This is a genomic window from Actinotalea alkalitolerans, from assembly GCF_023369855.1.
In the GTDB taxonomy this organism is placed as follows: domain Bacteria; phylum Actinomycetota; class Actinomycetes; order Actinomycetales; family Cellulomonadaceae; genus Actinotalea.
The window spans coordinates 1-57,671 of sequence record NZ_JAMBPP010000019.1 but is presented as its reverse complement, the minus strand read 5'-3'; the positions used below and the strand labels follow the sequence as shown (position 1 = coordinate 57,671).

The following is a 57,671-nucleotide window of genomic DNA, read 5'->3' as shown; positions in this document are numbered from 1 at the left end:
GTGACGTCGTCGTGGCGTACGACGGCGTGGTGGGCTTCGAGGGCGCCGACCTCGCCACCGCGACGCTGTTCGACGCCCACGGTGACGTGGTGACCTCAAGCATCTCCGGGACACCCGGCACCTCGGGGAGCATCACCCTGACACCCGTCGCCTCAGGTGACTACGAGGTGCAGGTCGCGCTGACCCGCACCGGTGAGGACACCGCCAGGCTCTCCGACCGCGTCCCGGCCCCGACCTTCACGCTCCCCCTGGCCACCGCCGAGATCCACACGGCACTGACGACGGCGGTCTCCGGCGACCTCGCCACCGTGACGGCCGAGTGGACCGCGGTCCCCGAGGCCGAGGGCTACCAGGTCGCGCACCGGGCGGTGGGCACCTCGGAGTGGGTCGCCGGACCGTCCACCACCACGACCCGCGCCGACGTCGTGGGCCTGGTCCCGGGCACGACCTACGAGCTGCAGGTCGCCACGCACCGCGGTGACGAGTCGACCACCTCGGCGCCCTTCGAGGTGACGGTCTCCGACGCGGTCGAGCGCTGGCTCACCGCGCACGCAGGCGTCAGCAGCGGCGGGACGCTCACCGAGGGCGAGGACGGCTCGCTGCACTTCGACATGCGCGGCAACAACGGCAAGATCGCCGACTCCGAGGACGGCTTCCTCTACCACTACACGCAGATCGACCCCGGGACCGAGAACTTCACGCTCTCGGCGACGTTCACGGTCGACGACGCGAGCGGCAAGGACAACCAGTCCGGGTTCGGTCTCATCGCGGTGGACACCTTCGTGCCGGGCGACCGCGAGGCCCGCTACTTCAACTCGGCCGGCACCATGACCGCCAAGTACCAGCGGGTGGTCGACGGCGGGCTGGAGTTCCGCTACGGCATCCCCGGCGGGAAGATCGTGGACGGCTACACCGCCGGGCCCACGGTCGCGAGCACCGGCCGTGACCTGAACCAGTCCCAGCCCTTCGACTGGGACTACCGGGCGGACATGACCGAGGGCTCCAACCTCAACCCGCCCACGTTCGTGGACGGGGACGTCTACGAGTACACCCTGCGCCGGTCCAACACCGGCTACCACTCCACCTGGGTACGCGACGGCGAGGTGCAGGAGGTCATCCACTACGAGCGGGACCTCGTGGAGCGTCAGGACCCGGACGCGCTCTACGTTGGCGTCTTCGCGGCACGCAACATCGTCGTGACGGCACGCGACATCACGTTCACGACCATCCACCCGGACGACGACGAGGAGCCGCTCGAACGGCCGATCACCTACGTCACCCCGTCGCTGGTCTCCGACATCACCCGCACCACCCCGCACACGTCCCTCGACGTGCCACTGGTCTCGAACGTCCACGGCCAGGCCGTGATGCGTGACGGCAGCGGCGACGTCGTCGGTACGGCCTCGCTCACCCCGGGCCAGCCCGCCGTGGTGACCGCCCCGCTGGTGGACGGCACCAACGCGCTCGTCGCGGAGCTGACGCCGGCACCGCGCGAGGAGCAGACCCAGCTCGGCGAGTACGAGGACCTGGGCTCGTACTCGCCGTTCACCGTCCCGGTCACGGTCACGGTGCAGCGCTACGGCGCCCCGGGCCAGGCGATCCACGTCGCACCCGACGGCGCGTCCGACGGCGACGGGACCCCCGAGCGACCGCTGGACCTGCACACGGGTGTCGCGTTCGCCCAGCCGGGCCAGCAGGTCGTGCTCCGTGGGGGCACCTACCTCCCGGACCGCGCCGTGGTCATCGGCCGGGGCAGCAACGGGACCGTCGAGGACCCGATCACCCTGATGTCCGAGCCCGGCGGCCGCGCCACGATCGACCTCTCGGAATCCGTCTCGGGTGGCATCCACCTGCGCGGCGACCACTGGCACCTGCACGACCTGGAGATCACCCGGGGCCGCGGCTACCAGAAGCCGCTGCTCATCCAGGGCCACCACAACGTGATCGAGCGCATCGAGTCCCACCACAACGGGGACACCGGTGTGCAGATCTCGGGCAGCGCGACCGAGCCGTTCGAGATGTGGCCCTCGCACAACCTGGTGCTCTCGAGCGTGGCCCACAACAACGCCGACCCCCTGGCCAACGACGCCGACGGCTTCGCGGCCAAGCTGACCGTCGGGGACGGCAACGTGTTCCGGTACTGCATCGCCTTCCACAACATCGACGACGGGTGGGACCTGTACGCCAAGTCCACCGAGGGGCCCATCGGCGCCGTGGTCGTCGAGGACTCCGTGGCCTACCGCAACGGGTGGCTCGAGGCCGACGTCGACCGCACGCTCGTCGGCGAGGGCAACGGCTTCAAGCTGGGCGGCGAGAACATGCCCGGCAAGCACCTGCTGCGCAACTCCGTGGCGTTCGACAACTACGCCAAGGGCATCACGTCCAACTCCGGGCCCGACGTCCGGGTGGTCGACGTGACCGCCTACCGCAGCGGGTTGGTCGACGCCTCAGCGGCCGGAAACAACCTGCAGCTGACGACGAGTGCCGCGGTGACCGACTACGAGGCGACCGGCGTGCTCTCCTACGTGGCCCAGCAGGCCGACCAGATCGTTCTGCGCGGCCAGGAGGACACCCTCCGGACCGACCCGTCGAACTACCTCACCTACGCGGGGGGCGGGGACCGGGACTCCAGCCGCAACAGCGAGGGGGTCCATGTTCAGGACGACTGGTTCGCCAGCCTCGACACCGACGTCCGGCCCACGATCGCCGCTGACGGCAGCGTCGCGATGCACGGGCTTCTCGAGCTGACGAGCCAGGCACCGGCGGACACCGGGGCCCGACTCGAGGCGAACCCGGACCCGACGTCGATCACCCTGCTCCCGCCGGTCGCGGGTGAGCCCACCGGGCCAGGCAAGCCCCCGTGGGCGGGCAAGCCCCCGTGGGCCGGCAAGCCCCCGCACGCGGGTCAGCCCGGCAAGCCCCCGCACGCAGGTCAGCCCGGCAAGCCCCCGCACGCAGGTCAGCCCGGCAAGCCCCCGCACGCGGGTGGGTCGGTCCATCACCAGAAGGTCTGCTGAGCATCAGCAGCAGGAGGTCGGGGCGGCCCGGTGAGCTGGGTGCTCACCGGGCCGCCGGCCTCAGACCGTCATCCCCACCTCCCGAGCCCCATGCGCAGGCTCGGCGCCCGGAACCGCGTCGAGATCGCGACGTGGGCCTGCGAGACGGACGGGGTGGCGTCGAGAGGTGCGGTGGGGTCGTGAGGTGCGTGATCACGCCTCCGGCGGTCGTTCAGGTGTTCTTCGAGTAGTACTCGTTGCTCGCGATGATCCCGCCGATGACGACCTCGATGCGAGTCCCCCGCTGGATGGCGCTGACCCAGCTGGCCTTCCCGGTGGGGTCGAGACCGCGCCCGAGCAGGTGCCGGTAGTGGCCGTCCAGGACGCTGGAGAGGTGCTCGGCGGACAGCAGGAAGCCGCGGGCGACCTGCTCGCGGGAGGTCCCGCGGGACAGCTGGGCGACCCAGCGGTCAACCTCCGCAGGTGAGGCCGAACGACCCAGCACGTCACGGTAGAGGGTGGCAACCCATCCGCTGCGTGTACCGCCCGCACGCGCGTAGTACTCGGGCGAGGCGACGAACCCGCCTTCCATCTCCTGGATGGTCATGCCGCGGTTCATGTGCGTCAACCAGTTGCGCAGACCCACGGGGTCCGGTGCCCTCCCGAGGTAGGCCCTGTAGGACTGGCGGATCAGGGTGCTGCGGTACTCCTCGCTCGAGGTGATGGCGTCGGCGACCGCCATCCGGGGTGTCCCGGAGTCCAGCTTCTGGGTCCATGTCGCCCGTCCGACCGGGTCCACCGGGCGGTTGAACAGGGACAGGTACACGGCCGTGACGTACTGCCCGGTCCGGCTCACGGTGGTCACCGAGACCGAGGCGGACCAGTCGCCCAGCCCGGTGGCGGTCACCGCGGCGACCCGGAGCCGGTAGGACCGGTCGCGCTCCAGCCCGGTCAAGGTCACGCGAGTGGTGGTCGCGGACGGTCGGGCCACGGTGACCCAGGTGGCGGCGTCGCCCCGAGCAGCCTCGGCCCATCGCTCGACGACGTAACCGGTCAGCGGCGCCGGTGGGTCTGCCGGAGCACGCCACGTGAGGGTGGTGCTGGTGCTGGTGGTCGCGGTCACCTTCAGCTCCTGCGGGGCACCCACGACGTCGAGCGTCGTGAAGGTCAGCGTCGGCGTCCATGGACCGGGCAGGTCACCCGCCACGGCCCGGACCCGCACGTGGTACCTCGTGGCAGGTGCCAGAGTGGCGAGCTGCGCGGAAGTGCCGTCGGCGGGGACACCGGGCCGGGTCGTCCACGTCGTCCCGTTGGTCGAGGTCTGCACCTGGTACGCGGTCACGGGGGTCAGAGCTGTCGCAGGGGCCGACCAGAGAACCTGCGCACTCCTCCCGGTGACAGCCTGGGCGGTCAGACCTTGCGGGACGCTGGGAGGCACGGGTGGGTGCGCAGTCTGAAGGGTCGCCGGGGTGCTCGGGGCACTCGTGCCGAACTCGTTGATGCTGACCACGCTCACGGCGTAGCTGGTCAGCGGTGCGAGGTTCGCCAGGACCTGACTGGTGGAGGTGGTGGCGACCAGCGTCTTGCGGGCCATGTCAGGACCGGTGTAGCTCACCTGGTAGGAGACCGCGGAGGTGCCGGTCACAGGAGCGTCCCAGGTCAGGGTCAGGCTCGTGGGCGTTGCTCCTGCGCTTCGCACGCCGGTGGGCGGCTCGGGGGTGTGGAGCACCCGGGTGTTCAGCAGGCGGTTGGTGGTGGATGGCCCTGGGTCGATGATCACCGGCTGGGTCGCGCCCATGATGGCGGTGGATACCTGAGCGGGTGTCGCCGTCGGGTAGTGGGAGAGGTAGAGGGCGGCTGCTCCGGCGACGTGCGGCGCGGCCATGGAGGTCCCGGACATCACGATGTTGACCGCGCCCACGTTGGCGGAGCGGACCTCCACCCCCGGGGCGAACAGGTCCACGCACGGTCCGGTGTTCGAGAAGTCCGCACGGCTGTCGGTCACGTCGGAAGCAGCCACGGTCAGAGCATCAGGTGCAGAGGCCGGGGACAGCTCGCATGCGTCGCCAGCATCGTTGCCGGCCGCAGCGACCACGGTCAGGCCCTTGGCGATCAGCCCTGCGACGGCCTGGTTGAGGCTCGGGCTGCTGGGCCCACCCAGGGACATGTTCACCACCCCAGGAGTCCCCGCCGGGTGGGTGGCTGCGATCCAGTCCAAGCCCGCGAGGACGGACGTGCTGGTACCTGGACCCTCGCAGGGCAGGACGCGCACCGGGACCAGGGGCGCCTGCTTTGCCACTGCATACCAGGTTCCCGAGGCGGTCCCAGCCACGTGCGTCCCGTGCCCGTGGCAGTCGGCGGTGCCGAGCCCGTCGGTGATCGAGGTGAACCCCGGAGCCAGGTACCCGTTGATCTGATGATGAGGGCCCACGCCGGTGTCGACGATGTAGATCGGCACCCCCTGCCCGGCGTTGTTGGGGTAGGTGTAGTACCCGTCCAGGGGCAGAGCAGCCTGGTCGATGCGGTCCAGGTTCCACAGGGAGGTCCGATGCGTGTACCCGGGTGTGATCATCTGCTCCTCGGTGGGCCAGAACAGCTCCTCAGGAGAGATGTCGACGACACTCGTCGAGGCCGACAGCGCCTGAGCCTGGGCGTCGGTCAGGTCCACGGAGAAGCCCTCGATCACGTCCTGGAAGGACTCCTCGGGAGTGGCACCCAACGCGTCGAGCTCGGCGGCAACGGCCGGACCCGCACCCGAGGCAGCCAGAACCACGAACGGGCTGGACGGTTCGGGTGACAGGTCGGCCTGGGCGTGCGCGGCCCCTGGCAGGGCGGCCAGGACCGCGGCCAGGGTCAGGGTGGCTGCGCCCCGCCGGGCGGGAATGGTGCGACGCACAGGTCGTCCTCTCGTCGCTGAGGCACGGGGTGCGCCGCAGGCTGGCGTCCTGCTGTGGGCGGCGCTCGCAGCGCTGGTCGCCGGCAGCAGGGTCGTGCCTGATTGTGACTGTCCGGAACGGAGTGCGGGGCGACTTCGGGGGGTGAAGCCGTGCCAGCGGGACGGCACGTCGACGCCGAAGACCCGCACGTCTGCATCCTCGGCCTGCTCGACCACCTCCTGCGAGGCCCCCGCCCGGCGCTCGTGCCGCCCTCCGAGGTGCTCGGCAGACTGCCTGCGCGGCGGCGAGGCGCGGCGTAGCCTTGTCATGGAGGTGATGACCATGCGGTACTCAACCCTCGACATCCTGGTCATCAACGTTCCTCGCACCTCAGGTCCCGCAGACGAACCAGCCGTCGGGATCCTCGCGCCGAAGGTCGCCGTCGTCGAGGACAGGCCGTCCGGCTCCGCCGTCCGGACCACGGCCGCGCAGGCATCGAAGGCGATCGCGCCCATCCCGTGCACGGTGCTCTCGGTGTGGCGCGACAGCTGGACGTTCTGCAAGGCGACGGCGAAAGCCCTGAGCTGGCACCACTGGGTGCCGTGGATGGGGGCCGCGTCCGGCCTCCTGAGTGCCCTCTCGGCGACGGCCGTGTTCACCAATCTCCAGAACGACCGCGTCTCCACCCTGGCGAAGGCGCTCGTCGGCACCGTGGCCGTTCTTGCCGCGCTCGTCACCGCCCTCCAGTCGTGGACATCGGCACGGATCAAGGCCCTGACAGAGCAGCGGAACGGGTTCGACGAGCTCCACACGAAGATCACGCGTGACCTCGAGCACCACACCCGGCAGCCCGTGGACGAGGGCTACGTGTGCATCGACGACGCCTATGCCGACGGGATCCGCGACACGTACAAGGGGCTGGTGGCAGCGATGACGCCGATCAGCAACCGGTTCTGGGACGCCGCCAGCGCCGACGTGCGCCGCGAGTCGCAGGAGCAGCTGCGACGGCTCGGGCTCCTCGACCCTGTCCGGAGCGATCCGACCAGCTGAGACGCGCGAGAGGGGTTGTCGTGACCTTCGCTGTCGCCCTCCTCGTGGTTGCTGCGTTCCTGCTCCTCACGGGCCTCGTCGGTCATGACACCGAGGCCACCGGGGGCACGTTTGGTCTCAAGGTCACGGGAAAGGTCGGCCCCTTGCCGCGCGTTGCGCTCGTCGCGGCCAGTGGGGTCGCGTTCGTCCTCGCCCTCGCCGCCTACCTGATCGACGTGTCGGCGGCGGCGCCTCCGAACGGCGACTGGCCCACCCCGACGTCCGAGCCACGAACCGAACCCGTGCCGCAGCCGCAACCCACCGCCGATCCCGCAGAGGAGCAGATGAGTGACTTCACACTCCTGGTCGGCGTCCGCCCCACGCTCGGGCAGGTGGACGAGACCCTCACGTTGTTCCTCGACGAGGAGACGGCCGTCTCCTGGACGGCCGACCAGACGACGCCCGGTGGCCCGATCATCTTCAGAGCCGTTCCGGGTCCCCACGACTATCGGTTCGAGGGCACCTACGGCTTCCTCGACGCCTTCGGGGTCTACCAGCAGGCGACCGCGGCTGGAAGCGGCACGATCGACCTCACGAACGGCGTGACGTACACGGTGAACTACGAGCAGGCGACAGCTACCTTCCATCTGATCCCAGCCCCATGACGTCCGGCAGGGGTCCGACGAGGGAGCCGTCAGCCACCTGGCTGCCCAGCTCCAGGACGACCCTGCTGTCGGCCGGCGCGCTCGTCTCAGGTTCGTCAGGCGCGTCATACCCACCGCCGACCCTGCCCTCGTCCACGTGGACCACCTGGAACCCGACGAGCTCCAGGCCGTCCGCGTGCTCCAGCGTCAGGTCAGGTGATCCAGGGGAAGTTCCGCCCGCGAGGACGGTCAGGGCCGGCGAGCACGCCCGCCCCGACCACGGCCGGGAGCCCGCGGCGTTGACACCGTCGTCGGCCCGACGTGGCCATGTCGCTCTCCTTGTCCACTCCGAGTGCCCCTGCTGTCAGGTGGGCCCGGATCACCGACGGTCCCGGCCGGCGACTGGATGAGGCACCGCCCGTCGAGGGGTAGGTTCGATGTCGTCGCCACCTGGGGCAGGCCACCGCCGCGGTGAACGACACGGGTGCTGCCGTGAGGGTTCCGCGAGTAAACCCCCTCCGCGCCCGGGCCTCTAGCTCAATCGGTAGAGCTGCGGACTTTTAATCCGTAGGTTGTGGGTTCGAGCCCCACGGGGCCCACTGGGGTGTTTGTGCAGGTGAGCGGCTTGCGGGGGACTCTGGGAGGAGGCGTGTGGGGCGGGCCCGGACGAGCGCTAGTCCGCATCTGGTCCGCATTCGAACTCCGCACCGTTGGCCGGTTGACGCTCCAGGAGTTGACGACCGCCGACCGTGCGAACGCGGAGGGTAGCCTACGCGGCTCGAGACGGAGCTCGCGCGCCATCCCGGGTCGGGAGGCGGCTCCGCTATCGACTCCGCTCAAGCCTTCGCACGATCCGGTCCAGCACCTTCTTCGCTTGTCGACTCAGCGGCTTGCCTTGACTGAAGTGCGTGGAGAGAACCGGGCTCACGGCATAGTAGACCCTGGTGATCACGCGGCCCGGCGCGTGCGTCAGCAGTCGCTCATCCCGGAAGCGACGCAAAGTCAACACTGGTGGCGCATCGTATGATCCGTAGACAGCCGTGGCGATATAGCACCCGCCTCCCTTCTGGGGCGCCGGACTTGCTGGTGGCCGCCGCACGGGGCGCGCCGCCGCCGCATGAGGCGTCCGGCCTGGCCCCCTCTGGACTGCTGCACCACCTGCCGGAGTCGGCGCGTGGGAGCCAAGCATCTGCGCCAGGGCGACGGTCGTGGCCGACCGGAGGCCCTCCAATGTGTTTCGGTTCTCACGGAACTTGGCGACCACGTCAGCGTCCAGTGCCGCCGCGTGCTGCGCGACCACTGCGCCGAGTTCCTCGAGCATGGTGTCGTACTCACGTGACGCGAAATGGGTGACGTTGCCGGAGATCATTGCTAGGTGTGTGGCGAGGCGCGTTGGCAAGCTCGTCGCGATCAACAAGTCATTGATGTCGTCGTCGATGGCTTCCTGCTGCGAAAACTTGTCATATGAGAGGGACTGCATCACCTCGCGACCCGCGTCAGGGTCCTGCAGTCCGGACGCGGCCCACCGCCCCATCGCCTCCCTGTCAAACGACGAGAAGGCGCTCTTTCCTGCCACACCTAGTCTCAGGGCATGAGCCAAGTATCCGGCGCTGGCCGTGCTCTTGAAGAGCCCACGCAGGATCTGCAAGTGCGCCGTGCCTGCCTCGCGAGCCAGGCGGACGTACGCTGCCACGGATGCCTCATAGTCCCCGGATCTCTTGAGATGGACGGCCTCTCGCACGGCATCTTCCCACTCAGTGGGATAGGAATCCGAGGACGACCGGAGAGAAGGAAGTTCGGAGATGAACTCTTCGAGAAGTGCGGGAATCTTTGTAGCCGGAAAACTGTCCAGACTGCGCGAATCAACGCCTGGCAACACACCACTCGGGGGAAGAACGGCCTGCGTCACCGGAGCCATCGGAGAAGCTCGCAACTGATTCCAGAGCCCGGAGTCCGACCACAATTCTGGGCGTGAAAGGGTAAGAAGAGCGCCGGCGAGCTTGCTCCCCTCGACGCATTTCATGGTAAGCATCTCGACTAATTCGACGCGACGTTCACTGTCTGCGCTTGCCCATAGGTTCTTGATCACCATCTGAGAGTCGGCGATGAGATCTGGGATCTCGCCATACGCGGCCTCTTTGGCAAGCGGACTTGTCATGCTCATCATTGCCGCGAACGCTGGTGTATCCCCGGCCATTGAATAGTTTAGAATTCGCATCTGCCGGATTGCCCTTGGGTCGCCCGAGCGCTCGCCCGCCTCGACCCCTTTAAGGATGCGGTCCATCTCCTCCGGGGGGATCGCACCCAGCAGGAGGCCAGCGAGGACTTCGCTCGTCCAAAGCCAATCCCTCTGGCTGGCGTGGTCGAACTTGATGGGCCCCGGTCCAGCCGCGAGTCGGTCCGCGACGTGTGCGCTGAACTTGCTGACCATCCGCGTACCCTTCGCCTCGACGTGCAGTCGCTTGAGTCACACGACGTGCGTTCGTGCATTGTGTCGCACAACGAGGGTGGTCAGCCACTACTCGGCGCACGGATATTCCTTCATGGACTTGTGGCGAGGTCCGGGCATGGGGCAGTCGTCGGCGGCGCTGCGGTAAGTGGCGTCCCGCAGAGTGGTGTGCGAGCCCGGCTCTGATCGGGGCGTCGTCGTAGACGTGTAGGCAGTCACCGCGTGATTCTTCGAGAGACCTACCAAGTCGACTCGAGAGAAGGACCCGCGATGACCGCTGGACCCAGTCTGGACCCTGCCCGCTTCCTGCACGAGCACCTGACCACCGCCAGCCCGGCTCGATTGCTGGTAGCGGGTTCCCTGTCACCGCACACCGCTAGCATCCGAGGCACATTCAGTCTGGGAGGGAGCGGGCCGATGACGGATGCCGAGCTCGTTGTCGAGGCCGTGAAGCGCGAGCTTGGGCCTCAGGACGACTGGAAGCGCCCGCGGGGCTACCCGGACTCCCTGGCGCTGTGCGTGATCGACTCGGTCTTCTCGCTGCGGTCGCGATACTCAGCGGTCGAGAACGTCGTTGCGACGTACCGCGAGGCGCGCGTGGCGCAGGGCGGGCTTGCCGACACGGACGGCGCGGCCGAACTCCTGACCGCGATCGAAGCAGCCGGCGGTGCCGAAGGCGCAAGCGCGCTTCTCTTCCGAAATCGCGGGCTTGCCCCAGGCACGAGAGAGCTCAAAGCCAGCGCCGTCACCAACGGGGCGAGGGCTCTCCTCGAGGCTGGCGTCTTCACCGCCGCGGATCTCCGCACGGAGCTCATCGCATCGGCGGCAGTCGCTCCGAAGGCTGCGTGGCTGAGCGTGGCGGGCCTGGGACCTGCCTCATGGGCGTATCTGGGGATGCTCACGGGCGCGGACGGCGTCAAGGGCGACACGTGGATCGTGAGATTCGTGTCACGGGCAGTCGGTGAGCGCTCCCAACCGCAACGCGCCTCGCGCGCGGTCGAGGAGGCAGCGCGCATCCTGCGGGTGCCGGCCACCCTGTTGGACCATCGAATTTGGAGCCACGAGCGCGGAAGGCGCGCCTGATTGTGGGGCGGCGCGGTCGACTTGGAGTTGCCGCCGCGATGATCGGCATCGGAGCAGTGGCTCGCCCGGCTCGGCTTCAAGTCGGGTTCCGCGTCAAGGTCGACACGTTGTCGTTCCACAGCGTCGGGACCCGACATCAGCACCGAGTACGAGCGGGGTTTCGGCACGAAGCTGTACCCCGCCTACTGCATCGAGTTCGACGACGGTAGCGCTGAGTGGTTTACGGCGTGTCCCTTACCCCCACGCCAAGCAAGACACGCTGAGAGCCCACAGGGGGGCTCGCGACGAGCCGGTCGGTCTCGGGCAGGTCGGCGACTGTGGCGACGGCGCGCAGGTTGTGCACCGCATCGGCGGCCCTGTCAGGGACGTGGTCGCCAGGAGTGGGTGCAGGTGCTCCTTGACGGCCGAGGCCCACTCCTTGCTCGGACGTTCAGGTTCGACAACACCCATCCCAGCGGGCCCACGAGCCGCCCACGTCTCAACGACGCGACCCGACCCCCTTCGCCACGAACCGCGCAGAGCCCCATACGCTCGGGCCATGCCAACGACTCCGAGCTCGCTCGACCAGATGGTCACGGCCTTGGTGCCCTCGCTGTCGAGAAGCCTGGCTGAGCAATTCAACGTGTTCCGGGTCATGCACCATGGCACCCACGAAAAGCAGCTGTCCAACGTGTTCGCTTGGCTTCTGCGGGTGGATGGTACACATGGGCTCGGAGATGCATTCCAAATACTTTTCGTGGAGCACGTGAATCGATACCTTCCCGCTGGACGCCAAGTGCCAGTTTGCGGTTATCGGGTGGTCCAGGAGGTAGACACCTCAGGGCCCGATCCGCGCGGTCGAGACATTGCTGACATCGTGCTCGCCAGCGATCGAGCCAGTGTCGTCGTGGAGAACTTCGAGTCATCGGACGGCCACGGCCACGACTATGAGGGGTACCTTGCGTTTGGCGCCCAGGGCGGCAAGCAAAGCGCCGTCGTGCTGCTGTGCGCAAGGCACGAGAACCATCGGCAGAAGCGAGGCTGGGAGCGAGCCGTCGTATTGACCTATGCCGAGTTGCTAGCGGGGCTGAGTGCGCACATCGCTGACAACACAGCTTGGCGATGTGAGCATCCACAACAACTCTTCTTCATTAATGAAATGTTCCACCACTTCTTGGAAGGGCCCACGGCTATGAACATCGAAGATCGGATCACGTTCATCAGGACGATGTGCGAGACCGGAGAATCGGCGCGCTACGGACACCGGCCGCAGGAGGTAGCCGCACAAGAGTTCGCCGACCTGCTGGCGCAGCACGCCAGGCGACAATTCGATGAGGGACGTGGGACACTCGCCGAGGCGAAGAGAGCCCTCAAGCGCTTTGCCGAGCAGATCCTGATGGACCAGATCAACAGCGCTCTACAGAACGGACATATTGCTTCGGTTCAAGCCAGATTCGTTGGGCAGTGGGAGTGGTGCATAACGCTCGGCCGCTCGGACTCGGCGCCAGCCGTCTACCTTGAGTTCGGACCTACTGCCGTCGTGGAGAACGGACGCGCCCCTGTGCCGCTGGCCGATCCGGACTATGCAAAGGTCTTCGTCACCCGAAAGGCCGCGGACTACGACGGCATCGACCAGATCGTCCAGACTGCCGTCGGGCTCGACGAAGTCCTGGCGGGCCTGGGCGGTGACGACGTGCGCTTGCGCGACGGTGTCCTCGCGGTAGTCAAGGCGAACTGACGGCGTCGTTCGCCCATCCCCTCTACCCGGTGCAGCCGACGGGGCTCTGCCCGGTCCAATTGCGGGCGGTTTGGCGGCTCCATCCCTACCCACCGACCCGGACCGACTACCGGTTACTGATCCCGGACTGGTAGGGGCTCGACGAAGAGCTGCCCGCTCAATGGCCCTTACCCCGCCCGTCCGTCGTGCCGATCGCCACCGACGTCGGTGACCAGACCCGGGCCGTGCTCGGCGACGTGGCCCGCGGCGGGCACCACACCGCCGCCGCCGCGACCGAGGCGGCAACCCGGCTTGACCAACGCACCGGCCGCTCCGGCGGGAACGGGCGCATGGCCGCTCGTCGACCGCGTGGACTGCGCCCACCTCGGCGTGCCGAGGTGGGCGCAGTCCACCTGAGTTGGGTCAATCTGCTAGTGCCTTGCAGTGGGGTTCGTGATGGCCTCGAGGAGTGCCTGCTGGTGGTCGTTGATCGCGGGTGGGGCGGCGGTCTCGACCGGTGCAGGTGCCTCGACGGCCGGCGCGGTGCCGGCCGGGGTGTCAAGACCCGTGAGGGTGAGTCCGAGCGCGAGGGTGATGGCCGCTGCGGTGAGGTTCTGGCTGGTGCTCATGAAGCGGCGCCGAGGTCGAAGAGTTCGTACAGGCCGGGGTTGGGCTGGGAGGCGATGATCTCCTGCGCGCGGGCCAGGGCCTGGTCGTGGGTGTCGTAGAACACGGGCTGGTTGTTCACGATCGGCAATGCGAAGGCGGGGTCGTTGCTGCCAGCGTGGGTCCATCCCCAGTGCAGCAGCTCGTTGTTGAGGCCCCAGCTGCTGCCGACGGCGACGAACACGAGGGTCTTGCGGATGCTGTGCTTTCGGTCTTCGAGGTCCCATGCCCAGCCCGTCCGGCCCGGCGGGGGAGGCTGCGGAGGCTCGTGCTTGACGGTGGGTAGCAGGGCCATGATGTCGGCGAGGACTTCATCTGGGAGCGGCGCGGCGGGGTCGATGATCGTGTACGTCATGTCCGGCCACTGGTAGTACCCGAACCCGGCCTGGTACGCGGCGACGGCTCGCTTCTGTTCGCTGACCCGCTCACCCGGTGCGGGGATGGCCGACTCCGTGGGTGTCGCCTCCACCGTGGGGGTCTCGGTCGCCGGGTCGGTCTCCTGCGCGCCAGGGGATGCGGGCGCCGCCTCCTGCTCGCCGGCCGGGGTGCTGGCGCATCCCGTGAGCAGGAGCGCACCGAGGAGGGCTCCGGTCAGGTACGTGGTCGTGTTCCTCAAGGGGAACACCTCCTTTGGTTCGGTGGGGTCGTGGGAACTGTCGGCAGCAGAGCGCTCCACCTTGACCCACCTCAGGTGTTCACCGACGGGCAGATCATCGACACGACACGCCCCCAAGCACCGACGCGCCCTCCCCGAGAACGACCCGAACCAGCGAGCCGAACCGGTCTGGACGCCCGTGGCGCATCCGCGCTCGTGGTGGGCCATCTGGGCCTACTCCGGCAAGCGGTTCGCCCGGGACAACCACACCCTGAACGCCCAAGAAGCCCGTGCCCGCGCCGTGCTCGAGGGCCAGAAGGCCGCCCGGACGCCCAGGTTCGTCAAGACCACCGCCGGCGCCAAGACCCTGGACCAGAGCGCACTGGCCCGCGCCCGGCGGGTCGCGGGGCTCAAGGGCTACGTCACCAACGTCCCCGCCACCCTCATGAGCGCCGGCGCGGTGATCTCCAGCTACCACGACCTGTGGCACGTCGAGCAGTCCTTCCGGATGTCCAAGACAGACCTGCAGGCCAGACCCATCTTCGCCCGCACCCGCGACGCGATCGAAGCTCACCTCACGATCGTGTTCACCGCACTGGCCCTCTCCCGGACCATCCAGGACCGCACCGACCACTCGATCCGCAAGGTCCTGCGCGAACTGCCCCGCTGCGCTCAGCGACCATCGAGATCAACGGCGCCATCCGCACCTACCCACCCGCGATCAACGACCACCAGCAGACCATCCTCGACGCTCTCACGAACCCGCCAGGTGGGCGAGCAGCAGCCCGAGCTCGGCCTCGTGTCGCGCCGAGCCGACATGCCGCACTATCCGTCGGCGCCCGTCGATCGACTCAGCGATCTGCACGGCCGTGGATCGACCCGAATTAGTGCCTTAGTCGCGCACTAAACCAGGCCATCACCCCAGGTCACGGCCCTGCCGTCCCGCGGAACGCGCAAAGCTGACCCAACTCAGGCTCGGCGTGCCGAGGTGGGCGCAGTCCAGCAGCACGACCCGGGAGTGACCCTGGGGAACGCTGGTGTCCTTGACGAGCTGCCCGAGGGCGTCGGCGCGGTGCTCTCCCTGTGCCAGGTGGGCCGGATGCGCCCGACCCGCATCGAGCCAGGCAACCACGTCCAGGTCTGGCTGGTCGACAAGCCCGACCCGGTCGAGAACCCCAACCTCGACCTCGCTGCGTAAAGCCGTCGACGTCGTCGGCACGCTGCGCGCCGCCGTCGGCCAGATGACACCTGCTGGTGCGAGACTCTGACCACCCGGCCCGAGGAGAGGACCAGATGCGCACCGTGACGCTTCGTGACCGGGGCGCCCTGCACGTCTGGGCGACCATGACCACTGACGGGGCTCTGCTCATCCAGGGGCAAGACCTGGGTGGGTACCCGGGAGCCAGCGAGTACGAGTACGCCATCCGGGTCGCGTCGGCCGACGTACCGACCGTGCGCGCCGCCCTCGATGCGGCCGACGGCGACGACCTGCTATCCCTCCTGGAGGACGCGGGTGACGCGATCCTGCGCCGAGGGGAACGGGCGTGGATCGAGAGCCTGGGCATCACGGCGGGGTTCTGGTCGCGTATCGAACCCGGGGAGGCTCCCAGCACCGAGATCGTATGACTCCTGTCTCGTGGCTCGCCGCGATGGCCAGACCGAGTCGCGGGCGTCCAGTGCGAGCCCTACGCGCACGGCAAGATCAAAGCGGAGAAGCTCAAACCCGAACTGAGAGGGATCATGACAGCAGAAGTGACGGACCCCATGGTGCTGGCGGCACGCGCGGGTGAGGCCCTGCTCTGCACCCCCAGCGGCGGCAAGCTCCACATCCGAGGGTGCTCGCACCTCACTACGTCCAGCGAGGTGTCGGAGGCCACGGCGAAGGATGCGGAGGCTCGAGTGCTGTGCGCCGAGTGCGCATCCGAGCTCGCAGGCCTGGGTCGCACTCTGTTCGAAGACCTGGACAGGGCGATGGAGTCGTTCGCAATGCCCGTGGAGGCCCGGGCCACTGTGCGCGACCTCGTCGCGCATATAGCCGTGGATCGCATCTGGATCCCGTACTCCCGTTCGTACATCGCCCTGGGCAAGGACGGCACGCGCGCCGTCTACATCGGCAAGACCTACGTCTGGATCGACGGCGATCTCACCTCCCTGCCCGGGTACGCCCCTGGAGGGGGTGGTGGGTCGGCACGTGCCGAGCGCGAGCGTCCGGTCTGCCCCACCTGCGGATACGAGCTGCCCGGCACAGGCATCTGCGACAACTGCTAGCCGGACCTTCGTCGGACCGGTCGCCCACAACGCCTTGTTTCCGGACCACCGAGTACCAGACTGCCTCCGCGTCCTCGGCGGTCGCCTCGTCGGACCAGTCGCCCTCCATCGGCGTCGAATCGAGCCTGAAGCAGGCGAGCTCTCCCGCCGGGACCCGCCGTGAGACGTCCACCCGCAGCGCAGACTGCCCAGAGCAGTGGTTGACCTCCACACCTTGAGGAGGGTTGCCGTCGAGGTCAGTGGCGGGGATCCAGGCGACCGACTCCTCGACGTAGTGGCGACGCGCCTGCCGTGCTCGAGGCGAGAACGTGTCGGTTGCGAACATGGGGCCGTCGCTAGCTAGGCGGTCGCGGAGTCGCCTCACGTGACTCGAGGAATTCGTCGATCGCGGCGACGGGGATCTTGCGCAGCCGGCCGATGCGGATCGAGCGGATCTCGCCGGAACTGATGAACTCGTAGAGCTTGCTGCGGCCGATTCCCAAGATCGCGGCCGCTTCCACGACGCTGAAAACGCGACGCTCGTCGGGCTGCAGCGTGATGTTGATGATCGGCTGCTCGACCTCGCGCACGCGTCGGCGAGTCTGCTCGGTGTTGACCGACGTCACGCGAATGGGAGTCGACTTGGCCATCGGGGTATCCCCTCGTCTCGATGAACTCACCCGGTATCCGCCTCCGTGACGCGCCCATCGCTCTTGCCCCACTCCCCCAAGGCCTCAGTCGCGGCCGCGTTCATCCGCACCGCGACGTCGTCGAGCTCGGCGTCGAAGAGTCCTGAGTAGACGTCGAGCGTCATCGACGCAGACGCGTGCCCGAGCATCCGCTGGACGGCCTTGACGTTCGCTCCGGAGGCGACTGCCAGGCTCGCGGCCGTGTCCCGGAGGTTGTGCGGCGTCAGCGGTGCGAGGCCGGCACGCTGCACGGCCGGGTCGAAGAAGTAGTGCCGGAAGTTGGAGTTCCTCAGCGGGCCGCCCTTGCTCGCCGTGAACAATGGAGCGTCGTCGGGCTTGCCCTTCACGTACGCGCGTAGGCGGGCGACGAGGAAGGCGGGGATGGGGACGGCTCGGCGACGGTGGGTCTTCGGGGCGTCGCGGTGCAGCCCGCCTCGCGCGAGCTCGGTGACGCTCCAGTTGACGGTCACGCGTCCGCGAGCGAGGTCGACGTCGCCCACTTGGAGCCCGGCAGCCTCGCCGAAGCGCAAGCCGGTGAAGGCCAGCAGGACGACCATCAGGTCGTACGGCTCGGGCATCTCGCCGGCCAGCCGGGCGACCTGCTCGTTGGTGAGGAAGCGCGGGACCGGGCGGGTGAGCCGGGGCTTCGCGACGCCGTCTGCGACGTTCCGGGCGAGGCGCCCGTCCCGCACGGCGAGCTTGAGCATCTGCGACATCACGATGAGCGTGTGCCTCGTGTGAGCCGGGCTCCGCCCGGTGTGGATCTCGGCAATCCATCGCACGAGGTCGGCGTGGGTAATGTCGGCGAGCGCAACGCGCCCCCATCTCGGGACGACCCAGACGCGAAGGGCGCTCTCGTACTTCTCTTGGGTGCGCGGTCGCAGGTGCGCCTTCGTCGCCAACCAGACCTTCGACCACTCCTCGACGGTCACGCGCGCCTTGGCGGGGTCGACCCAGTCGCCCCGTGCGATCGAGGTCGCCTGCGCGGCGAGCCAGCGTTCGGCGTCGGCCTTGCGCGCGAAGTGGCGTGCTCGCTCTCTGCCGGTGGCGTCGCGGTACCGGGCACGCCACATCCCGTCCGGACGCTTCTTCACGTTCCCGGCCACGGTCAGGCACTCGCCTCACGTCGGCACTCACGTTCCAACCACGCCTGGACGGCGATCGGGCTGTAGCGAAGGTGCTTGCCCACGCGGTAGGCGTCTGGGCCGGTGCCGAGGTACCGCCACTGGTGAAGCGTGGCGATCGGGATCCCCAGGAAGGCAGAGACCTCCCCGATGGTCCACAGCCGCTCGACCGTGGGTGGGCCGACGGCGTTCGACGACGCCGCCTTGGTGCGCACGTGAGACATCGCGAGCTCCTCGGGGCTACCTGGCGTGAGACTCCTCGGGGCTACCTGGCGTGAGACGGGGCGATGGGTGTGGGCCCGACTACACCCATCGCCGGGGCGGCCCTGCCGCCGATCGTGCGTTGGGCGCTGAGGACGGTCCTGGCGGCCTCGCGTTCGGTGAGGCCCGCGGTGACCGCTGCGGCCACGAGCGGTTCAAAGTCCCGGACGCCTGCTTCGGCGGCGCGGCAGGCCGCCCAGAAGAGGGCGTTGTCGCGGTTGCCCTCGGGTTGCCGGGCGACGTGCGCGGCCAGAGGGGCCGTTGGATCGTTGCCACCTCGCGGGCGCGCGACACCGCTGGCGCGGTCGGCGGCGGGGGCCGGGGCGAGGAGCTCGACGACGGCGGGCCAGTCGAGCGGCCGGCCGGGGCCGGGCCGGGTCCGGTGAGTCTCGTACCGCCGCGAGTACGCCTTGGTCTGGCCGAGCGAGGGCGGCAGCAGCACGTATCCGCCGTTACCGCGGAAGTCGACGTGCATCCCGCGCAGGCTGCCGTTGCGCTGGTCGGTCCCCGGGTAGTGCAGGTGCAGTCCGCCCGACGGCGTCTGCACGGCGCGGATCCAGCCGTCGAGCAGCCCGGCCTCCCGGGCCCGGCGGTAGACGCCCCATCCGTCACCGTCGGCGCGGACGTCGATGTCCAGCACGTCGGTGCCGGGTGCGCCGGTCGGGGTGGCGCAGTTCGCCTGCGGGTGCTGGGTCCACCACGCCCGCACGCGGTCGACGTCGGTCGTGGCGTCGAGGAAGCCGTTGGTGGTCAGCGGGACCTTGCCGCCCTGCACGCACGGGAACACGGGCACCCCGGCGGCGGCGTAGGCCAGTGCGCGGGCGCGCAGGTCGACGGTGGTAGCCAGTGGTGGCTGCTCGCTCATCGTGTGCCTCCCAGGTCGGGGTCGTTCACCACAGGGAGGGCAACCGGTGCGCACCGTCGCACGGCCGTGGTCATCGGGCATCGAGATCTGCCTCGACGTGCGCAGCAAAGGCACGCGCGTAGTCGGCGGGAAGCGTCGCCGACGCCCAGGGCGGTGGGGCATCGGGGCGATGCTCACCTGCCCGGCAGCCCGTCCTGGACGCCCAGAGCTGAAGCCTTGAGCGCGTCACGGCCAGCACCTGGTGCCACTCGACCGGCGCCAGCGGTGTCCCGGCGGGGTCGAAGCACGCCAGGTGGGCGGTCCGCAGCGCGGAGAGCTCCTCAACGAGGTGGCCGTGCGCGAACCAGCACGGCGGGACCTCGCGGTGGTCCAGGCAGTACCGGCCGACCAGGCGGCGCACCCACTCGTCGAGCTCCACCCAGGCGCGGGCGGCGCCCTCGGCGGCGAGCGTGTGCCAGGCGACCGGTCGCGGCCGACCGCCGAGCACGCGGGCGACGATGGCCTCCGCCTCCTCGTCCGGGTCGACGCCCTCCCCCAGAGGGAGGAACTCGTCGGCGCCGTCGAGTGCGTCGGCTACGCCGTCCACGGCGCACCGATCGCCCGGCCTGAAGCCCGCGGCAGGTCGAACTGCGCGGTCAGGGCGGCGTGGGAGGGGGTGGCCGGACGCAAGTCGGCCTGGCGCTGGACGAGCGCCCGGTTCAGCGCCTCGGTCGGCGTGTCGGTCCGTCGCACGCACGCGTCGCGCGTCGCTGCCTGCGCCGACCGTGCGCCCCGCCGACGACAGGCCTCGGCGGCCGTGTCCAGGTGTGCGAGGAAGGGGACCAGGTCGAGGTGGTGCGCGGGCCGCCAGGGGTAGGGGGCGTCGTCGGACCGGTCGCGCACGGCAACGGCGTGCGTCGTGGTCAGACGCCCGACGGCGTCGCGCAGCGCACAGCTCACCGCGGGGAGCGCGTCGGCGTAGCCAAGCAGGTGCGGCATCGCCGCAGCTGCGCGGTTCGGGTGAGCGGCGAGCTCACGCAGTCGCGGGAGCCCGGCCGCGCCGAGCTCGCGCCCCTGAGCAAGGACCCACGGCGAGCTGGGCGTCAGGCCGGCCAGGTTCGCGCGCTCTCCGGTGACGGCACGGGCGAGGGCGTCGGCGTGGGCACCGAACATCTCGGACGTACGGCCCGGATCCACGGTCATCTCCCGACCCATGGCCGTGCCGGCCACCGCGCGCAACGCCGATGCGGACGCCCGGCTCGTCTGGGCGAGCACCCGAGTCACCGCGAGCAGGTCGGTCGTCGAGGCATCCCCGCGCGCGAGCAACCGGGCAAGGTTCGCGGTCGCGGCCGGCACGTCGGCCACCGCGCGCACGGGCATCACGCGACTCCCGGGCCGTGGTGGCATCCACCCGTCGCCGTCGACGGTCTCGCCGTCGGCCGCGAGCCGGGCGACTTCGCGAGCCTCGATGGCCAGCGTGGCGGCCGCTTGTCGGCCCCGGTCAACCGCGTCGCGCGGCAGACCCAGGCCACCGAGCACGTCGCCGCGCGACACGGCCAGCACCTCCGCCAGGGACGCGACCTCCCCCAAGGCGACCCATCGCTCGCCGTCGGACAGGTGCACGGCCTGCTGCTGCAGACCCTCCTTGGCGACCGCGACGCAGACCACGAGGCCCTTCCAGATCGACTTCGCGTCGTCGACCCGCACACGCTCGTCCGGCCGCAGGCCCCACCGGGTCGATGGCGGCTGAGCAGGGGCAGCGAGGCGCGGCAGCGCCGCAAGGCCGTTGCGCAGGAGCAGCACCGGGTGGCGGGCCAGCTCCCGGACCTCGTGCGCACGCTGAGGAGCGGCGCGAACGCCGCTGATCGCCTCGACCATCTCACCGAGCAGCGCTGCGAGGTCGTCCTGGAGTTCGGCCACCGTAGGGCGGTCGGGCGTCGAAGTCCCGGCGACGGCGAGCGTCGCGAACCGCAATGCGCGATCCATGTGGCGGGCGTAGATCAGACCCATGTCGGGCCGTCGCTGAACTCCTCACCGGCCAGGATCAGAGAGGCCGCCTCGAGGTGTCGCAGTGCGTCACCGAGCACGAACGCCAGGCTGAGCGGCTGCACGCAGAAGATCGCATCGCGCACGAGGCGGCGCGCGTGCGCCACCACGACCCCAGCAGGGAAGACCGAGGGCATCTCCTTCTCGACGAGGCCCGTTCCGGGCGAGAGCTCGTCGAGCAGCTCCCACGCGGCGCAGAGCTCGAGGGCGGCCTCCGACATCGCGGGGCAACGCTCGAGCGCGACGGTCAAGACGCCTCGGATCGTCGGGATCGGGTCAGGGCCGGCCTCCGGCTGCGGCCCGAGCTCCGGGAAGAGCGGCACGACGCTGTCCACGATGGGCTCCTTCTACGGGTGGTCGTAGAAGGGAGGGCGAAGGGTGCGCACGGGGTGCGAGGGGCGGCGGGGTGGCGGTGCTCAGCCGGGCAACTGCCCGGTGATGTTGGGACACGCGGTCATGCTTGGTGACCAGACGGGTCGAAGCCGCTGTCTTTGCGAGCAGCCGACAGCCGTCAGTGTCGAGATGCACCGGCGAATGGGAAAACGGGGCATAGCCAGATCAGCGGTCGGATCACGAACTTGGTGCGCGGCCCTTCTTTAGGTTCGCGAACGGCAGCCTCCCGTGGTCAGCAACGAAGTCGGCGAGCAGTTCGGACTCGACGTCCTCGGCGTCCCGCCCCGAGGCAGCGGGTCGCCACGCCACGAGCAGCTGTCCCGGGTCCGCGAGCTGCCAAATGTAGCGCCCGCCCCAGTGGCCGGCCCGGTTGTCGAGGCCGTGACGCCTGTACTCGAGCAGACGCTGCCGCAGGCCCTCCCGGCCGGCGGCCTTGCCGATGTACAGCACCGGCGTACCGGCCACCCACCGCTCTCGGAGCCGCTCCACCGGCACGACTGGGTCCCGGCCGCCGCGGAACGCCGCGCTGGTCGAGGCCAGGAACTCGACCGTCTCCGGTACGGGATGAGCGACCAAGTACACGCCGGCGACATCGGGGATAGCAGCGGCAGGCAGGTCGGCGAACGTGACCCACCCGCAGAAGCCCTGGCCCGTCAGCTGCTCAACGGACCACCCTCGCCGCGCTGGCTCCGGGCTCACGGAGTCCTCGACCAGCTCGACACCGCCGATGTCGTCGACGACGTAGACGTCGATGTGCAGCACCGCGCGTAGTCGCGCTGGCACCCGCAGCACGTGACGGACTACCGGGGTGGGGACCACGACCGCGAACCGCGCGGTGGGGTCGTCCAGGAGCGGCATCCGGCGCAGTAGCTGGCCGTACAGCACGTCGGAGTCGGTGCCCGGCTCGGAGGTGTGGCCCTTGGCTTCGGCGTAGAGGATCTGTCCGTCGCGCTGGGCGACCACGTCGCAGAACTCCACCTCGGTGCGGATGGAGGTCCAGCCCTCCCCTGCTAGCCAGGCACAGAACGCGGCGACCACTCGGGCCTCGTCGCCGCGGCCGCCGACCGCCGCGGCTGGCAGTTCGCTCATGGCGGCACGTTACGCCGAGGAGCGCACGCACCTGACCCGTTCCCACGACGGTGGGCGATGCGCGGCCGCAGCGCGCCGGCGCTGTGCGGTGTGTCTACACCGTGTGGCCCGCTCTGCGACGCCGCTCCAACTGAGTCGCCCCGACCATCCGGTGGGCCGCAACCGGTGCCTCCGCTCTGGCAGGAGTGCGTGGAAACGGACTACCAACGAGCGGCGGACGGGCAGTACCGTCATCACCATGCCAGGGCGATACGACCAGGGTGACCTCAACGTCTACGGGGCTGAGGACGACGAGGAGATGGACGCCATCCTCAATGCGCTCGAGCGCGCGAACCTGGCACCCGAGCCGCGCACAGGCCTGCCGAACCCGACGATCGATCGAAGGCGATAGACCGGGACCGCGTCCGGGGCAGGGGGTGTGCCTTCGAAGGTGACGTGGCGCACGGATCGAGCCCCGACCCGTCACGCCGCGTCTTCGCGGCCGGCCTCGCGGTGCTGCCGACGCGGCAGATCGGCTGAGATCCGTTCGGTTGCGGGCCACCAATGCACCAGGACGACGCTCGTCACCGGCGACACTCGGGGCTACATCGCCTCTGGCGGCGTCCAGTCGTAGGCGCGCGGATCAAGATCGTCGTCGCGCGGCTCCCACCGGTAGAGGCCGAAGGTGCCACTGGTCGAGTCAACCTCGCCTTCCTCCGTGAAGCCGATGTCCGACAGCACACCCATGACGCATTCGCCCGGGTGGCCGAGAGCCCACTCAACCTCGCCGCGGGTCACGATGACGGACTGCCCAGCCGTCACTGTTCCCTTAGCTTCGAGGTAGATCACTGCACCGCCCTTGGTGGCCTTCGCGTCGAAGGAGTTGCCGTATCGCGTGTCTTCCACAGTCCAACCATCTTCTTCGTAGCGCTTCATCAGGAGGGCCTGAGCTGCATCCTCGACCTTCTTGCGCCGCACCGGGTCGCTCATCCAGCCCTGACGCGGAGCGCCTCGCGGAAGAAGGACGAGATGGATCGCCGTATCGCCGCGGGCCGCATCTGGTTCGGTGAGGATGAGAGTACGATCCCGCGCGGCATCATCTTTCTCGACGAGACGAGTGATCAGGTCGCGATCTCGGTGTTCGAGCAGGACCGCAAGGCCGCAAGCACCGACATGCGCAACCTCATGGGCGAGATTGTCTTCGAGAACCCCAAGGACCGGCGCGTCCTTGCACGTTGGCTCCGTCTTGTCACCGGCGGGACAAAGGACGCCGTCGTCCTCGATTTCTTCGCGGGCTCAGGTTCGACTGGCCACGCCGTCATGGACCTCAATGCGGCGGATGGCGGGCACCGCCGATACATCCTTGTCCAGCTTGACGAGGCGGTTGACCATCCGCACTACGACACCATCGCCGGCATCGCCCGTGAACGCCTACGCCGCGCCGGCGCACATGCGAGGCAGGCAGCTGGCCTGCTGGGTGCCGAGCTCGACGTCGGTTTTCGATCGCTACACCTGGCAACGACCAACATGGCTGACACTCTCGCGACCGCTGACGACCTGGTGCAGTTCGAGCTCACTGAAGCAGTCGGCAGTGTGAGGCCCGACCGCACCGACGAAGACCTGCTGTTCCAGGTACTGCTCAACTGGGGGCTCGACCTCGCCGAGCCGATTGCGGTTGAGAAGGTTGGTGCCCGACGAATGCTGTCGGTCGCCGATGGCGCTCTGATTGCGTGCTTTTCCAACGAGGTCACCGACGCCGTCGTGAAGGAGATCGCCAGCCGACATCCGCTGCGCGCCGTGTTCCTCGATGCGGGCTTCGCCAGCGACGCCGCACGCATCAACGCCGAGCAGATTTTCCGTGAGATATCACCTGAGACAGAGGTAAGGGCGATCTGACTCGATGAAGCTCCAGTTCAAGGTTCAGCAGTACCAGACCGAGGCCGTCGATGCCGTGGTCGACGTGTTCAGCGGGCAGCCGTACGCCGACGGCGTCAAGTATCGCATCGACCCCGGCAAGGACGCCGTGCTGTCCCTGCTGGAGGATGCGGGGCTGCGCAACGCGGAGATCGCACTGACCCCTCCGCAGCTTCTGGAGAGTGTGCACGCGGTACAGCGAGAGCGGGGCCTGCCGCTGTCGAGGGACCTGAGGGACCCGGTCAAGAGGTCCGCGGCTCCGATCAATCTCGACATCGAGATGGAGACCGGCACCGGCAAGACCTACGTGTACACGAAGACGATCATGGAGCTGCACAAGCGGTACGGGTGGTCGAAGTACATCGTGGTCGTGCCGTCGATCGCGATCCGCGAGGGAGTGAAGAAGTCGTTCGACATCACTGCAGAACACTTCCAGCAGTTCTATGGCACCAAGCCACGCACGTTCGTCTACAACTCGTCGCGGCTGCACGAGCTCGAGCGATTCTCGTCGGATGCGGGCGTGCAGGTGATGATCATCAACATCCAGGCGTTCAACGCCACCGGGAAGGACGCCCGCCGCATCTACGAGGTGCTCGACGACTTCCAGTCCCGCAAGCCGATCGACGTGATCGCGGTGAACCGTCCGATCCTGATCATCGACGAGCCGCAGAAGATCGAGGGTGACGCGAAGAGGCCCTCGAAGTCGCTGGAGGCCCTCGGCCTGTTTAACGCCCTGTTCGCGTTGCGCTACTCGGCGACCCACAAGATCGAGCGCACGAAGGTGCACCGCCTAGACGCGGTCGACGCGTACAACCAGAAGCTGGTGAAGAAGATCGCGGTGCGCGGCATCACCGTCAAGCACCTGGCCGGCAGCACCGCGTACCTGTACGTCGATGGACTCGAGGTCGGCAAGGGCGCAGACTTCCCGAAGGCCCGAGTCGAATTGGAGGTGCAGACCGCGGTCGGCATCAAACGGCAGGTGAAGAGGCTGAGCCAGGGCATGAACCTGCACGACATCTCCGGCGGCATCGAGGCCTACAAGGGCCTGTTCATCCGGGACGTCGACGCCAACCGCGACATCATCGAGCTGAGCAACGGCGACGTCATCGCCGCGGGTGAGGTCACCGAGGATGTCGCAGAGGACCAGAAGCGCCGCATCCAAATCCGCGAGGTCATCCGTGCCCACCTCGACAAGGAGCGCGAGCTGTTCGCGCAGGGCATCAAGACCCTGTCGCTGTTCTTCATCGACGAGGTCGCCAAGTACCGCGACTACGACCGCGAAGACACCCTCGGCGAGTACGCCCGGGTGTTCGAGGACGAGTACGGCGCGGTTCTGGCTGACTATCTCGGCCAGCTTGACCTCGATGAGGCCGCCGAGCGGTACCGCTCGCACGTCGAGGCGATCCCCGTCCGGTCGACGCACGAGGGCTACTTCTCGATCGACAAGAAGACCGGGCACTCAGTGGACGGCAAGATCGCGGCCCGTGGCGACTTCGCGGGCCAGTCCGACGACGCCGACGCCTACGACCTGATCTTGAAGGACAAGGAGCGGCTGCTGTCGTTCGAGGAGCCAATGCGGTTCATCTGGTCGCACTCCGCGCTGCGCGAGGGCTGGGACAACCCGAACGTGTTCGTCATGGGCATGCTCAAGAAGAGCGACAACACCACGACCAGGCGGCAGGAGATCGGCCGCGGACTGCGGCTGTCGGTCGACCAGCACGGCGAGCGCATGGACAACCCGGTCACCGTGCACGACATCAACGAGCTGACCGTCGTCACCGACGAGTCGTACACCGACTTCGTCACCGCGCTGCAGAAGGAGATCGTCGAGTCGCTGTCGGCCAGGCCGCGCAAGGCGAGCGTCGACTACTTCACCGGCAAGCACATCACGCTCGCTGACGGCTCGACGAGCGTGCTGGAGAAGGCCGTCGCGAACGCGCTGTACAACTACCTCATCAAGAACGACTACGTCGATGATGACGGGCTGGTCACCGATGCGTACAAGGAGGCGAAGGCGTCCGGGACACTCGCGGCGCCGACCGCCGAAGTCCTAAAGCCGATCGTCCACTTCGTCTGGCCGTTGGTGGACGCGCTCTACCTCGATGTGCCCAAGCCGACCGACGGGCGCAAGCCGAAGAAGATCCCGTTCAACGAGGCCAACTTCAAGAAGCGCGAGTTCCAGGAATTGTGGGGCCGCATCAACCACAAGGCCGTCTATCAGGTCGAGTTCGACTCTGCCGAGTTGATCAAGAACTGCATCAAGACGCTGGACAAGTCCCTCAACGTGACCGTCATGCAGTACCTCGTCGAGAGCGGCAAGCAGGTCGTGGGCTTGGAAGTCGAGCAGCTCGAGGCGGGCACCGGCTTCAAGGTCTCCGAGACGAAGGTCGAGCACTCGGCCGTGTCGGCGGGCTCGACCGTCAAGTACGACCTGCTCGGCGAGATCGCGGAGAAGACGCAGCTCACCAGGCGCACCTGCGCGGCGATCCTCACCGGGATCAACCCGGGCACGTTCGCGAAGTTCAAGCAGAACCCCGAGCAGTTCATCACCGAGGCCGCCCGACTCATCAATGAGCAGAAGGCCACCGTCATCGTCGAGCACCTCACCTACGACCCGCTCGACGGTCGCTACGATTCCTCGATCTTCACCGAGAGCCAGACCGCCCAAGACCTGACCAGGGCAGGCGACAAGCTGAAGAAGAGTGTCTACGAGTACGTCGTCACCGACTCGAAGATCGAGCGGTCGTTCGTCGAGAAGCTCGACGTCAGCGACGAGGTCGTCGTCTACTCGAAGCTGCCCCGCGGGTTCTTCATCCCGACCCCGGTCGGCGACTACAACCCCGACTGGGCCATCGCCTTCCGCGACGACACCAGGAAGATCAAGCACGTCTACTTTGTCGCCGAGACCAAGGGCTCCATGTCGACGCTACAGCTCAAGGGGATCGAAGACGCCAAGATCGAATGCGCCCGCAAGTTCTTCGCCGCGCTCAACGGCAAGGCCCAGCACGATGGCGTGAAGTACGACGTCGTCGACAGCTACGACTCGCTCCTCCAGTTGATTGGGGCGTGAGGCTACTCGCCGTCTACAGCCAGTCGCGACCCCGCGCGGTAGAGATCCAAGCGATAGCGGCGATGTCGCATCCCCGTGTCGCTCTCCAGTTGCGGCCGCATGGCGATCGGGCAGTACCGCAGGTACCTGCCCACACGGTAGTCGTCGGGCCTGGTGCCGAGGTTGCGCGTACCGCCGCGAGGAGTCCTTGATGCGCAAGCAACACGCAGCACCTGCGGCGTGCGGCCGCGCCGAGCAGCCCTCATGGGCGAGGGACTGGCGGTGCGGCTGCGCAGATGGCCGGCCGGCTACTTCGTCATGTAGACGCGCCGTGCCCTTGTCTCGTCCGGGGTGGAGACGTACGCCGCACCGACGCCAAGCTTCTCGATTTCCGCGCTCAGGTCGGCGTCCCCTCTTCCACGAAGCAGTCCGGCGACCTTCCTCGAAGCGGGATAGTTGGTGCGGAAGATGATCTTGGCCCCCACGTTTCGCAGAATGTCGTCGTGGAAGTCCTCGACGCTCTGGCTCGCGACGACGACCGAGACACCAAACTTGCGACCCTCCTTCATCAGCAGGGGCAGTGTTGGGTCCTTCGCCATCCTGTGAGCTTCGTCCAGGACCACACCTAGGCGGAGCTGGTCGCTCTGACCCCATGCGAACATCTCGCGATAGACGCGCCGCAACACGAACGCGGCACCGAAGGTCTGGACCTCCTCGAGGCCGAGTCTACTGAGGTCCACGACCACGCCGTCACCCCCAGTAAGGGCGTCGAAGCTGCCTGCCGTGTCGTCTGCAAACAAGCCGAAGTCAGTGAGGGGACTCAGCCGTTCCCGTGCGTTCTTCCCCTGGGCGCCCTTCTCAACAGCTTCGATCGCTTCAGCGAAGTCCTGCATCGAGGGCACGCCGGACCCGGGCGTCGTCCCAACCCAGCCATGGGCCGCATATGCCTGGACGAGAGCCTTGTAGACGTGGTTCTGCTGAATGCGGCCCAGCTGCGCGACGAAGCCGATGATCTCGGCGATCTGCCAGGCGACGGTGTTGATGGGTTTGCCCGGTCCGACCTCGGGTTCGAAGGGGCTAAACGGCAACCCGAGCGCAGCGTCGATGACGCGCGCGCCCTGGGGTGGTGCGGCCGCCATGTCTCCATGGAAGTCGAAGACCAGCGACGGCAAACCCTGGCGGGCGAACTCGCCGATGATGCGGCGCGTGGTGACCGACTTGCCCTGGCCAGGGATGCCCACGATCAATGCGTGGGGGCTGCCCTGGGTGCTGAGGTTCCAGACCACCTCCGACCCAGTCGATGTCTGGCCCAGGGCGACCGCTAGGTGCCGCGGATGAGCCGGTTCGGCGTCGTCGAGCGCACCCGACTTCGTGGGCTGGGAGCTGGCGCCGCCCGCGGGACGGCCATCCTCTGAGCCCTCGCGCTCCGGCGTGCCTCGATCGGCATCCGAGCGTCCCGTGTAGGGGTCGCTCCCCGTATCCGGGGGTGGCCCAGCAACCGGGAGCTCTGTGTCGCGGCCACCGCCCTCTTCGCGAGGAGCGTTCGGCGGCACCTCCTCGGGCGTCGCCTCGCGGAGCTGCGCATCGCCCTGACGAACGGCTGGCACCTCGTGGTGCCCAGTATCGGGGCCGCCGGCGCGCGTCGTGAACCCGAGTCGTCCGAGGTCCCCAGCGGTGAGAACCGTCATGGGGACGTCGCCGTACTTCTTCTTCATCCCGTGATTGCCGTTCAGGCTGATGACGAACCCGCGCAGGGAGATCTCGGCGGGCTCGCCGGACTCCTCGATCCGATCGATGTACCGATGGATGTCCGGGAGCTTGCTCGCGTCGATCAGGCCATGAGCCTTGGAGCGGTCGGCGTAGTAGTGCAGCAGGCTCGCCAGCCGCGCACGCTGGAGCTCACCGTCCACCCGCGGTGGATCGCTGGCGAAGAACCGAGACTCAAGGAGGCGGCGGGTATCCGTCAGTTGGTCCAGGATGATGTCGGCGAGCGCCTGAGGGAGTCGCGCCTCCTGGCGGGACTTGACCTCAAGGCACTCGATCTTGAATGACCTCTGTCCGACCCTGACGAGGAGAAGGTCGCAGCGGCGCGTGCCGTCGTTCTCGTCCCGTACGCCTGCGCCAAAGATCTCGTTGTGGGCGTCCACCGGGATGACGATCTGACCATCGAGCTCCCCCGTTTCGCGCAGGTGCGAGATCACTGCTGCCAGTGATACCGCCTCGCGTGCTCGCGAGGTGTCGCCAATGAGCCGGAGGGCAAGCCTCCCGGAGACAACGGCCAGCGTTGAGAGGACCGATCCGACACTGTGAGTGACCTCGTGCAGTCCAAGGTCCGTCATCGCGGACGCAAGGAGGTGTTCGACCTCGGCTCGATGAGCTGTGGTGACCGTGAGGCGATCTCCGATTCCCTCTACGAAGTCGGGCGCGTAGTCGAGTATGTAGGCGTCGCTGTCACCGGATCGGGGAGACTCGTAGAGGTCAACGCCGACAAAGCGGTCGACGCTAACCACCCAATCAGCGCGCTCATGTACCGATCGGTTCTGCGCCAGGTGGTCACCGTCCAGCACTACCTGAACGGCAGGCACGGCACCATCCTCCCGTCCGAACATGCGGCCGAGCGCCCGCTGATGCGCCCCGTGAGCACCCGCGAGGTCAGTACCGTTCCGTGCGGGACGGCTTCCTGTGACCGGCACGCTCTCCCAGACGAGGCCGCCCTCCCCTTCCCGGCGGCTGGTTGTGACCGGAACGAGCAGATCACCAAACGAGGCAGCCCTCGGCGAGGCTGCACTCCAGCCGACACGAGACCGACCCACGTCCTGCACCAGCGCTAGGTGGGCCGCTTGGGCGTCCTCAAGCAGCCGGTCGGTAGGGCGAACGGCCACAGCGAGTGGCGGGAGGAGGTGGTTGCTGCCGCGTTCGAACTTGTCGTCACGAAGTGCATGCTGGAGGCTCAGGAGCGCGGGAACGGGTCGAGAGTAGGCGGCACTATCGGTGTAGGCAGTCACCTCGAGGCGGTGGGGGTCCTCGGCCGTCGAACCTTCCTCTTGACCTAGGCCGTCCCCCCTGACGAACTCCTCGAGGGCGCCGGAGAGCATTTGGCCCGCTCCAGGGCGGATGGCAAGTACGCGCAGCGCCTCACCTGGGTCATGGGACATCTCGTAGGCGCGGAGTCGCTCGGCAACGAGGCCGGAGGACGCCACGAGAGCAGAGCCCTTCCGTTCGAGTCCGAGCACGCTGACCACCGCTTCCGCGGCCGCTTCGCTATCGCTGTCACCCGGTACCAGGTAGAGACCTGCGCCGTGCGTGAGTTCCTCCGCGTACACCGCGAGCCGGTCATCGCCGTCGACGACGGTGAACGGGCAGTTCGAGGCGACGACCCGCGACATCAGGTCGACGTCCACCTGAGCCTTGCGCGACTGCTTGGGCATGAGCCCGACGAGGCTGTTCGCCCAACCCCGCAGAGCGGCGTCGTGCTGGCCGACCCACGCCAAGCGCAGAGGATGCAAGGGCGAGAGCACAACGGCATTCACCGTAGTGTTGCTTCGACGAACCGAGAGCGACAAGCCGTCCAGCAGCAAGAGTTCCCTGATTGCCGCCCGGTCCTCCGCGCTCTCCAGTGCCCGCCGATAGGCAGCGAGGTAGGCGCTGACCAGGGCGCGAACCTCATCGTCCCAAGAGAGCGATTCGACCGTGTTGCGAGGGAAGCGGGACTTCATCAGGGTGAGCAGCTCGGTTCGCGCGCGCTTGACCGCCCTTGGTAGCAGGAGGTCACGCGCTTCGACGGCCTCTGGCGCCAGGACCGACCCGTAGCTCCCCGTCGCCTGAAACCGCATCGGACGATCGGCGGCCTCCACCGCCCGTCGCTGAAGATCGATGACGACGGCGGAAACTCTGATCTGAACGGCGCGACGGTTACCGAGTCTGAGCCCGAACACCTGGCCGGGCAGATCCCAGGTCACCTGGTCTTCGGTGAGTTCATCCATGCCATCCAGTGCCGCGCGAACTGCCGCCTCCGGAAGGGACACGGCGGCCGAGCGCCTCGTGGGGGACGGAGGCTCGCCGCCAAGGAGGATCTGGAACTCCTGACTGTCGGCCGTTGCACTGCTGCCGTCCACCAGGTTCACAGGTTCGCCGTGCTCTCCGACGGCGGTCAGGGACACCACGAATCGGTTTCCTGACGAGAGCGCGTCATCCTCAAGGGCAACCTTGACCGTTCCGCGGCGCTTGTCGCCCTTGACCATCTGAAGCGCCAGGGGCTCAGGATCCTCCTCTCGCATGTCGCTGGGAGGCAGGACCTCGAGCCGCCAGCTGTGTACAGCCGCAACCTTCGCCGGGTGTGTCTTCCAGGCAACGGTGAGTGAGGCGGTCTGCCCTTCCGGCACCTCAAGCGTTAGCTCACCGCCGTCGCCCAGCTTCAGCCCGCTCCTGGCGACTCGTCCGTCGGGCAGCAGGAAGGGTTCAAGCTCCAAGCGCTCCAGGTCGTCCTTGATAGCCTCGGCCAGCTGCCACAGGTGGAAGGACAGGTCCGGGCGCGCCTCGGCGATCTGCCGACCCCATGCGTGAGGGTTGGTGAGCTGCTGTGCCTGGCAAAACGCCCGGAGCGATCCGCGCCAGGGTCCGTCGGCGAGGCCTCCGGAGTTGAACCGCTCGTCGAGGCTGCTTGTTGGCCGGGTCGGCCGGCTGATCGCCTTCGTGGCGATCGCATTCGACGCCAGCCGGGTCGACGGCTCAGGCCCCAAGTCGGGCACCAAACCGATCCGCCAAAGGTTGTGCCCAAGGGTCTCCTCCGTGGGGGCCACGCAGAGCGCTGACAAGAACTCCGCCCACGCCTCAGCCTGGCCGCGACGGGCAGCGCGAAGCTGAGCCACGCCCTCGCTCGCGGCGCTCCCGAGAAGCTGGTCTCGAAGCTTGCCCTCGACAGCTTTGAAGATGTCAAGTGCCGGGCGACGCTCGAACGAGTTGTCGAGCGAGCTCGCCGCGCCGCCTTCACCGAGGGGTACCAGCAAGAGGAGGGGCCGCAGCTTCCGGTTGCGGAGCTCGATGGCTCGCTCCGGCGCCACCTCGGACACGAGCTGCGGCTTGGAACGCAGTATCAGCACATCGGCCCCGGCTACGCGTCCGGCAAGGTCCCGGGCCAGGTGCGCGGCGAGCCTCTCGTCGATGTCGTCGACCCGGACGCAGTGCCCATCGGCTGCGCTGCTCAGCATGCGTTCGAGCTCATCCGCCAGGGCATCGGCGAGAACAGACGTTCCATCGGTCATCGCACAGACTCCCGGGGTCGGGTAACGAACTGGGCGTCGAAGTCGTCCGACAGCCCTTCAAAGCAGCCGAGCAGCTGCAGATGGCGCGTGAAGGCGGCGAGGTTCTCCGAACTGCCGCTCCGCGCGTCGGCGGTATCGAACTCAGCCGGCGGCCGGTCGATGAGAAGCCCAAACCGCCCGTCAAGGCGGTCAAGCAGTTCCCTGATCGTCAGTCGGCTGGTCGTCCGACTCCCGTCCGCCTCTACGAAGCACATGCATAGGAGAGTCGTCAGCAGTTCGTCGGAGGGCGCGTATCGCCAGCTGGTCCTCGAGGTGAGCACGCCGGTGATCAGTCCGTAGGCCTTGGTGACCCCGCCGGTCGACCAGAACCACTTCACCTGGTTCTCCAGACCGCGCTTGCGTAGGCCTTCGATGAGGACAGCTTTCAACTGGTCCCCGAGATCGAGGTCCGAAGCACTCAGCTCTTCGATAAAGGCGAGGCCGTCCTCGTCAGACCTCTCCACCATGTCGGCGCGGATCGTTTGGAGCTGCATCCCGAGAGCCATCTGGGCCATCGGATCATCCCGTGCGCCCGCCATCGCGGCCAAGCGCCCCTCGGCGTTCGCCTCCTTCTTCCGAAGCGTCGGATGGACGTCCGCCGCCAAGCCGACCGAGCGGAGGAGCAGCCGATCTCCGAAGAACCCAGACATCGCCTCAAGGTCCCGCTGAATGCATGCTCCCGCTAGCTCGTCCGAGGCGCTCCCTCGCTTCCGCGTGAAGTCACAATAGATCTCAAGACCAGGGTCCAGCGTAGGATCCTCTCCCTTAAGCAGCTGCCGCACCGTTCGGGCACTCCGAAGGGGAAGCTGGAACAGGCGCAACGCGACGAGACCGGCCATGTGTGCGTAGGCCTCAGCCACGGGAAGCGCGGGTCCAAAGAGATTCAAGAAGTCGACCAGGTCCGTGCCGAGGGGCAAAACGGCGCTGGGCACCGGCGGGTCGAAAGCCGCTGTACCATCCGGGCTGACGTCCGTGTGCTTCGTTGCAGGTGCGAATCCCTCCAGGAATCGCAACGCAAGTAGCGTATCGATATCGACCGGCTCGCTCCCATCGAACTTCGGTTCGCTATAGGGAAATGCACCGAGATCGACGTTGCGCCCGAACGTCCCCAGGACGAGATCATGCAGATGGCGTCGCGGATTGAGTGCTCCGCGATCGGTGAGCACATGGACCATGCTCCGGAAGGCCAGGACGTCGGCCCGGCGATTTCGGCCGGGCGTCTTGGGCAGGCCGCTCCTGTAGGACGCGACCGTCAACGTCCGCACGAAACCCATCTGCGCATACGCCCGCCGCACCCCGCCACGTTCGAACTGGAGCACCGACGCCCTCACCCACCCGTCCAGGACGGCGCGCCCCTCGGCGGTCTGGACGCCCAGGATTTGGGCATTGGACGCAAGTTGGTCCAAGTACTTGTCGTACTCGGTCGCATCCGTGCGCGAGGCGCCCCGCCGGCCCTGCTTCACTGCGAGCTCGAGGAGGTGGGTCATCATCCTGTCAATATCGACGTCATTGAGCTCGACGTCGATGATCTGCGGCGTGGCTAGCGAATTATACGCTTTGGGTCCGATGGTGAATGTCATGCGGGGAGCTCCAACCGGATCGAGCCTTCGGTTCGTGTGGCCGTAGCCACGCTCCCGGTTGAGTCGACGATAAGGACCGCGTCAGCGGCTTCGCGCGACAATTGGCTCGCAAATCCATCGATCTCTTGCAGCACAGAGTCGGCCCCTTGATCGTTGACGATCTCCCCGTCGGCCGCGCGAAGGATGACCTCTGCCGTGTCAAGGGTCAGAGCGATGCGCGGTCCATTGCGGTGCGAGAGAAGAAGGAAATCCGGTACGGACTCGACAAATCGGCTTGAGTTCATAGCGACATCAATGGCGAACCCCTGCTGGGGCACCACCTTGAGCACCGAGTACTCGGCGTTGGCATCGCCAGACCGGATCGCCAGACCCGTTCCCGAGAAGCCGAATGCTCCCACAAGGCGGCTCATGCCGAGAAGGATCCTCGCCTTGGTGGGCTCGGGGTCAACACTGGTGAGCATCTCAACGAACTCGTCCAGGTAGCGGTAGGCGCGCAGATCCGCTCTGCTCACCTTGTCCCGCTGCCAGGCCCCAAAGAAGGCTGCTCTCGCCGCCGTTGCGGCAGTTGGGTAGCTCGCCGCCGGATCAGTTCGCTCCGCTTGACGGCGCAGAGCGTCCACCACGGGCGCCGGCACCGAACCCGGGTCAAGCTGCGCCCACTCATCAACGAGGTAGTCGTGGCTGCCGACCGAGAAGGCGAGGTCGAACGCCCGCGCTCTATCGAGGAGGCGCGCGTCTCGTCCGCTAGCGACCACCTCGTGGACGTCGGTGCATGCGCGATCGCCCGTGAGCGAGAACGCGGCAGCCGAGCGGAGGTCTCGAAAGGTTGCTCTTCTCCGTCGGCGTAGATGGCTCGTCAGCACCAGCTCAGCGAAGGCTTCGGCGCCGACGCCCGAGAGCAGGGCCTGATTCGCGTAGATCGGACAGGCGGTCCGCGCTCTGCACTCACCACATGCGGCCCACAGCTCCGGTCGGGTGAGCTCGGCCAGCGTGCGCTGCCCAAGACCTGGTGCGGCTGGCCGACCTGCCAGCGATCGCCGCTTCAAGTCGACGACGGCAACCCGAGCATCGAGCGAGGCACGGCCGTCCAGCTCCGCTCTGACCGCCAGGGCCATCTCTTCCAGGTCGCCCTCGTGGGCGTCGAAGAACTGTCGGAGGCGACCATCGTTGACCGCGATGAGTGCGACCTCGGTCTCAGGACATGCGGCCGCCGGTGCGAGTGCCTCGAGAACCAGATCGTCGCTGCTCTGGGCGCCATGCGACTCGCTTGCGTCGAAGACCGCGCGGAAGGAGCGGCCATCCAGCTCGAGGTGGTACCCGGCTTCGTCCCACCGCCGTGAGACTGCGCCGCGGCCCTTGAGGTGCTCGCCCAGGCGGACGAGGAACGACGTCTTTCCATCGCCGGGGTTCCCGGTGAGCAGGACGACACTGAGGTCACCCTCGAGGATTCGAGGCGTCAGCTCCGAGTCCAGCAGGGTCGGCACGTACGTGGTCTTCGCGAACTCATCGTCCAGGCCGCGGTTTCCGGCATTCCCGGCCGAGCTGGCACGGTAGAGCCGCCTCAACGAGTCGACTGTGGGATTGACCTTGAACTCGTCCATCGATGGTGGCGGGTCCGGCAAGAGTGTCGTGCGGACCGCTTCGAGGAGATCCTGGGCCGTAGCCGGCCGACTCATCGGGTCGAGGGCGACTGCTGCGAACAGCGCGTCGAGCAGCGCTGCTCCGCGAGGGCCCCACAGCTCGCGCTCGGCCGCGGTGGGAGGTTGCAGTCTCGCCGCACCCGAGCCGGGGACCGAGACCGCGTCTCGACCCAACATCAGGTAGATCAACGAGGCCCCGAGCCCGAACAGGTCAGCCGAGGCGGAAGCGCCTCCACCGGCGCGGACCTCCGGCGCGCAGAAGCGGGGATGCCAGCCCGCCAGGGGGTCGCCACGGTGCACGCTCAGTCCGAAATCGATCAGGGTCGCCCGCATCGAGGCGTCGACGATGACGTTGGTGGGCGTGATGTCGCCGTGCACCTGCTCCTTGCCGTGAATGTAGGCCAAGGCCTCAAGCGCGTCGGAAGCGATCCCCCGGAGCTGATCAACCTCTGGGACAGGCTGGACGTCGGCAAGGTTGACCCCTTCGATGTATTCGCTCACCAGGTAGTGCGGTGACGTGTCGGCCTGCACGTCGTACACCCGGGCACAGCGCTCGTGCCGGAGCTTCTCCGCGGCGCGGTACTCCCGCATGGCTTCAGCGGGCAGGTCGCGGAGGAATGCCTTGAGTACCTTCGACTGCTCCGTCCGCCTGTCATAGACCAACCAGGTCTGGGCAAAACCGCCTGCGCCGAGGCTTCGCTTAACCTCGTAGCGGTCGTCGATGAGCGCGCCCTCCTCGATGTCGATCGGCTCGCGCGAGGGCGGCACGACCACAACCGGCGCAGTCAGTCGCTCACCGAGCTCTTCCGCCGTCGGCCGCTGGGCCGGATCTGGATGCAGTGCGGCGACCAGATCACCCGCCCACGACCACTCCCGGCCGAGCGCCTCGGAGAGTTGGTCGTGGCTCAGGTCGGTGGCTTCGGCGCCGAGGAGCCAGGTAGCCAGGCACAAGGCGAGGCTGAAGACGTCCGACGCAGGCAGTGCGAGCGCGACGTTGGTCGCGCACTCGGGTGCGCGGTAGTCCTCACTGACGTCGAAGTCCGGCGCCCAAAGTGCCACCGACACGTCGCCGGCGATCCGAGCCAGGTGGAAGTCGCTGAAGATCACTCTGAGCCCACGGCCAAGCCACACGCGCGTGGGATGAAGGGCCCGGTGAACCAGCCCGAGCCCGTGGACCTCCGCCAAGGCACTAAACGCGTCCGCAGTAACTCTCCGAGCGACCTCTCGCTCGAGGTGACCCTCCGGGCGGGCGGGGTCCGCCTCCCGAACCGACGCCGCGAGGCTTCGACGCTCGAGCGGGGGCACAACTGGGACGACGAACAGCCCGTGCTCGTCCGAACTGAAGAAGGGGAGGGGCCGCCACGTGCGATTGAGGTCTGCCAGGCGGTTCAGGGCTCGAGTCTCCCGCTCGAGGAACAGGCGGGGGTCACCGTGCTCAGCAAGCTCCGCTGTGCGGTAGCACTTGAGCACCACTTCGTGACCCGCCCCGGTCTCGGCGGTGTAGCCGAGCGCGGTGCCGGGAACCTCGATCCGTCCGGTGATCGTGTAGTCGCCGAGGCTGTGTGCGCGCGCGCCTACAGGCGGCATACCGCGGAGGAAGCCGATGACGCCGTCGCGCACGCGGTGGATCCCTTCGGGTTCTTCGCGGTCGAGGCGTGCGATCTCGGCCGCGGCGATCGCGAGGGGGTAGATGCGCTCGCTGGGATCGTGATGGGCCCCCTGCACCAGGGCGAGTCGATCGTGGCTCAGGACAACACCGGAGAGAACGTGCCGGCCCCTCAGGTCCTTGTATCCGCGGACCCTGTCGCGAAGGAGGCCGGCGACCTTACGGGCAAGCTGCCCGTTGCGGTTGAGTGGATTGATACGCCAATCGTCGCCAACGAGCCACCGATTGTCGTCGACAACGACGCGCGGGCCCCATGCCTTCTCCTCGAGCACGAAGACACGGTGCTCGCCGATGACGATGAGGTCGACGTCGTCCCTGTTCTCACCGGGGAGCTTTCGCCCGGCGAGGATGAGCCACCTCGCCGGTAGCTCGGCGGCGAGACGCTCGGCCGTCTTCTGCTCGCCCGGACCCTCGTACTCTCCCAGCAGTTCAAGCGTTGCCACGTGCGGTCCCCTGGTAGTCGTCAGGCCACACCCACTGGCGCAGCAGATCCCTCGAAACCCCGCGGACCCGCTGGAGGTACGCATTGTCCTTGGAGTACGTGATGACGAGCTGGTCCTTCGCTCGAGTCGCGCCAACGTAGCCGGTCCTCGCCTGCTGGGGACCGCCTGCGGCTTCGAGACCAGGGAGGTACTCAAGGCCGCAGAGGAAGACCGCCTCGAACTCGAGCCCCTTGGCTGAGTGCACGGTCATCACCTTGACCTTGTTCTCGGTCAGGTCCAGCTGATCCGCGTCCCGAGGGAGGGCCACCTGGGGTTCGATCCCTTCGGCCTTGAGAGCGTTGCACACGGAGCCCAGCTGGAAACGGCGGGTGTAGAGAACGGCGATATCCCCTGGGGACCGTGAGCCCTCCCGAAGGACCGCAGCGATGTCCGTGGCGATGGCCGTGGTCTGGTCTCTCAGGTTGTTCGCGTACACCAAGTCAACCGGGGGGCCGTCGGGCGCCAGGTCGCGCCGCTCCACTTCGAGGGCATCATCCAAAGCTGAAGTCACTTCCAGGATCTGCCGCGTGGATCGGTATGGAACGGTCAGCTCCACCTCATCCACGTGGTGACCTGCGAGCGCCTCCAGCATGCTGGCGTCGCGGTAGAGGGCCTGCTTGGGATCCCCGGCGAGCGCGATCCCACCACGGCCGGGACGCACCAGCGCGAAGAGGAACGTCGTCCACGCGCCGAGGAAGTCCTGCCACTCGTCAACCAAGATCGCGTCGACTACGTGGCGGGCATGGCGGAGCTCGCGGGCTACGTCCCGCCTCGCTTCCTCCTCGCCCTCCATGCTGATCCTGAACCCGTGGTTCGAGACGAACCGTCCGAAGGTCGCCACCTGGACGTTTGGCTGGTCCGCGACGAGCCGCCTGAGGTGCGGGGCGAGGAGGCGGTTGAAGCAAAGGATCTGGATCTGCCAGTCCGGGTGCTGATCGGCAAGCCAGCGCGCGCGGGCGGCGAGGACGAGTGTCTTCCCGCTTCCTGGGGGGCCGGTGACGAGAAGCACTTCATCGACCGCGCGCACTGCGACGGCGGCCTGCTCTTCGTCGAGGGTGACTCGCGCGGCGGCTCGCGCACCCGCTCCCTGATCGCTGAGCGGCCCACGGGAGACGGTGTCGAACGTGATGAGCGGTGCGAGTCTGCTCACCAACTCGCGCGCGACGTCGGCGTCGAGTGGCTTCGACGGGAGAAGGTCCAGCCAGTCCGCACCCACCGCCTCTTCTACGCTGAGCACGCCATCTGCTGTGGGTACGCCAGTCTCCTGGATGACCCTGCGTCCGATGGAGACGTCGGCGACCGCGGGGATGTCCTGGCGGAGGTTCGAGATGCGGCGGTTCAGCTCGATGCGCCCAGCGGCGCCGTCGCGCGCAACCTCGATCGCGAGCAGGCCCTTCTGCTGGTGGAGCCCGAGGAGGTGCGGCCGGGTATCGCTATCGCCCCGAAAGACTCGAAACCCTCCTAGGGCGAGCACGTCGGCGAGCAGGCCGACAACGTCCGCGTCCTTCACGAGCCGTATCCCGTTACGCAGCCCGCGCGCGAAGGGACCTCAATCGTGCTCACGACTCGCCACCCAGTGCTTCCTCGGTCATCTGAAGGGCGGCGCGGAGAACGTCCTCCCACAAGGCTCGAGGCACTGTGACCTCGAGCTGCTCGATCACTGCTTCAGCCTGGAACGCGACAGTGCGCTCGCGGGCCGTCCCCCCGCGAACCGAGACGGTAGCCCGGCCGCTCGCCGGAGGCCTGCGGAGTGCACCTCCAGACAGATCCCCGGTGCGGCCCTCGAGCGACGTCGGGCCCGGAGACGGCGGCGGTTCAGTGCGGGACGCAGCGAACATCGGCGTCACCTCCGAGGGTGCGTCGGCCACGTCAGACATGTTCATCAGTTCCGACGGCAGGGTGCCCTCCGTGTGGAGGACGTCCAAGAACCTCGTCGTTCGGGTCAGAGCGATGTAGAGCATTCTGTGGCCCTCAGGGCCGGCATCGACGATCGTCGCCGGGTCGACGACGACGACGGCGTCGAACTCAAGGCCCTTAGAGGCAACGGGACTCACCAGGTTGATGGACTGACCGAGCCCTCCACGGTCGGCGTCCTTCCACACGACGTTCTCTGCCGCCAGGGCGGTCTCAAGGGCGGGTCGCCTCGCGTCTGGGCAGATCACCCCAACAAACCGCCCCTTCGCTCCGTGGCCCTGAACGATGGCGGCGACTACCGCGAAGAGGTCGCCCTCGACGGGAACGCCCTGGATCCTCGGCGCCTCGGCGTCGCGGACCACGATCGGTGCCTCGACACCCGGGGCCGCGGCAGGAAGCAGCCGAGCAGCGAGGTCCATGACGGAGCGCGGCACCCGGTAACCGTGCGTGAGCGCCTCGATCGAGACCGGCATCGAGGATCGGAGGGCCTCGACGACGTCGTCCCACGAGTCCCGCGACCAGTGACCCGTCGACTGGGCGATGTCACCGACGATTGTCATGGCACCGCGCTCGGAGCGGCGCCTGATCGCGAGCAGCTGCATCGGAGAAAGATCTTGCGCCTCGTCGACCACGATGTGCTTGGACGTAGTCGGATCACCGTTGATCTCGGCGTTGGCAGCATCCAGGAGGACGAGGTCCTCCTTCGACCACTTCTCCTCGCTCAGGCGCGCGGCCGCGGGGCGCCGCAGCAAACGGACCTCCTCCGCCGTCAGCGCCGAGCCGGCCGCCGAGACCAGCCTCTCCAATGAGCCGAACAGGTCGCGAACGAAGGCCTGCGCCGAGAGCTGCGGCCACACGCGCTCGATGAAGAGGTCGATCTCGCTGGTGTCGAGCAGGTCGCGCGGATCGCGCCGAAGCGGCAACCCGTCCGCCTGGAACTGTCGCCGGACCTGCACCGCGATTGCGGCGGCCGCGGCCTCACGGAACTTCGTCCGCCCACTGGCGTAGTGGTCGGAGCGGAGGTCACGGACGAGCTCCTCGACGGACTCGGGCGGGAGCTCGACCCGCCATGCAACGCCCTCGACCTTGAAGACCGAGTCCTCGGCCGGGGGGCGGATGCGGTCGGATAGACCGCGCGAGATGAGCTCGACCATCCGCTCGTCACCCTTGAGCTTGGCCACCGTGGCATCGTCCTTGCGTCCCACCGGAACAGAGGCACCCAGCATGCCGACGACGTCCGTCTGCGGCACGTGCTCGTCGCCCAGCTCTGGCAGGACCCTATTGATGTACCGGGTAAACGTGGGGTTGGGCCCGATCACCAAGAGGTCCTCAGGCCGCAGCGTCCGATCATTGAACAAGAGCCACGAGACCCGGTGGAGTGCGACGGCGGTCTTTCCTGTGCCCGGGCCTCCTTGGATCACCAGAAGAGTCTCGTGGGGCGCGCGAACGAGGCGACTCTGGGCGGCTTGGATCGTCTGGACGATGTCCTGCATCTCCGGTGACCGGTCACGCGTCAGCGCATCGTCGAGCATCGCGTCGGCCTGAATGACAGCCAGTCCCGGATCGTCTAGCGCGCTGATCCGGGCCGCTAGGTCCGCGTAGATCAGGTCCTCGAAGGAGACGATCGAGTTGGCCTCGGTCCGAAAGTCGCGGCGGCGGACCACGAGCCCCGGTTGGTCGGGTGTGGCCTCCCGGAGCTGCATCACGAAGGGCGCCTTCCACGGCGCCACGAGCAGATCGCCCTGCTGGTCAAGGATCGCGTGTCGGCCGACGTAACACGGAGCGCCGGACGCAACGTCGATCCGCTGGAACGCGACGCCGTCGAGCGGGCTTCCCAGAGTCGTATCGGTGTCGTGGTTGGCCTTCAGCCGCGCACGGGCCTTGTTGTCACCAGCGGCGTGGTAGGCGAGGCGACGAGTCTCACGCTTAGCCTCACGGACCTCGAAGGCATGATCGAAGTACGACTGCTCCTGCTTGAGGTCGGCGTCGAGGGGTTTCGTCATCGAATGCGCGCTCCCGGCGTGGTGAGGGACTTCATGTTCCATCGGCTAGGCCGGTCCAGGACATGAGGCGCGGAGGCCCTGCTTGTCGTCCGACGCCGGGTAATCATGTAGGAAGGCTCCCATCGGGGTGGGACACGACCGCGGTCCCGTGGGTGAAGGTCACTACCTTCCACGTCATCCGCGGGCTCGGGAGACCCCCTCGTGGGCGAACCACGAGACCCCCGCCGCGCGCGCCCTAGTCTCCCAGTGTGAGCGAGACACCAGGGGCCAGCGGGAGCTCCCACACATGGTTCGACATCCACCTCGGCGATCACCTTTCCCCGGTGCTGCTGCACGTGCCGCACGCCAGCCGGGTGATCCCTGTTGGGGTAAGGACAGCATCGTCCTCGACGATGAGGATCTCGCCCGCGAGCTCGACACCATGACCGATGCCCACACCGACCTCATCGCCGCCGCGGTGTGCTCGCACGCCGAGCGCAGTCCATCGCAGTTCGTGAACCGGACCTCCCGACTCGTCGTGGACCCCGAGCGGTTCCCTGACGAGCGCGAGGAGATGGCCGCCGTCGGGATGGGCGCCGTGTACACGGCGACGTCGACCGGCGCCCAGCTGCGCCTGCCAGACGCCTCACGCAATCAGCGGCTGTTGGATGAGTTCTTCACCCCATACGCCGACACGCTCGCCGACCAGGTCGATGAGCGACTCGCCGCCGTCGGCAGGGCGATCCTCCTCGACGTGCACTCCTACCCGCTCCACCCCCTCCCATACGAGCTGCATCCCGACGATTCGCGCCCCGAGATCTGCCTTGGCGTCGACCAGACTCACACCCCCGAGTGGCTGGTCGCCGCGGCACGCTCGGCCCTGGCCCCCCTCGGTTCGGTGACGATCAACGAGCCGTTCCGCGGGACCTACGTTCCGCTGCGGCACTACGGGTCGGACCGGCGCGTGGCCTCGCTCATGCTCGAAATCCGGCGCGACATCTACACACACCCTGATGGAGGCGCGGACCTTGATCGGATCGAGACCCTGGCGGCTGCCATCGCGAGGATCGCGGACGATTGCACCCGTGAGGCTTAAGGGTCGGGCGCGACCGTCGGCTCCGCGGGCGGCTGTCAACGCAATGACCCGTCGCAATGGGAATCTGGCCCACCCACGATCGCTTCACCGAGGTCCGCGAGATCCCGGCCACGAAAACCCGGCCATCCATGGACCGTCCGCCGCCAGTGAGGAGGCACGGCCGACGCCCCCCCCAGCGCGCTCCAAGTAGGGCCCCGGCGATCGCCGCGACAGTGTCGGTGTCGCCTCCGATTCGGACGGCGGCCTGGAGCGCGTCGCGCACCTGGTCGGACGGCTCGATGCCGTCCCAGTGCGTGAGGTAGGTCGCGCGCCACGCGGCCTGCAGAGCGGTGACGGTGAACCCGTTACGCCTGAGGTCCGCCGGCGGTGCCGGGCGCTCGGCAGCTTCGATCGACCGCGCCCATGCCGGCCGTCGCTCGGCGGGCACCAGGTCGAGACCGGACACGAGGTCCAAACGGCACTCGACGACAGCTGTCCGGACAGCCTCCGACCACAGGACGCACGAGTCGCCGGCGAGAGGGTCGGCGTGGGTGAGCTCCGCGATCATCCGGGCGGCCTCCGCGACCTGACCCCGGTCCTCCAGAGAGGCGAGCGCTACCGGCGCGGTGCGCATCAGCGCGCCGTTGCCCGCCGTCCTGCCGGTCTGGGCGTGCAGCGTCGCCGCCGCCGACGCCATCCGCTGCGCGGGCTGGCTCGTCAGCCGGCGGGCTTCGGTCAGGACGTCATGGGTCTGAAGCCCGATGTCAGCAGGGTTGCCGTCCAGCCACTCGTCGAACGCCGCAGCGACGGCATCGAGACCCTCAGGACTCGACAACACCACGCCTGTCGCGGCGACCCGGGCGATGCAGATCGCCATCTGCGTGTCGTCACTCCACTCACCGGGCGCGTAGTCGCCCAAGCCACCGCCGCGCATCTGGGCAGCGCCGCGCGGCGCCCTGCCGTACTCATACGGAACGCCGAGCGCATCACCACACGCCATGCCCAGCAGAGCGCCCGCCGCCCTGTCGTCCACCGAGCCGTCCTGATCCCGGGCGAGCCGCGCGGGAATCTGGTGCTCGGGGCGAGTGATGATGCCGTCGTCAAAGGCGCCGGCGAAACGGTTTCCTCGGGGCATGCGGCTCCTTGATCGGCGAGAGCACTGATTTGTGCGGCACGCGACCTTACGGCCAGCCACTGACAGTGACGATGGAAAGTGTTCCTCCAACCGAGTCAGCCAACTTCAACGGGTGATCTTCCGCAGCGCTGATGCTCCGGAACCGGCATGGCCACATCGCAACAGGTCGGAGACGGCAGAAGGTCCCGGTTGTGGTCATCACCCCAGGTCCAACATCGGCGCACCCGACAGGAAGGACACCGGTGACCAACGACAACGCCGCTGCGGCCAGCTCGCCTGAGTACCAGCGCGCTCTCGAGGCCCAGCAGGACTACGACTCCACACTCGAAGGCCAGCGGCTCCTGACCGAGGCACTCGCGTCCGCTCCCGAAGACGGACGAGCCAGCCTTGTCGCACGACTCCACTCGGGCAAGGCCGCTGCGCGGTTCCGTCGGGAGCAGGCTGCGCTCATGCCACCTGCAGTTCGGCGGAGCGAACCCACGGCTGGGGCCCGACGACGGCTCGCCACCGAGCGGGAGAACCTCGCCCGTCTTCTTGGATTCGCGGCAGCTGAGACGGGGAACTTCACCAAGCCCACGCCGCGGACGATCTCCCGGCTGGAGGAGACCTGTGCGCGGGTTCTTGCCGCCGACCTCGAGGCCCAGCCGGACCCCGACCCGTTCGGCCACCTGCGATGGCCGGCGCCAAGGCCGACGGCCCCGTGGACCGGAGAGCGGACCCAACCCGCACATCCTGGTGACGTGGCCGTGCTGATCCTCCTCGGGGTCGACGCCAGCTGGACAGGTGGTGAGCTCTTGGTCGATGGCCCCAATGAGTCTGGGCGCGCGTGGGGCTACGAGTTCACCGAGGTGAAGAACGGCGGCTCTGTCGTCACTGGTGCCCCTGCCATCGCGGCATGGGCACGAGCCCACTGAACTGACCGGCGACCCATCCCAGCCACCGACAGGGCATTCAAGTGACTCAAGCGACGGCCGTTCACCCCGTCTCGCCATTCGCGGACCCGCAACTTCGCCCCGAGCCACATGACGTTCTCACCGCATCGCTGCGGGTCCTCGTGCTGCCGCTCTCACTGGCGCTCAGGCGCAAGCGCTTCGGCGACCCGAGGCCTCAGGGCCCCAAGATCTTCCTTCCAGGGCGCGCGGAAGAGGCCACGGCCAATGACCGTCCGACGGACGCGGCGTTCGACAGCTACGGCGTCCCGACGGACGGCTCCAAGCCTATGGACGTCGGTTTCGGCACGCCGACACTCCTCTTCTCGACGCTGCATGAGGTCCCTGACGTGGATCCGGTCTCGTTCGGCACGTCCGCCAGCACTCTGGACGAGCTGACCGATTCGGAAGTTGAGCAGCGCCTTTGGACCGGTCGGCCTGCGGTGTGCGTCTCGCTCTGGGCGACCGATGCCGTTCCGGTCCTCACAGTCGAGCGGGTCGCTCCCCACACGGACGACGATGGTTTGACCTGCGAAGTGGGAAGCCACGTCGACAACGACGTGCTCGGCGCTCTCGGGGTGCTGACCGAGGGCACGCCATGGGCGTACACCATGACTCTGGAGCACCTCTTCGGCACTCGAGCCGCCCGAAAGTTGGTTGGGCGGAGGCAGGCGGAGGCAGACATTCGGACGCTCCGTTGCCGGAGCAGCGAGCGCATCCGTGGTCGGTCCGTGACGGAGGGCCTCTACGCCATCCTGGTCCCAGGCGGGACGACCATGATCGAGGAGATCACGGGCAGAGAGACGGATGATCAGCAGGCGCAGGAGTCGGGGGCACCGTGGACCTGGACCGCGCTTGAGCTCGCGGACCGACCTGCCGAGCCCGGCGCGGCGTCGGCACTGCGCTCAGACTCGCGGGTAGCAGTCGTCAACCTTGAGAGCCTCTCACCGCGGCACGACTACACCTCGGTCAGTGGCGCCGGATTGCTCGTCTCGACTCTCCCCGTGGTCGCTCACCGGGCGCAGGCTGAAGACGCCCTGGTGAGACTCTCCGAGCTCGTCAGCTCGACAGTCGACCACAAGAGCTCGCGCTTCGACGCGCAGCTCGAAGCACTGGAGACCGCCCGGGTGACCGGAACTCGGACGAAGATCGCCCAGCGATTCGCGTCCCCCGAGAACTCCTCCGAGTGGACGTACAGCACGAGCCTGGCGAGCGAGCTGACTACCCGTACCGATACGCGGCTGAACGAGCTGGCCGACGACCTCGAGACGTTTGCGGCTGCCGCGCAAGCACAGCTTGAGCGAGTGGGCGGGCGACGGCGTGACCGGATCGACCGCATCCTTCGTGTCGTCTCTCCCGTCGCTGCGTTCTCTGCACTCATCGGGCTCTACGCGACGATCGCCACACTCCCTGGGACAGGAACGACCCACCTCCTAGATTCCGTGCCCGATGCCGCGTGGCTCACGGCGATCCTCGTGGCGGCCGGCGTCGTCGTGGGGGTGCTCGTCGAGCCGATGATCAGCCTTTGGCATCGGCTCAGCCGGAGGGGCGACCATCCGCGCCGGTAGGTGTGAGGGCATGGCGGAGCCTGCGGTCGAGAGTCGCTCTTGCGGCCAAGCGCACTCCGCAGTTCCAGGCGCCAACCCGCCGAACTGATCACTCAGCCCAAGTTCTGGAGATAGGAACTGAACGCCAGCAGCAGAACCGCGACCACTCCTATCCGCAGGAGACCAGGGACGAGCTCGCGCTCGGCCGACTTCCGCCGACGCTCCCGTCCGCTGCTGCGGGCGGGACGGCGCGGCTTCGCCATCGGGCCTCGCCCCACCGGGGGCTGTCTGACCCCGACCGCAGCCCGTCGGTGTGGCTGCGCCCGTCTTCCGGCCGAGGCGGCGCTTCCAGCGCCGCTGTCGAGCAGCCCACCGAGGTGGCGCGAGATGTCGGCGACCTCGTAGGGCGACAGCCTCGCCGACCTGCCGACCAGCAGGGACGCCAGCCGATGCCGACCGACCACCACAACACCAGAAGTGGTCTCCGTCGGTGGGAGATCCTCTTGGGCGGCGAGGCAGAGGACCCCGCTCACGGCCGAGCGATGCTCCGGGAGCAGAAGGGCGGTGACGGCGGCAGCCGCCTGGGCGACGCCGTTGAGCTGCTCGTCGCGCCGGTATCCGTTCTGGCGCAGCAGTCCGTCGCGGACGATGACGTCGCCGGACCAGTTCTTCGCATCGACGATCACGACCCCACCCGGACCAACGGCGATGTGGTCGATGTTGGCCAAGGGCCGGTCGGGCCAGTGGACGTCGTGGAGGCCCACCCACCCGTACTGCCCGAGCGTGCCCAGCGTGATGGCGACGAGTCGTTCACCCTCAGCACCGGCCGACCACGCCCGCTGCTGACGCTGGGCCTGGTCGATCTGGCGACGAACCTCGTCGCCCGTCGCAAGCCCGGCCGCCTCGTCCTGCTGAAGGCGCGCGATCTTGCGGGCGCGACGCGACGCCTGCTCTTCGGCGCCGTGGCCTGCTTCCATGTGTTCCCCCCGTTCGGGCGGCAGTACTCGCACCCACGGTCACCATCGACAGGCATCCCGGTGGCCTTGATCGGAACGGCAGGGCGTCAGCCGATCGGCCTACGACGGGCGGCGGAGCGTCCCCGGCCCCTCAGCCGAGCGGTGCCGTCTCCATTCCGACGGCACCGCTCCGGACCCACCGTCCGGGCTCAGCCCAGCGCCACCGTGACCCCGCCCGAGAAGGGCGAGTCGTGCAGCTCGATGGAGGCGAGCTGGGCGTCGGCGGGCACGTCGAAGACCACGATTCCCTGGACCTCGTTGCCCGGGTTGATTTGGTTGAGGAACGAGTTCGAGTCGTCGAGGTAGATCGCCGCTGAGCCGTCCGACGAGTGGGTGCGGCCCTGGGTGTCGAGCAGCTCCTGGCTCGACCCGTCGAAGTACTGGGCCTCGGTGCCGATGTTGCGCACGGTCAGGTGGACGAGCACGAACTGGCCCTGGGGACTGCTGCAGGATCGGTTGACACCGTGACCTGCCCCACGGCCTGGTTACCACCTGCGGTGTGGTGGTCAGGCTGGGATGGATGGCGATTTGGAGCGTAGCTCGAACTCGATCGGGCTGAGGTAGCCCAGGCTGGAGTGCCGTCGGCGGCGGTTGTGGAAGATCTCGATGTACTCGAAGATCGCGTTCGCGAGCTCGACGCGGGTGTTCCAGCGTTGCCGGTTCAGGAGCTCGATCTGCATCGAGGACCAGAACGACTCCATCATGGCGTTGTCCAGGCCGTCGCCGACGGAGCCGAACGAGGGCATGAGCCCCGCGCGGCGAATGCGGTCGCCGAAGGCCCAGGAGGTGAACTGGGCGCCGTGATCGGCGTGCACGATCCCTCCCGGTGCTGGATCACGGTTCCTGATGGCCATGTCGAGGGCGTTGATCACCAGGCGGGTGTCCTGGGTCGAGGATCTTGCGGCTGTAGGCGTCCAGCACGCAGCAGCAGTACAGCTTGCCCTCACGGGTGGGGTGCTCGGTGATGTCGGTGACCCAGAGCTCGTTCGGCCGCACCCGGTGGAACCTGCGGTTGACCAGGTCACCGGCGGTGGTGACGCCTCGCAGACGTCTGACCCGGGCGGGTCCGGGCAGCCCGTAGATCCCTGCGTCGTGCATGAGCGTGAACACCAGCCGTGAGCTGACGGTCACGTCCATCGCCATGGTCAGCTCGGCGTGCACCCGCCGGTAGCCGTAGGTGCCGCGCGAGGCGACGTGGACCTCGCGGATCAGGCCGGTGAGCCACTGCCGGCGCAGCCGGGTCTGGGACATGGCCCTGTTGCGGTAGCGGTAGTAGCCCGGCTTGCTGACGCCCAGAACGCGGCAGCAGGTCAGGACCGGATGCCCGGCGGCGACGAGGGTGTCGATCACCGGGTGGACCCTTTTGGGTGCGGGGCCACCTGCCCGAGCAGATTCGAGGCGACCCGCAAGATTTCCACCTCACGCTCGAGCTCGCGGATCCGTGCCCGCGCCCGTCGCAGCTCGGCACTCTCGCTCCGCGGGACACCCTCGATCTCGCCGCGGTCGATGCGATCCTGACGCAGCCAGTTCTGCAGGCAGCTTCCGCTGATACCCAGATCGGCAGCGACGGTGGTGGCGGGCATTCCGGCCCGCACGAGCGCGACCGCTCGGGTGCGGAACTTGGCCGGATACGGCTTCGGCATGGTTCAGACCCTCTCTCTCGAGAAGCCGAACCACCAGACCCGAAGTGGTAACCAGGCTGGGGGGCAGGTCAGAGTGTCAACCAGCCCTGCAGCAGTCCCGTGGGACGCCGATCGGCGTCTCATGCTCCCCTACACCAGGCGTCGGGACGGTGCGCTCGGACGCAGGGACAGGCAGGTCAGGTTTGCCTGCCCAGCCCCCTGGGCGGTCAGTGCAGAGTCCTCGACGTCGACCGGAGCCCCGGTGGACAGGCGGAAGACAGCCCACGCAGCAATCATCACCCCAACGACCAGGGCGGTGGACCAGTGCGATCACTCTCGTGCTTCTCCGCGGTGAGCAAGCCCGAGGTCGTCCGTCGCGGCAGGCTGGCCCGGCGTCGACGCGGTAGACGAGCGACCCGTGGCATCCGCACGTGCGTGCCCCCGTAGGTCTCAGCGCCTCGCCACTCCTGCGGCGGCTCGGTCCTACCGGCAGCCTCGTCCAGGGCCCAGTGGGGCACCCTCCCCGTACGTGAGCGAGGAAGATCGTCGGGAGTCACCTGCGGTGCATCGGCACAGACACCCCGGTACGTGAACGAGGGCTCCGGCCCGGCGTGTGCGTTCATCGGGTGAGCACACGGGCGCCATGCTGATCGCGTGAGCGAGCGCGAGACGGCTCAGGTCGGAGCAGAGGGAGCCACGCCCCCCGAGGGACTCTCTGCGTTCGCTGCTCGCGTGCTGAACCAACTGAGCCTCAGTGCCTGGCTGCCCGGGGCACTTCTCATCGCCGTGGCGGCGCTACTCATCCAGTTCCACGGCCAGAGTGCACTCTCCCTCGAGGGTGCGGCGGATGCCATCCAGACCCATGCGCTCGCACTGGCCGTCCTCGCCGTGCCAACACTGGTCGTGGCCACGCTGCTGACGCAGGCCTTCTCGTTCGAGGCCATCCGATTCCTTGAGGGCTACTGGCCCGCGAGTGGTCCGCTCGCGCTGCCCTTCCGCCTCGGGGTGTGGCTCCAAGTCCGGAGGCGCACCTGGCTCTCGAAGCGACTCGACGGAGTGCAGCGTCGTGGACTTGCCGGAGCGAAGCAACAACTACTCCTCCAGGGCTCTTCCGGGATGGTTATCCTCGCCATCGAAGCTGACCTCAGCGGCGCGCCCCGGCCACCTGACCTCTCGGCCGAAGACGCCGCCGAGGCCGACACGCTTGAGTGGTGGTCGGCGGCCAGCCCGTGGGTGAGCGCGGAGATCTCCCGCATCAGCCAGACCCTCAACCGCCTGCCCGCCACGCACCGCTTCATGCCCACGTCGCTGGGCAACGTGCTCCGGGCGGCTGAGGACGAGCTGACGAACGCGGCGGGCGACATCGAGGGTTTCGTCCTGCGTAACCGGCACAAGGTGCCCGCTCGCCTGGTTGTCCTCCATGATCACTTCAGAACCCGGCTGGAGATGTACACGAGCCTGGTGTTCGTCTCGGCCGCGTTGGCCATCACCTCGGTGCCCGTGCTGGGCGAACTTGCTTTGCCCTGGCGACTCGTGCCGGGCGTACTCCTCATCGTTGTTGCAGCCACGAGCTACCAAGCGGCCGTCGCGAGCGCGAAGGGCTACGCCTCGACGCTGCTCACCATGGATCGACTGATCGAGGCTGCCGCGGTCAAGGGGTAGCGGGCGGGCGCATAGGTCCGCCGCACATCGGGCAGGGGCGACGTGCCACGTCCGGCTTCTTGTGGCCGCACTTCTGGCACACATAGACGACGCGCTTCGCGCCGTCGTAGCCAGTCACGCGGTCATCGCCCATGATCGGCATGCTCCTCGTCCGCTTGGGCGTCGTCAAGGTTGCTGGCGCGGCGACGCTGCCCTTCCGAATCCCCGCGATCCCAGGTGCCCCCGAATCCCGACGGAACCGCCGAGCAGCTGCCTATGTCGCGATTGTCGACGTCCAGAGCGTGGCGATCGCCGCCGCTGGCCAAGACGGAGCCGCGAGCCGCGCGTATGAGCCGTCGGGCCGGCGGTAGACGCAGTAGCGGCTGGTGCGTTCGACGACGGTGCCGATCGCGGACCGGCTCAGCCCGATCATCAGGTCGCCCTCCCAGTGGCCGGGCACTGCCCGGTCCTCGGCCTCGGCGGGCCGCTCGCTGAGGACGACATCGGCGGTGACGTGACCCTGGGGCCGGTTGTGCGCGCGTTCGCGGGGCTTGCGCAACGCCCGTCCCGTACGCAGGCAAGCCACCAGCTCGCGCTTGAGCGCCCCGCGCCCCTGGATGCAGAGCGCCTGGTAGATCGCCTCGTGGCTGATGCGCATGTCCTCATCGTCGGGGAAGTCCACGACCAGACGCCGCGAGACCTGCTCTGGGCTCCACGCCGTCGCCCGCCGCCGGTCCCCGCGGTGCGGCTTGTTCAATCCCTTCCAGGTCGTCGCCGGCCCGGGTGCGAGCATCCCGTCGGGCCGCCGCAGCTGTCCGCTCAGCCGAACCTGGACGTACTCCTGCAGACGAGGGTTCGCGGCGAGCTTGGCTGGCTTGGGCGCCTGGCGGCGGTCTGTGCCTTCCACTGCGCGACCGTCGCCCGGTACTCGAGCTTGCCGCTGCGGGTCGCAGCGTTGCGTCGCAGCTCGCGCGAGATCGTCCCCGGATCACGCCCCAGCTCACGGGCGATCGCTCGGACACCGAGCCCTCGCGCCCTCAGCAGTGCGAGTTCCTCGCGCTCGTGGAACGACAGGTAGCGGCCGGTCGGCTCGGCCAGCGGCAACGGCGCCATCCCGCCAGCGTGACGAAACCAGCGTGACCCGACCGGCCACGACACACCGACCCGAACCGCGGCCTCCTCGCTGCTCTCTCCCTTGGCGATCAGCCGCCAGAACTCCCGCTCTGCATGCCGGGCCGGGATCGGCCGCCCCGGTGACCGCATCGCCGGTCGCAGAGCCCGATCCGCCTGCTGCTGTCGTCGCACCATTCGACACCTCCGTGATCACCGGGTGTTGCGACGACCGATTGAGTCCGCCCTGGCTGCCGCGATCCGCGTGCACGATCGCGCCGGGGGCCGGTTGGCGCCGCCAGATCGCCATCTGCAGGGCGTCGACGACCAGCTCGGAGCGCATGTGGTCCGCGATCGACCACCCGACGACCCTGCGGGTGAACACGTCAAGGACCGCGGCGCAGTAGACGTTGCCGGTGTTGGTGGGGTGCTCGGTGATGTCGGTGCACCACAACCGGTCCGGCCCGTCGGCGGTGAACCCTCGCTGGACCAGGTCCTCGTGGGGGGCCGGCAGCGGGCGTTGACCGCGGCGTTTGCGCCGGTCACACACACCGACCAGCCCGGCCGTGCGCATGAGCCTGGCGACGCGTTTGCGCCCGCAGGCGACCCCGAGCCCGAGCCGCAGCTCGGCGTGGACCCGTGGGGCGCCATAGGTCGCCCGCGAGCCCTGGTGGATGGCCACGATCGTCGAGATCAGGGCCTGGTCGGCGACCTGGCGAGCACTCGGCGCCCGACCGCGGGCTTCGTACGGGCCCGAGCGGGAGATGCCGAGCACCCGGCAGGTCAGCGCGACGGGCACCCCGTCGGCCGCCAGCTCCTGGACCAGCCGGGTGGTCATTTTGGGAGGACGTTCTCCCGGGCGAAGTAGGCCGAGGCGCGTTTGAGGATTTCGTTCTCCATCTCCAGCACCCGGGTCCGCCGGCGCAGCTCGACCAGCTCCTTGCGCTCGTCGCTGGACAGCCCCTCGCGGCGGCCCGCGTCGACGTCGTCCTGGGCCATCCACCGGCGCAGGCACGACTCACTGATCCCCAGATCCGACGCGATCTTCGCGACCCGCTGCTGGCCATTGCGGGCCAGATCCACTGCTCGACGCCGGAACTCCGGCGGCTTGGCTGCAGGCACAAGGACTCCTCTCGGAGATGACATCGTCACCTCAGATCAGGTGTCCGGGGAAGCGCGTCAGGCTCCGCAGTGGATCAACGCGGGGGTGTTGCGGGTCGACGACTACGACGCGGACCTCGTCGACCTGATCGCGCAGGACCTCGAGCGGGCGGGTGGGGCGGTCGTAGGCTCCGCCTCGCTCTGCGACCAGATGGACGCGGCCGGCTGGTCGGCTCAGAACCTCATCCGTGCGGTCGCTCCGGCCGTCTCCTCATTCTCGGCCAAGAGCGCGATCTCCTCGCGCTGTACACGCGTGTCGGGGCCACGTCTGCCACGGGAGAGAACCTGCGGATCGAGTACGAGTTCGACGAGGGGCACCCGGTCGACATCGAGCTCGGCGAGTTCCGCGAGACCGTCGCAACCCTCGTCCGCACCGTGGTGCTGGTGCAGCCCATGCGTTCTGATCCGGACACCGCGTGGAGCTTCCCGGCACGCGACCACCTTCGTCCGGGAGGACGGTTCTGGCGCCAGCGAGACCTGGCAGGCGTAGTCCTCCGGCAGCTTCGACACCCACCCGGCTGCTCGACGGGTGCGGTCCGGCTATGGCGGACCCGGGACATGTCTTCGTCGTGCGCGGCAGGATCGGGAGTCTCGATCACGACGAGATGATCTTGCCGACCGACTCCGGCTCCTGGGCCACCAACAAATGGGGTCCAGCCCTCGGCGGAAGTCCGACCGTCGGGAGGCCCCGCAATCGGCAACGCACCGTGAAGGCGATGCCGGTGCTGGACGCGTTCCACGTCGTCAAGCTCGCCTCCCAATCCATGGACGAGGTCAGCCGCCGCGTCCAGCAGGACACCCTGGGCCACCGCGGACACGCCGGGGACACGCCGGGGACCCTCTCTACCAGCGAGGCCGCGCGGCCTACGCCGCCAACACCCCCGCCGACGGCAAGGCCATCGCCGAGCACGTCGTGGCCACCTTCCCTTGGTGCCCGATCCCCGAGATCGCCCGCCTGGGCCGCACCCTGCGCCAGCAGAAGGATACCTACCTGGGCTACTCCACCACCGGCGGAGCGAACAACGGCGGCGCCGAAGCCGTTAACGGGATCATCGAGCTCCACCGGCTCATCCCCCCGCGACTACCGCAATCCCACCAACTACCGGCTCCGCATGCTCCTGGTCGCCAGCGTACTCCGCCCACCGGACCTGCGATGAGCCGGTTGACCGGAGCGTAGATCGCCGCTGGAGGCCCACGGCGGGTCACGGCTTGGAGCCGGCCAGGACGACCCTTCGGTGCCCGAGGTGGGGCCAGCCCCGGGGTGGTCGCGGCGGTGCTGGCACCCCCGCCAAGGACCCCTGCGGGCCGGACGAGCTTGCTTCGTTGGCCGGTGCCTCGGCGCGGACGATCTCGCGGATCAGGCGCCGGAAGGGGTCCCTCCTTTGGCAATGCGACGGGCCCGGCAACGTCTCTCACTCGGAGGTCATGACTTTCCCCCGCCTCCGGCGTGGGGCGAGACGTCGAGTACTTCGTAGGCGAAAGAGATCCCTTGCGCCATCCGAGCGCCCGCCGCGGGATGCCGTCCAACGCCGAACTGCTCGTGCTCCAGGAATCCGGTCCGGTACAGGCCGATCTCCTTGCCGACCGCCTTGCCCACCAGATCCGCGCCGAGGCAGATGATGCTCGCGACAGCGGCGACGGCGCCCACGGCCGCCGCGACCTGAGGCGCGGCAAGCACGAGTCCGCCGACGACCGAGAGACTCGCCTGGGTCGCAGGTTTGGCGAGGGCGGTCTCGAAGAGCTGGGCCAGGTCTGCACCCTTGCGGTCGTTTCGGTTCACCCAGATCGCGATATCGAGGAAATCGCGGACAGGGCCAAGAAACACGCGCAGGTTGTCGATCGGCAGCAGGTCCCCGTCCGCGATGCCGGGGAAGGGGAACGTGAACGGCGTTGCGACGACACCGTCGTGGGTGGCGGTAACCACGAGCGCATCCAGCCGCACCTCGGACCTCAAGAGCGCTTTGTTGTTGTGCACCCGCAGCTCGGTCAACCGCACAGCGACCCGCGACGGCGGGGGGATCGCCGCACGCGGCCCGGCCGCGGTCGTGGCAAATCGCGAGACCTCCCGGATGCTGAACGGCGGCTCGGCCGTATCCGGCCTCGCACCCGGGCTCAGCATGAAGTCGACCGTCTGGACGCGGTACCCCGCCGAGGGCGCGTCGTCCTCGATCGGAAATGCCCGTTGCCCGGTAGCCGCCTCCAGCAGCAGCAGCTCCAGCTCGGAGCGCGGCGGCTCGTCCGCGCCCCGACTTCGGGGGGTCTGGAGAAGCGTGAACTCCTGGGGGGCCGTCGACGCGATGACCATCAGCGACTCGAGCCGCGGGGCGTCCTCGGGGACGCCCTCGTCCCACATGAGCGACCCGCCGTTGGCCCCACCGAGAACCCTCGATTCTCCCGCGGGCAGCTTCATGCCTCCTGGCTCCGCGTTGTGGAGCAGGTTGACCTTGTACGCCGTGTCGAGGTCGAACACGCCGACGTACAGGGTTGAGTCGGACACGTTGGTGATCGTGAGGTTCACCCGGTCGCCGGGGTAGAGCACCTCTCCGGGCTGAAGGACCCTCCGGCCGGAGTCGTCGTGGATCGCGTACTCGACCCGGACTCGGAGACTGTCGGCGGCTCCCGGACTGCTGGTCAGACTTCGCATCCGCTCAGCCCTGGCGATCCGCTCCACGAGCCGCACCGCCAGCAAGGCGCCCGCATCGTCGCTGGTAAGGGACTCCTCGCGGAGCGGCAGGCCGGTCGGGTCCTGGACACGAAGTGCCGCGTTCCCGACGATGGTCGCCACGGTCGGCTCGGCGTCACCGGCGACGTGGAGCAGGGGCGAGCCTTCGACGGCCCTGGCGACGACCGCATCCAGCGGCGGGGCGAGGTCGAGTCGCACGCCCCGAGTCGTCGTGGCGCTCACGGGGTCGGCGAGCAGGGTCGGGGGCAAGTTCACGGCCAGGCCGTACGGTACGTCGAGCTGTGCCCGATCGTCGACCACCGCTCTGACAGACGCTGTGACTACTGGCTGCTCGTCTTCGCTCAGGATCCGAAAGACGTCGCCCACCGAGACGCCGAACAGGCCAGCCGCCTCGATGCTCGGCTGGCCATCGAGGCTCCTCACGGGTAGGGCGTAGATCGCCCGGCGCACCTCCAGGCTGAAGAGGAGACGGTCGGCCGGACCTTCGACCTCCGGACGCTGGAGAGTCAGCGAGCGGTTGATGCGGTGGCGGATCCGATCGACCAAGACACGCCAGCTGACATTCCGCTCCCCCATCTCGCGCAGGATCAGGGCTAACTGCGTCGTCAGCACCCCGTGACGGCCCAGTTGCCCGTCCTCCTCGTACGCCGACTGTGTCGGGTCACACGCGACGACGCGTACCGCGTCGGGGTTGGAGAAGCCGCGGAGCTCACCAGCTTGGACCTGCCGCTCCAGCTCCGCAAGCTCGACCCACGCGTTGTCCATGGGATAGGCGCGCGGCAGCGACCGAGGCATCAGCCGCGGGTCCCGGGACATCGTCCCTGAGAAGCAGCAGTCCAGGATCGTGACGACGTTGCGCGTCTTCTCGGTCAGCCGCCGCTGCAGCACGCTGAGCTGCTCGGCTGGAATGCCCCGGAACTCCGTCTCCGTCGTCGCCTCCATGTCGAACGGGACGAGGTAGCGCATGTCGAAGCGCTCCCCGCGCTGCTTGCGTTCGGCCCAGTCGCTCGCCAATGCGTAGCCGCCATGACCTGCGTAGTACACGACGGCCGGGTCAGTGGAACCTGCTTCCGTGTCGCTGATGAGCTTCAGATACGCGTCGATGATCCCCCGGCGTGTGGCCTGCTCGTCGATCTGGACGCGAGTCTCGAAGCCCCGTGCGGCAAGCGTCTCCTGCATGAGAGCGACGTCGTTGTTGGCGCCGGCCAATCCCCCGGTCTGACTGCCGATGAGCAATGCGCGCCTGGTCATGTTCCCCCTGCCCCTCCCGCTCCCGATAGTCGCGAGTCGCGACTGAGGCCATTCTGCCCCTCTGCAACCCTACGATCGCGTGAAGTGCAGGATGGGATCGCCAAGTAGGACGAACGGCGCCCAGTGCATCATGAGCGCCTCCTCCTCATCGCCGGGTGCAGAGGACGGCTCGATCTCGTCGTCGAAGACGACCGATCGGCCGTCCCTGATTGTGCACCCCGCCACCCGCTCGGCGAGCCGCTGCCGCAGGTGCGCGCGTGCGCCATCC

39 protein-coding genes, 1 tRNA gene and 6 pseudogenes (1 of these 46 running past the window's edge) are annotated in these 57,671 nt (G+C 68.2%); 18 read left to right on the top strand and 28 right to left on the bottom strand.

What is annotated here, in order from left to right:
• Positions 1–3,017, top strand: the 3' portion of a protein-coding gene (locus M1R94_RS18350; protein WP_249383180.1) for a right-handed parallel beta-helix repeat-containing protein. Its footprint begins 631 nt before the window's first position; the window shows 3,017 of its 3,648 coding nt (coding positions 632–3,648); its start codon lies off the left edge, out of view; its stop codon occupies positions 3,015–3,017.
• Positions 3,018–3,228: 211 nt separating this feature from the next.
• On the opposite strand, the gene M1R94_RS18345 is transcribed toward M1R94_RS18350, so the two are convergent.
• On the bottom strand, positions 3,229–5,892 hold the full coding sequence (locus M1R94_RS18345; RefSeq protein WP_249383179.1) for a fibronectin type III domain-containing protein: 2,664 nt from the start codon (positions 5,890–5,892) through the stop codon (positions 3,229–3,231).
• Between the two features lie 322 nt (positions 5,893–6,214).
• On the opposite strand from M1R94_RS18345, the gene M1R94_RS18340 reads away from it, so the two are divergent.
• From M1R94_RS18340 to M1R94_RS18330, 3 genes are all read left to right on the top strand, one after another.
• The gene (locus M1R94_RS18340) at positions 6,215–6,922 is read left to right on the top strand and encodes a hypothetical protein (protein WP_249383178.1); all 708 of its coding nucleotides are present in this window, start codon (positions 6,215–6,217) and stop codon (positions 6,920–6,922) included.
• 20 nt (positions 6,923–6,942) lie between these two features.
• Positions 6,943–7,566, top strand: coding sequence for a hypothetical protein (locus M1R94_RS18335; protein WP_249383177.1), 624 nt, complete (start codon positions 6,943–6,945; stop codon positions 7,564–7,566).
• Positions 7,567–8,071: 505 nt separating this feature from the next.
• A tRNA-Lys gene (locus M1R94_RS18330) sits at positions 8,072–8,144 on the top strand.
• Positions 8,145–8,368: 224 nt separating this feature from the next.
• Here the strand turns inward: M1R94_RS18330 and M1R94_RS18325 are convergent.
• Positions 8,369–9,976 (bottom strand): CFI-box-CTERM domain-containing protein, encoded by a 1,608-nt coding sequence (locus M1R94_RS18325; protein WP_249383176.1) that lies wholly within the window; start codon positions 9,974–9,976, stop codon positions 8,369–8,371.
• Between the two features lie 435 nt (positions 9,977–10,411).
• On the opposite strand from M1R94_RS18325, the gene M1R94_RS18320 reads away from it, so the two are divergent.
• Together M1R94_RS18320 and M1R94_RS18315 are read left to right on the top strand one after the other, a co-directional pair.
• On the top strand, positions 10,412–11,077 hold the full coding sequence (locus M1R94_RS18320) for a hypothetical protein (RefSeq protein ID WP_249383175.1): 666 nt from the start codon (positions 10,412–10,414) through the stop codon (positions 11,075–11,077).
• Positions 11,078–11,615: 538 nt separating this feature from the next.
• A complete protein-coding gene (locus M1R94_RS18315) occupies positions 11,616–12,794 on the top strand; it encodes a PDDEXK-like family protein (RefSeq protein ID WP_249383174.1) in 1,179 nt (392 codons plus the stop codon).
• Positions 12,795–13,204: 410 nt separating this feature from the next.
• Here the strand turns inward: M1R94_RS18315 and M1R94_RS18310 are convergent, their stop codons facing one another.
• Positions 13,205–13,402: a hypothetical protein gene (locus M1R94_RS18310; RefSeq protein WP_249383173.1), complete on the bottom strand. Its 198-nt coding sequence runs from the start codon at positions 13,400–13,402 to the stop codon at positions 13,205–13,207.
• Positions 13,399–14,055 (bottom strand): hypothetical protein, encoded by a 657-nt coding sequence (locus M1R94_RS18305; RefSeq protein ID WP_249383172.1) that lies wholly within the window; start codon positions 14,053–14,055, stop codon positions 13,399–13,401. Before M1R94_RS18305 ends, M1R94_RS18310 begins: the two co-directional genes overlap by 4 nt.
• A gap of 75 nt (positions 14,056–14,130) precedes the next feature.
• On the opposite strand from M1R94_RS18305, the pseudogene M1R94_RS18300 reads away from it, so the two are divergent.
• The 4 genes and pseudogenes from M1R94_RS18300 to M1R94_RS18285 all read left to right on the top strand — a co-directional run.
• Positions 14,131–14,805, top strand: a pseudogene (locus M1R94_RS18300) (IS1634 family transposase); the annotation flags it as partial.
• Between the two features lie 217 nt (positions 14,806–15,022).
• A complete protein-coding gene (locus M1R94_RS18295; RefSeq protein ID WP_249383171.1) occupies positions 15,023–15,232 on the top strand; it encodes a hypothetical protein in 210 nt (69 codons plus the stop codon).
• 95 nt (positions 15,233–15,327) lie between these two features.
• Positions 15,328–15,660, top strand: a complete 333-nt coding sequence (locus M1R94_RS18290; protein WP_249383170.1) for a hypothetical protein — start codon at positions 15,328–15,330, stop codon at positions 15,658–15,660.
• A 345-nt stretch (positions 15,661–16,005) separates the two neighbouring features.
• A complete protein-coding gene (locus M1R94_RS18285) occupies positions 16,006–16,302 on the top strand; it encodes a hypothetical protein (RefSeq protein ID WP_249383169.1) in 297 nt (98 codons plus the stop codon).
• 335 nt (positions 16,303–16,637) lie between these two features.
• Here the strand turns inward: M1R94_RS18285 and M1R94_RS18280 are convergent, their stop codons facing one another.
• The 8 genes from M1R94_RS18280 to M1R94_RS18245 form a co-directional block, all read right to left on the bottom strand.
• Positions 16,638–16,931: a helix-turn-helix domain-containing protein gene (locus M1R94_RS18280; RefSeq protein ID WP_249383168.1), complete on the bottom strand. Its 294-nt coding sequence runs from the start codon at positions 16,929–16,931 to the stop codon at positions 16,638–16,640.
• A 26-nt stretch (positions 16,932–16,957) separates the two neighbouring features.
• Complete coding sequence (locus tag M1R94_RS18275) at positions 16,958–18,064, bottom strand: tyrosine-type recombinase/integrase (protein WP_249383167.1); 1,107 nt, start codon at positions 18,062–18,064, stop codon at positions 16,958–16,960.
• Between the two features lie 14 nt (positions 18,065–18,078).
• Positions 18,079–18,318, bottom strand: a complete 240-nt coding sequence (locus M1R94_RS18270) for a helix-turn-helix transcriptional regulator (protein ID WP_249383166.1) — start codon at positions 18,316–18,318, stop codon at positions 18,079–18,081.
• A 41-nt stretch (positions 18,319–18,359) separates the two neighbouring features.
• Positions 18,360–19,220: a bifunctional DNA primase/polymerase gene (locus tag M1R94_RS18265; protein WP_249383165.1), complete on the bottom strand. Its 861-nt coding sequence runs from the start codon at positions 19,218–19,220 to the stop codon at positions 18,360–18,362.
• A 70-nt stretch (positions 19,221–19,290) separates the two neighbouring features.
• On the bottom strand, positions 19,291–19,806 hold the full coding sequence (locus tag M1R94_RS18260; RefSeq protein WP_249383164.1) for a hypothetical protein: 516 nt from the start codon (positions 19,804–19,806) through the stop codon (positions 19,291–19,293).
• Positions 19,794–21,185, bottom strand: coding sequence for a hypothetical protein (locus tag M1R94_RS18255; RefSeq protein WP_249383163.1), 1,392 nt, complete (start codon positions 21,183–21,185; stop codon positions 19,794–19,796). Before M1R94_RS18255 ends, M1R94_RS18260 begins: the two co-directional genes overlap by 13 nt.
• Positions 21,186–21,199: 14 nt before the next feature.
• Positions 21,200–21,580: a hypothetical protein gene (locus M1R94_RS18250; RefSeq protein WP_249383162.1), complete on the bottom strand. Its 381-nt coding sequence runs from the start codon at positions 21,578–21,580 to the stop codon at positions 21,200–21,202.
• A 235-nt stretch (positions 21,581–21,815) separates the two neighbouring features.
• Positions 21,816–22,727 (bottom strand): hypothetical protein, encoded by a 912-nt coding sequence (locus M1R94_RS18245; protein ID WP_249383161.1) that lies wholly within the window; start codon positions 22,725–22,727, stop codon positions 21,816–21,818.
• Between the two features lie 238 nt (positions 22,728–22,965).
• On the opposite strand from M1R94_RS18245, the gene M1R94_RS18240 reads away from it, so the two are divergent.
• Positions 22,966–23,118 (top strand): hypothetical protein, encoded by a 153-nt coding sequence (locus tag M1R94_RS18240; RefSeq protein WP_249383160.1) that lies wholly within the window; start codon positions 22,966–22,968, stop codon positions 23,116–23,118.
• Positions 23,119–23,309: 191 nt separating this feature from the next.
• On the opposite strand, the gene M1R94_RS18235 is transcribed toward M1R94_RS18240, so the two are convergent.
• The gene (locus M1R94_RS18235; protein ID WP_249383159.1) at positions 23,310–23,696 is read right to left on the bottom strand and encodes a protein NO VEIN domain-containing protein; all 387 of its coding nucleotides are present in this window, start codon (positions 23,694–23,696) and stop codon (positions 23,310–23,312) included.
• 39 nt (positions 23,697–23,735) lie between these two features.
• On the opposite strand from M1R94_RS18235, the gene M1R94_RS18230 reads away from it, so the two are divergent.
• On the top strand, positions 23,736–24,602 hold the full coding sequence (locus M1R94_RS18230) for a site-specific DNA-methyltransferase (protein ID WP_249383158.1): 867 nt from the start codon (positions 23,736–23,738) through the stop codon (positions 24,600–24,602).
• Between the two features lie 4 nt (positions 24,603–24,606).
• Positions 24,607–27,690: a type III restriction-modification system endonuclease gene (locus M1R94_RS18225; RefSeq protein ID WP_249383157.1), complete on the top strand. Its 3,084-nt coding sequence runs from the start codon at positions 24,607–24,609 to the stop codon at positions 27,688–27,690.
• Between the two features lie 287 nt (positions 27,691–27,977).
• On the opposite strand, the gene M1R94_RS18220 is transcribed toward M1R94_RS18225, so the two are convergent.
• Genes M1R94_RS18220 through M1R94_RS18200 form a run of 5 tightly spaced genes read right to left on the bottom strand, consistent with a single transcriptional unit; the run spans position 27,978 to position 42,254 of the window.
• Positions 27,978–32,930, bottom strand: coding sequence for a helicase HerA domain-containing protein (locus tag M1R94_RS18220; RefSeq protein ID WP_249383156.1), 4,953 nt, complete (start codon positions 32,928–32,930; stop codon positions 27,978–27,980).
• Entirely contained in the window at positions 32,927–34,549 is a 1,623-nt protein-coding gene (locus M1R94_RS18215) for a DUF3227 domain-containing protein (RefSeq protein ID WP_249383155.1), read from the bottom strand. Before M1R94_RS18215 ends, M1R94_RS18220 begins: the two co-directional genes overlap by 4 nt.
• Positions 34,546–38,298 carry a protein kinase domain-containing protein gene (locus M1R94_RS18210; protein ID WP_249383154.1) on the bottom strand — a complete coding sequence of 1,251 codons (3,753 nt, stop codon included), beginning with the start codon at positions 38,296–38,298 and terminating at the stop codon, positions 34,546–34,548. Before M1R94_RS18210 ends, M1R94_RS18215 begins: the two co-directional genes overlap by 4 nt.
• Positions 38,285–39,847: a 3'-5' exonuclease gene (locus M1R94_RS18205; RefSeq protein WP_249383153.1), complete on the bottom strand. Its 1,563-nt coding sequence runs from the start codon at positions 39,845–39,847 to the stop codon at positions 38,285–38,287. Before M1R94_RS18205 ends, M1R94_RS18210 begins: the two co-directional genes overlap by 14 nt.
• A 49-nt stretch (positions 39,848–39,896) precedes the next feature.
• Positions 39,897–42,254, bottom strand: a complete 2,358-nt coding sequence (locus tag M1R94_RS18200; protein ID WP_249383152.1) for a HelD family protein — start codon at positions 42,252–42,254, stop codon at positions 39,897–39,899.
• Positions 42,255–42,540: 286 nt separating this feature from the next.
• Here M1R94_RS18200 and M1R94_RS18195 point away from each other — a divergent pair.
• Positions 42,541–43,176, top strand: a pseudogene (locus M1R94_RS18195) (N-formylglutamate amidohydrolase); the annotation flags it as partial.
• A 31-nt stretch (positions 43,177–43,207) separates the two neighbouring features.
• Here M1R94_RS18195 and M1R94_RS18190 read toward each other — a convergent pair.
• Positions 43,208–44,443: an ADP-ribosylglycohydrolase family protein gene (locus tag M1R94_RS18190; protein ID WP_249383151.1), complete on the bottom strand. Its 1,236-nt coding sequence runs from the start codon at positions 44,441–44,443 to the stop codon at positions 43,208–43,210.
• A gap of 242 nt (positions 44,444–44,685) precedes the next feature.
• On the opposite strand from M1R94_RS18190, the gene M1R94_RS18185 reads away from it, so the two are divergent.
• Positions 44,686–45,357: a hypothetical protein gene (locus M1R94_RS18185; protein ID WP_249383150.1), complete on the top strand. Its 672-nt coding sequence runs from the start codon at positions 44,686–44,688 to the stop codon at positions 45,355–45,357.
• Positions 45,358–45,398: 41 nt separating this feature from the next.
• Positions 45,399–46,940, top strand: a complete 1,542-nt coding sequence (locus M1R94_RS18180; protein WP_249383149.1) for a hypothetical protein — start codon at positions 45,399–45,401, stop codon at positions 46,938–46,940.
• Positions 46,941–47,032: 92 nt separating this feature from the next.
• On the opposite strand, the gene M1R94_RS18175 is transcribed toward M1R94_RS18180, so the two are convergent.
• The 3 genes and pseudogenes from M1R94_RS18175 to M1R94_RS18165 form a co-directional block, all read right to left on the bottom strand.
• Positions 47,033–47,896: a nuclease-related domain-containing protein gene (locus tag M1R94_RS18175; protein ID WP_249383148.1), complete on the bottom strand. Its 864-nt coding sequence runs from the start codon at positions 47,894–47,896 to the stop codon at positions 47,033–47,035.
• A 188-nt stretch (positions 47,897–48,084) separates the two neighbouring features.
• A pseudogene (locus tag M1R94_RS18170) lies at positions 48,085–48,363 on the bottom strand (DUF4352 domain-containing protein); the annotation flags it as partial.
• A gap of 78 nt (positions 48,364–48,441) precedes the next feature.
• A pseudogene (locus M1R94_RS18165) lies at positions 48,442–49,578 on the bottom strand (IS3 family transposase).
• A gap of 633 nt (positions 49,579–50,211) precedes the next feature.
• Here M1R94_RS18165 and M1R94_RS18160 point away from each other — a divergent pair.
• Complete coding sequence (locus M1R94_RS18160; protein ID WP_249383146.1) at positions 50,212–51,219, top strand: hypothetical protein; 1,008 nt, start codon at positions 50,212–50,214, stop codon at positions 51,217–51,219.
• Positions 51,220–51,574: 355 nt separating this feature from the next.
• On the opposite strand, the pseudogene M1R94_RS18155 reads toward M1R94_RS18160, so the two are convergent.
• From M1R94_RS18155 to M1R94_RS18145, 4 genes and pseudogenes are all read right to left on the bottom strand, one after another.
• Positions 51,575–52,506, bottom strand: a pseudogene (locus M1R94_RS18155) (IS30 family transposase); the annotation flags it as partial.
• Positions 52,507–52,564: 58 nt separating this feature from the next.
• Positions 52,565–53,146 (bottom strand): annotated as a pseudogene (locus M1R94_RS21010) (IS3 family transposase); the annotation flags it as partial.
• Positions 53,143–53,430, bottom strand: coding sequence for a transposase (locus M1R94_RS18150; protein ID WP_249383145.1), 288 nt, complete (start codon positions 53,428–53,430; stop codon positions 53,143–53,145). The gene M1R94_RS18150 and the pseudogene M1R94_RS21010, both read right to left, overlap by 4 nt.
• A gap of 213 nt (positions 53,431–53,643) precedes the next feature.
• The gene (locus M1R94_RS18145; RefSeq protein ID WP_249383144.1) at positions 53,644–53,979 is read right to left on the bottom strand and encodes a hypothetical protein; all 336 of its coding nucleotides are present in this window, start codon (positions 53,977–53,979) and stop codon (positions 53,644–53,646) included.
• Between the two features lie 32 nt (positions 53,980–54,011).
• Between M1R94_RS18145 and M1R94_RS20960 the strand changes: the two genes are divergently transcribed.
• Positions 54,012–54,626: a transposase gene (locus tag M1R94_RS20960; RefSeq protein WP_374109493.1), complete on the top strand. Its 615-nt coding sequence runs from the start codon at positions 54,012–54,014 to the stop codon at positions 54,624–54,626.
• 266 nt (positions 54,627–54,892) lie between these two features.
• Here the strand turns inward: M1R94_RS20960 and M1R94_RS18135 are convergent, their stop codons facing one another.
• Positions 54,893–57,403, bottom strand: a complete 2,511-nt coding sequence (locus M1R94_RS18135; protein WP_249383143.1) for a caspase family protein — start codon at positions 57,401–57,403, stop codon at positions 54,893–54,895.
• Between the two features lie 69 nt (positions 57,404–57,472).
• A partial coding sequence (locus M1R94_RS18130) for a hypothetical protein (protein WP_249383142.1) occupies positions 57,473–57,671 on the bottom strand: 199 nt, incomplete at its 5' end.

What these genes read in the sequence shown, in the direction of transcription:
- M1R94_RS18245 (WP_249383161.1), bottom strand. Translation starts at nt 22,727, where the DNA reads ATGAGCGAACTGCCAGCCGCGGCGGTCGGCGGCCGCGGCGACGAGGCC.
- M1R94_RS20960 (WP_374109493.1), top strand. Translation starts at nt 54,012, where the DNA reads ATGGCGGACCCGGGACATGTCTTCGTCGTGCGCGGCAGGATCGGGAGT.
- M1R94_RS18230 (WP_249383158.1), top strand. Translation starts at nt 23,736, where the DNA reads ATGGATCGCCGTATCGCCGCGGGCCGCATCTGGTTCGGTGAGGATGAG.
- M1R94_RS18220 (WP_249383156.1), bottom strand. Translation starts at nt 32,930, where the DNA reads ATGACCGATGGAACGTCTGTTCTCGCCGATGCCCTGGCGGATGAGCTC.
- M1R94_RS18235 (WP_249383159.1), bottom strand. Translation starts at nt 23,696, where the DNA reads ATGAGCGACCCGGTGCGGCGCAAGAAGGTCGAGGATGCAGCTCAGGCC.
- M1R94_RS18240 (WP_249383160.1), top strand. Translation starts at nt 22,966, where the DNA reads ATGCCAGGGCGATACGACCAGGGTGACCTCAACGTCTACGGGGCTGAG.
- M1R94_RS18340 (WP_249383178.1), top strand. Translation starts at nt 6,215, where the DNA reads ATGCGGTACTCAACCCTCGACATCCTGGTCATCAACGTTCCTCGCACC.
- M1R94_RS18255 (WP_249383163.1), bottom strand. Translation starts at nt 21,185, where the DNA reads ATGGATCGCGCATTGCGGTTCGCGACGCTCGCCGTCGCCGGGACTTCG.
- M1R94_RS18290 (WP_249383170.1), top strand. Translation starts at nt 15,328, where the DNA reads ATGCGCACCGTGACGCTTCGTGACCGGGGCGCCCTGCACGTCTGGGCG.
- M1R94_RS18135 (WP_249383143.1), bottom strand. Translation starts at nt 57,403, where the DNA reads ATGACCAGGCGCGCATTGCTCATCGGCAGTCAGACCGGGGGATTGGCC.
- M1R94_RS18320 (WP_249383175.1), top strand. Translation starts at nt 10,412, where the DNA reads ATGACGGATGCCGAGCTCGTTGTCGAGGCCGTGAAGCGCGAGCTTGGG.
- M1R94_RS18200 (WP_249383152.1), bottom strand. Translation starts at nt 42,254, where the DNA reads ATGACGAAACCCCTCGACGCCGACCTCAAGCAGGAGCAGTCGTACTTC.
- M1R94_RS18325 (WP_249383176.1), bottom strand. Translation starts at nt 9,976, where the DNA reads ATGGTCAGCAAGTTCAGCGCACACGTCGCGGACCGACTCGCGGCTGGA.
- M1R94_RS18190 (WP_249383151.1), bottom strand. Translation starts at nt 44,443, where the DNA reads ATGCCCCGAGGAAACCGTTTCGCCGGCGCCTTTGACGACGGCATCATC.
- M1R94_RS18280 (WP_249383168.1), bottom strand. Translation starts at nt 16,931, where the DNA reads ATGGCCAAGTCGACTCCCATTCGCGTGACGTCGGTCAACACCGAGCAG.
- M1R94_RS18270 (WP_249383166.1), bottom strand. Translation starts at nt 18,318, where the DNA reads ATGTCTCACGTGCGCACCAAGGCGGCGTCGTCGAACGCCGTCGGCCCA.
- M1R94_RS18310 (WP_249383173.1), bottom strand. Translation starts at nt 13,402, where the DNA reads ATGAGCACCAGCCAGAACCTCACCGCAGCGGCCATCACCCTCGCGCTC.
- M1R94_RS18175 (WP_249383148.1), bottom strand. Translation starts at nt 47,896, where the DNA reads ATGGAAGCAGGCCACGGCGCCGAAGAGCAGGCGTCGCGTCGCGCCCGC.
- M1R94_RS18215 (WP_249383155.1), bottom strand. Translation starts at nt 34,549, where the DNA reads ATGACATTCACCATCGGACCCAAAGCGTATAATTCGCTAGCCACGCCG.
- M1R94_RS18225 (WP_249383157.1), top strand. Translation starts at nt 24,607, where the DNA reads ATGAAGCTCCAGTTCAAGGTTCAGCAGTACCAGACCGAGGCCGTCGAT.
- M1R94_RS18315 (WP_249383174.1), top strand. Translation starts at nt 11,616, where the DNA reads ATGCCAACGACTCCGAGCTCGCTCGACCAGATGGTCACGGCCTTGGTG.
- M1R94_RS18265 (WP_249383165.1), bottom strand. Translation starts at nt 19,220, where the DNA reads ATGAGCGAGCAGCCACCACTGGCTACCACCGTCGACCTGCGCGCCCGC.
- M1R94_RS18285 (WP_249383169.1), top strand. Translation starts at nt 16,006, where the DNA reads ATGGAGTCGTTCGCAATGCCCGTGGAGGCCCGGGCCACTGTGCGCGAC.